Below are 57,671 nucleotides of genomic sequence, written 5' to 3'. Positions count from 1 at the left end.
AACGGCACCTTTGTTTTCAAATATCTGTACGTGGTTAATAAAGTCGTTGCTGCCCAGGTCTATATACTGCGCTTTCCAAACATCTACCACTTTTTTAATGTCTCCAACCTCCATTTCAGGCAGGGTAAGGTCATGCCTTGGCGAAAAGCAAATCACACGGTTTATGCCCCTTTCCGGCTTTAGCTGAAACAGCGGGCTGGTGTTTTCAGGAGCTACAACGTCATCTTTAAGCAATGACGGGAAGTCGTTATCAAAAACAAAAACGTCTTTATAATCATCGTTACGGGTACCGTCGCTGCGCAGGTTACCGGCGCACAGGTAGCACGTTGGGTCATAATGCGGGCGCTCCTCATTGTTAGCGCTTTCTTTTTGTCCCTGCCACGGCCTTTTAGCCCTGTGTGGAGATACCAGTATCCATTCGCCAATTAACGGGTTGTAGCGCCTGTGTGGGTGCTCATTATTATCAAATTGCATGCTCTTCGGTATAACGGGTTGTGCCTTTGGCTATCTTAACTTTGTAAGCCTCCAGCTTAATATTGAATTTTTCTTTGTAGGCTTTGCCTACACGCTCTATAAGGTCGTTTACAGCGGTTTTCTTAACCAGGTTAATAGAACATCCGCCAAAGCCGCCACCCATCATACGGGCGCCAATTACATTCTCATCGTTTCGAACGAAGTCAACCAGGAAGTCAATCTCTTCGCAGCTTACCTCATAGTTTTTGCTAAGGCCATCGTGGGTTTTAAACATCAGGTCGCCCAATTTTGCAAAGTCTTTACCCTCAAGGGCTGCAACGGCATCGAGCACACGCTGAATTTCGTGCACTACAAACAGGCAACGGCGGTAAATAACATCGCCAAGATGAGCCTTAACGGCTTCTACCTGCTCCTCATTAAGGTCGCGGAAGGTCTTTACTTCAGGGTAGTGTTTTTTAAGTATTTCAAGGCCCTGCTCTACCTCATTACGGCGGTCGTTATAGCCCGATGTAAGGTGGGTGTGCTTTACTTTACTGTCAAGCAACAGCAGTGCATATTCTTTAAAATCAGCATTGTGGTATTCATATTCAAGGGTATTACAGTCCAGTTTTATAACCTTGTTTTTCTTACCGAAAACGCTGGCAAACTGATCCATAATACCGCAGTTAACACCTACAAAAGTGTGTTCTGCCTTTTGGCCGATAAGGGCAATTTCTTCTTTAGAAAGGCCCAGGCCAAATATTTTGTTTACAGCATAAGCATAGCCGCACTCTACCGCCGCCGAAGACGAAAGGCCAGCGCCCATAGGTACTGTGCTGCTGAATGATATGTTTAGGCCTGTCATTTCAAAGCCACGCTCCTTAAGCTGGTGCAATACGCCCAGGAAGAAGTTAACCCACATTTGCGGTACGGGCTGTAGCTCATCATTAAGGTTAAAGCTGTATTTTTCGTTAAGGTCTTTTGCATAGAAGTTTGTTTCGCCGCCTTCGTTTTTAGAAACGGCAAAGCAAACATACTTGTTAATAGCTGCCGGAAGCACAAAACCGTCGTTATAGTCTACGTGCTCACCTATAATATTGATGCGCCCCGGAGAAAGGAAAATATATTCCGGGTCGGCATTAAACTGTTCTTTAAAGCTGGCCGTAACCTGCTGTACTAATTTTTTCTTCATTACTTTGATCTCTAAAAAAGTATAACTATTTACTTTAATCCCCTTTTTTGCTGAATAATAAAGCGGTTTACCCGACAGCATAGTGCTGCCCCATGCCAGTGTTTTAACCCAAACTTAACCCAAATGGCCCTTAAAATGGCAGTTTCTTTTGCCGGGCACCTGCTTTATACCCAAATTTTACTCTTTTGCCGTTGCCAAAGCGCGGGCAGTATCTTGTAGCCTTATGGCTTGTAATTTTCTTTATTATAGAAGTCGAATGCGGGCAGTGCCTCATTCTTGTTCTTACTGTCAAAAAACGTGGCGTTATCCCAGTGGCTGCCATCGCCCCAAAGCGTTTTGCATGAAGATGTTACCCATGCCGGCTCCCAGTAAATAACCCCGCTGCCGCCACCCTGCAGGGTAAGCCTAACCAGCTCTATCATGTATTCTTTTTGCCCCTGCGGCGTTGCCGGATACCCCTCTAACAGCGCTTTTTCGGTTAGTATGTTGTTTGCCTTATCAACATTATACATACTGTAAGGATAGGCCGTTTCTACAATCATGAGCTTTTTGTTGTAGGTTTTCACCAGGCTGTCTATAGCCTTTGGCAGGCCGTCAAACTTAACCTCACTCCAAATTGGGTAATAGGAAAGGCCAATCCAGTCATAATCTTTAACCCCTGCTGCTTTGGCTTCCTTAAACCACCACAGTGCGTTTTCGGGCTGGGCTATGTGCAGCATTACCTGTATGTTTTTGCCCAGCTCATCGCTCACTTCGCGCACCGCCCTTATGCCCCTGTTGAGCAGGTAGGCATTGCGTTTCCAGTCTATCTTTTCCTTAACGGTGCCTTCAGGCTGCATTACTTCGCTGTTGGTTTCATTGCCCACCTGTACCATTTCGGGCAGCAGGCCATCCCTTTCAAGGGCCATAAGCGTGTTGCGGGTGTAAGCATATACACTATCGCCCAGCACTTTTACATCGGTAATATGCGCCCATGCCTGCGGAATATTCTGCCTGCCTGGGTCTGCCCAGGTATCAGAGTAATGAAAGTCTAACAACACTTCCATTTTTTGCTCCTTAGCCCTTTTGATGCTTTTCTTCACATCCTGAAAGTTGCTGTAGGGCGTGGCCTTAGGATTGTTCCAAAGCCTTACGCGCACCAGATTGCAGCCTTTATCTTTAAAAAGAACGTACGGGTCTGTCTTTTTACCCTTATCAGTATAATAAGCACCGCAGTCTTCAATCTCATTAACATAAGAAAGGTCGGCACCCAGGTATATTTTTTCCTGTTTGCACGAGGCAAAAGAAAACACAAGTACCAGTATGCTTACAATCTGTTTCATTTTTCAATTAATTGAAGGTGTTATTCTGCCTCCTTATTTTCAAACACATACGCTGTGTTGTGGCGGTATACCTCTCCCCTTTTCAGTACAGACGAGGGGAAGTTTCTTTTATTAGGCGCATCAGGATAATTCTGTGCTTCAAACGCCATACCGCTGGTGGTATGGTAAGCCGCACCGTCTTTACCCTTCAGCTGGCCAAAACAGTTGCCACCCACATATATATGCACCGATGGCTGATCTGTAAACACCGTCATTTCTATACCCGTTTCCGGGCTGTATAGTTTTGCCGCAGGGGCGCCGTCATTGTTTACCACAAACGAATTGTCTATGCTAAGCGGTGCCGCTTTTGGCTGCCTGTAATCTATTTCGCTATCGTTAAGGCTTGTAAATTCGCCTGTAGGCACACCATCCTGCCTTAGTTCAAGCACGCTTTCTGCATTTACATACAGCTGCTGACCGGCAATCGATTGCGTGTGGCCTGCTAAATTAAAGTAGGTATGCTGGGTAAGGTTAAGTACGGTATCTGCCGTGGTATAAGCCTTGTAGCTTATTTCAAGCCTGTTGTCTTCAGTTACCCTATAAGTTACCTCAACGGTAAGCTCACCGGGAAAATTCTCCTCGCCGTCAGGGCTTGTGTAAGCAAAGGTTATACTTGGGTTTTCGCCACCCTGAAGCTGGTTCATTTTCCAATATGCACGGCCAAAGCCCATTTTACCACCGTGGAGCGTATTGCCGTTATTGTTAGCCGCAAGCTTGTACTCAACACCGTTAAGCATAAACTCGGCACCATCAATCCTGCCTGCATAGCGGCCTATAACCGACCCAAAATAAGGGCCCGAAGGCAACCCGAACGAGTGTATGTAATCTTCAAGTGTATCAAAGCCAAGCGCAACATCTACCGGTCCGTTAACCGACGGTACTTTTATAGACGTAATGGTTGCACCATAGTTTATAAACGAAACCTCCATGCCGTTACCGTTAGTAAGGGTATAGCTGTTTACTGCGCGGCCACCGGGCAGCGTGCCAAATAATTTCGTAACACAATTGGCCGTAAAATAAAGATTATCGTTTTTTTGCATGGCTTTTCTAATAAATCAGCACCAAATGTAAAAATAAGTATCAAACAACCATACCAGTACCCACCAGTTTTTGTATATTAGCCACCAGTTTACAAAAACGTTTTCATGAAAGTAATAACCATAGACCAGCACCGCAGCCTGCCCAAGTATAAGCAGATAGTACTTTCTGTTGAAACAGCCATTGCCGAAAAGCGCCTGAACCGGGGCGATAAGCTGCCATCTGTAAACAAAGTGGCGCTGGAGTTTTCGCTGTCGCGCGATACGGTTTTGCTGGCTTATGAAGAACTGAAGAAACGGGGCATTATCTATGCCCGCCTGGGAAAGGGTTACTATATTAAAAGTACTGAATTTACATTTGAGCAACGTATTTTCCTGTTGTTTGATGAACTTAACTCGTTTAAGGAAGACCTGTATAACTCGTTTAAGGAAGCCATGGGCAACAACGCCCAGATTGATATTTTCTTCCATTACTTTAGCCCCGAGGTGTTCAGGAAACTGGTAAACGAAAACAACGGCGACTACTCTAAGTATGTAATAAACCCTACATCGTTAAAAGGTGCTGCCGATATTATTAAGACCCTGCCTAAAAACGATGTGTACATTCTTGACCAGACTAATGACGAGCTAAAGGACTACCCTACCATACACCAGAATTTTGTGGGCGATATGTATAATGCATTACAGTCGGGCAAGAAGAAGCTGGCCAAATACAGTAAACTGATACTGATTTTCCCGGCGTTTAAGCAACCCCCCGGCATGCAGGAGGGGTTTATACGGTTTTGCACCGATAACCACCTGAAATACGAAATTATACCTGATTTTGACAACCATGCGCTTGCCACAGGCGAAGCCTATGTAATACCAAACGACCGCGACCTGGTGCACGTAATTGAACAGGCACGGCTGCAAAAGTTAAAAATAGGCCGAGATGTGGGCATAGTATCTTACAATGACACCCCCCTTAAAAAAGTGGTGGAAAACGGTATAACCACCATATCTACTGATTTTGAGGCTATGGGAAAAACCCTGGCCGAAATGATTTTACAGCAAAGCCGTGCACAGGTAGAAAACCCCAGCAGGCTGATTGAACGGGGGTCGTTATAGTTGTGGGTTGCGAGTTGGGAGTTGCCACTCAAAAGCTAAAACTCAAAGTTAAAACCCTTTTCCGTAAGCTGCTCGTAGATTTTAGGGTCAAATTCATACAGCTGGGCAGCACGGTGCGATACTTTAACCTGCTTTTCATCAAGCGGCTTTAGCAGGCCCATGCGCAATATCTTGCGGCGAAAGTTAGACTTATCCATTTCCATACCCAAAATTTCTTCATACAGCTGCATCAGTTCAAAAAGGGTAAACTTTTCAGGCAGCAGGTTAAACCCTACCGGTGCCTGGCGCACTCGCCTGCGCAGGCGTGCAAGGCTGGTATCTAAAATTTTGTTGTGGTCGTATATAAGCTGTGGCACATCGGCAATTTTATACCATTGGGCATCGCTGGCGGTAAAACCTGCCTTAACATCATAATCTTCACGCTTAATAAGGGCATAATAGCCTATGGTTATTACACGCCCCAGCGGAAAACGGTCGGGCTCGCCAAACGCCTTTAACTGCTCCAGGTAAATATTGTCAAGCCCGGTAATATCGGCCAGTAGCCTGCGGGCAGCCTCATCTATACTTTCAGATTCTTTAATCCACCCACCCGGAAGGCCCCATTCGCCTTTACGGATACCCTCGGCGTGCTGCACAAGCAGTACTTCGAGTATGCCTTTATCAAAACCAAAAACCACGCAGTCTATAGTAATGGCATTCATTACTGTGCGTTCTTCTATCCTGCCCGATTCGCGGTCGATAAATTTTTTAAGCATAAGCGGAAATAAAATATGGCCGAAGATACAAAATTTATAAATGCGTCACTATAAAGCATAAAAGCACAGCTGTGTTTAAAAAACTTTTCATTATATTTGGTTACCAACTAATTACATTATGAAAACCCTCCTCTACACCGCAGCCTTGTTTTTTGCATTAGCAACACATGCCCAGCAGGGCCCCGCCTATACCGGCGATTATGTTGATTACAGGATTGAAACACCCACCGAAAAGATATCAATACCCTTTCCTAAAGGAGCTGAGATATTAGAAAACGGAAAAGTAAGGGTTGACGGCAAAACATTTCGCATAGAAACTACCGAAAAGGCATATTATGTTGAACTGGCCAAAAAACATTTAAATGACACGTTAAGCACAGAAGCTAAAGACCTGATGACCCTTACTTACTTTTGGTCGTACAACTCATTTGGCAAACCCGCAGCAGGACAAGACTTCTACACACAACCAAACCACAGTTTAAAATGGATGCGTGCGCCGGATGGCACTTACACAATATTTTGGAATGACGAACCTAAAGAATACCAGGAGCAGATAAGCAATTCTATTAAAACCAGTAAGGTTTCGGGCAGCACTATTGTAACATTAGCTTTAGATGATGCCGTGGAGCATAATTCTGATGAGTTTAAAGATACTGAAGTTTTTATGCGGAACACACTAAACAGTATGCACAAAACACCTGTAAAATAAAGGGTTTCCAAAGATTTTAATATAGCAAAAAAGGCTGTTTACCTTTAAAAACACGCAGTTTGTCATGCCAAATGTGTTTTTCGTCGATTAAACAAATGTTAATATTTGACGTATTTAAATTTTAACTAATTTGCTACAAACAAAACACCACCCTTATTATGCCCAACAATCCTGATCTAACGGTCCTTTACGGGCTGCTGGCCTGTATTGCGATTTATTTACTTATTAAGTATATTAATAAGAGCCGCGTAAGGCAAAAAAAACAAGCTTTATTAGAACGGTTTAAAGCACTAAGGCTTGAATCAATTGAATTGCAAAAAGAGATTAGCAACTATATGCTGGGCCATAATGCCGAGCATAACCCTACTCCTGCCGGTGTAACCGTGGGCCAGTTTTTGAGGCAGCTAAAACACAACCACGCAGCACACCTGTCGAGCAAGCTGATTGAAAAGCTGCAAAACAGTGACAACCCTCTGCTGATTAAAAAAACAACTGATGAGCTTGATGACCAGGAAACCAAACTAAAAGAATCTAAAGAGTTATTCTTGTCTATTGAAAAGAATTAAAAAAGCGCCTCTGTACAGAGGCGCTTTTTTATATAAGCTGTATGCCCATGCTGCGGTAAGCGTCAAGCTCTTCGCTGTTGGGGTCGGCCTCAGTAATTATAGCATGTATATTGGTAACCGGGCATATATAAAATGCCTGCGAGGTGTTAATTTTAGCCAGGGTAGAAAGTGCTACAATTTGGGTAGACATTTCGGCCATGGTTTTCTTTACCTGTACATCTTCATAACTTTTGCCGGTAAGCCCCTGCGTGTGCAGGCTGCTAACCCCCATAAAGTAAAGGTTTGCCCTAACGTTGCGAATGGTTTGTATGGTTTCGTGCCCTATGGTGGTAAAAGCCGTTTTATAAAGCCTGCCTCCTGCAAAAATAACATCGGCATTGGGGTGGTCTTCCAGCACATCGGCCACCGGGAAACTGTTTGTAACCACAGTAACCTTTAAATCCTTGGGCATCATTTGCGCCACAGCGAGTACTGATGTACCCCCATCCATAAAAATGGTTTGCCCATTTTTAATAAAGGGTATGGCTTTTTCGGCAATCAGGTTCTTTTGGCCCACATCATACTTTTCCCTATCGCGGTAGTGGTGTGGTACAGATGAGTTAGAAATAGCCCCGCCCCTCACGGCACGCAGCAACCCCTGTTCATTCAATTCTTTTATATCACGGCGCACAGTGTCTTCGCTAACGTTGAGCAGGTGGCTCAATTCGGCAAACTGTACCTTGCTGTCTTTTGCAAGCTGGGATAAAATAAGCTCCAGCCGTTCTTCCTTAACCATTTACATTTTATTTACTGCAAAGATACACAAATTTAAATTGCAAAACTTTGCAATTATTTGCAACATATTGCAAATATGTATTACATTTGCTGCGTTATAATGCAAAACTCAAAGACAATGACCTCAAAAAGAAAAACAATTGGCATAGACATGGACGGTGTTCTTGCCGATACCGAAGCCCAGTGGTTAAGCTGGTATGAAAAGGAAACCGGCATAGCGCTGACTAAAAAAGACATTGAAGGCAAGCAGGAGCACGACGATGCACCTGAGTTTGCAAACTTCAGGAAGTACCTGTATGAACCCGGATTTTTCCGCACGCTGCCGGTAATGGAAGGCGCTGTAGAAGCCGTAAAAGAACTGTCTAAAGATTTCAACATTTATATAGTATCGGCTGCAATGGAGTTTCCGCTGTCGCTGTATGAAAAGCACCAGTGGCTGGCAGAGCACTTTCCGTTTATTAGCTGGAAGAACATTATTTTTTGTGGAGACAAGAGCATAATAGATGTAGACTACCTGATAGACGACCACTGCAAAAACCTGGACTATTGCAAAGGCAAGCCGCTTATGTTTACGGCATTCCATAACGTTAACCTTACCCACCACCAGCGTGTAAACAACTGGAAAGAAATACCGGGCATTGTGCGCGACCTTGCCGAAATTCGCAAAAAGATAGACACCGTTACACCCATAGAAGTACCCCAAAGGCCAAGATGGTAAACCTGCAAGACCTGCAGGTTTTTTTTATGCCCTTGTGTTACTGAACTTTTAAACACAAAAAGGTTGGACTTTTAAACACAACCTGCAAATAACCCAATACCGAACTTTGTAGTGTTAATTAAAACTACAAATAATGGAAACTGATAAAACCGTACTGGTAACCGGCGGCACAGGCTTTATTGCCGTGCACATAATACTTAACTTACTAAAGCAAGGCTATAAAGTACACACCACCGTGCGCAACCTTAACCGCGCCGGCGAACTGACCGAAGCACTTAAATCGGCAGGGATAACCGCTTTAGATAACCTGGCGTTTTTTGAAGCTGACCTTACAAAAGATACCGGCTGGGCAGAGGCTGTTAAGGGGGCAGATTATGTACTGCACGTGGCATCGCCGTTTATTGTTAGCGAACCAGAAGACGAAAACGAACTGATTGTACCGGCCCGCGAAGGGTCGCTACGTGTATTAAAAGCTTCACGCGATGCAGGGGTTAAGCGCGTGGTGCTTACCTCATCATTTGCAGCCATTGGCTACAGCAACAACACACCCGGCCATGTGTTTACCGAGGCAGACTGGACCCACCCTACAGCCCCCATTGGCGCTTACATAAAATCTAAAACCATTGCCGAAATGGCCGCGTGGGATTTTATTGCAACCGAAGGCAACGGGCTCGAGCTGAGTGTTATTAACCCGGTTGGTGTGTTTGGCCCGGCGGTAGGCGGCATAACATCGGCATCGGTAGACTGGGTAATTAAGGATATTCTTGAAGGCAAAGTAGCGCAGACTTTTGATTTTGCCTTTGGCGCGGTAGACGTGCGCGACGTGGCCGATATCCATATTACCGCCATGACACACCCCGGGGCCGCCGGGCAACGCTTTCTGGCTACAGCCGAGGGTGCCATTGCCTTTTATGATGTGGCAAAGCTAATACAAAAAGAGCGCCCGCAGTATGCCGATAAGGTGCAGACTTTTGACAAGCCGGATGACAGCAAATACCCCATACTATCTAACCAAAAAGCAGTAACCGTTTTGGGCTGGCAACCGCGCAGTAAAGAAGAAGCCGTGCTGGCGAGTGTGGATAGTTTGAGGGGTTAGCTCAGTAACAGTTCCGGAGGAGCGGCATATTTATAGCAAATGCATCTCAGGCGGCATTTGAGTTCCATAGGGACGGCGTATAATCATCGTTTATATGCCGCTCCCCCTGGAGCTCCGGCAAAAAACATTAGCTGTAATTTTCTATAAATATGCCACCCCTCCGGGGTTTTTCAACCGTTTCAAAACCTTATCTTTATATCTCAAAACAAGGCTATGCAAAGCAAAATCCTATCATGCCATTTGGGGCCTGAAATATCGCCGGAGCATTTTATATCAGAACACTTTTTTATGTACCTGATAGAGGGCAGCATAACCGCTTATGACGGGAAGGATACTTACACGGTGCACCCGGGTGAGATAACCATTGCACGCAAAAACCATTTTGTGCGCTACACCAAGCACAGTGTTAACAATGTTTTCCGAAAGGTGATTATAGCGTTTGACAAACCTTTTTTGGAGTATTTTCTGGAACGGCACCCTGTTGAATCCATAGCTTCAGAAAATACCGGTGCGTTTATCACCCTGCCCGATACGCCGCGCATTAGCAACTATATACAGTCGCTGGAGCCGTACTATACAGGTGATTTAGAAATTGAGGCCGGTTTTGAAGACATTAAGCGCGAAGAACTAATGCTTATACTGCTAAAGGCAGAGCCCTGGCTGGCTAACGTATTTTTTAATTTTGCTATGCCGCAAAAAATAGACCTTGAAGCGTTTATGCACCGCAACTTCCGCTTTAATGTTAGCCTGGACCGCTTTGCGTTTATGACAGGCCGCAGCCTTTCATCGTTTAAGCGTGATTTTTTAAAAGTATTTGGCACCACACCCGGCAAATGGCTTACCGCCAAACGCCTTGAAGAAGCCCATTTCCTTATAAAAAACACAGGTGCAAGGCCGGGAGAGGTATATAACGACCTGGGCTTTGAAGATTTCTCGCACTTTTCTTTCGCATTCCGCAAGCATTTTGGCGTAACGCCTACCGAGGTTATTTAACCGGACAGGCATCATAAGCGCCTCCCCTTTCAGATATGGCCCATGTTGCCATAGCATCTATAACCGGCAGCAGCCCCTTGCCCGCGGTGCTCAGGCTATAGGTTACATAAGGCGGCACTACAGGCAGCGCGGTACGCACCACAAGTGCATCGTTTTCCAGCTGTTTAAGGTGCTGTATGAGCATCTTCTCGGTTATGGCAGGTATGGCGCGTTTTAGCTCGCTATAGCGTTTTTCTCCCTGCGAAAGGTGGTAAATAATTATGGGTTTCCAGTACCCGCCTATTTTTTCCATTACATAGGTAACGGGACAGAGTTCAAGTGCTATTTGCTTGTTTTCCTGTATGGTTGAGCTTTCTTTAATGGCTGTCATATATACATACTTTAGGGTAAGTACTTGTATAAAAGTAAGTACAAATGTAGCTTTGTTTCATCAAATAATAAAACATTTTAAAGATGAAAATCACAGTTTCAGGTTCTTTAGGAAATATAGGACACCATTTAGTAAACACACTTGTACAATCAGGCAACCAGGTAACAGTTATAAGCAGCAGCGAAGGCCGCAGGGCAGCCATTGAAGCACTGGGCGCAACAGCCGCCATAGGTTCGGTTAGCGATGCAGGCTTTTTAAAAGATGCCTTTACCGGCGCCGATGCCGTTTTTGCCATGACCCCGCCTAACATGGGTGGCACCAGTATTATTAAAAATACGGCAGCAGCCGGCCACGCTTATGCAGAAGCTATTAAACAAACCGGTGTAAAACGTGTGGTAATGCTAAGCAGCATAGGCGCCGATGTGGCACAAGGCACAGGCCCAATTGCCGGGCTTTACCCCATTGAGCAAGAATACAGCACGCTTGAGGGTGTAAACGTAACGTTTTTGCGTGCGGGCTTTTTCTACAACAATTTTTATAATGACATACCGCTTATTAAAAACGCGGGCATAACAGGTGCCAACTACCCGGGTGATGCGCTTATACCGCTGGTTAGCCCGGCAGATATTGCTGCCGCTGCCGCAGAAGAACTGGTACAACAAGGCAGTGGCAAGAATGTGCGCTACATTATTAGCGATGTGCGTACCCCTAACGAAGTAGCACAGGTATTTGGTGCGGCCATTGGCAAGCCGGAACTGCCGTGGGTAGAGTTTACCGATGAGCAATACCTGGGCGGCATGACGGGTGCGGGTGTACCCGAAGAAATTGCCGGCCTGTATACCGAAATGGGCACCGCTTTTAGGAGTGGGGTAATACCCGCTGATTTCAGGGCGCAGGGTTCACCAGTTACAGGAAAGGTAAAGCTTGAGGATTTTGCTAAAGATTTTGCCGCGAAGTTTTAAGGGATGTTCTCATTAAATATCTTTTAGCACAAAGCACACAATACAGACCGCCTACTGCAAAAGCACACAACTTTTTACAGTAAAATTCTTCTATTAAATTATTTTAAGTATTTCTACCAGAAAACCTGTAGGCAATCACTACAGGTTTTTGTTATTTTATTAAACTAATACAACAATACCCATATCTGCATAACACTTCTCTTTATGAGCAAATCCTGACTATAATTAAACAAAAATTTCAGTGTTTATGGTGCGCATTATTACGCTCTAAGGTTTGAGATACTCCATAGGCAGATTGCAGGTTAAATCTCGAAAAAAAACCAGATAGTTTACCAATGGTCTATTTGGAGAAAAAATTAGTTGTTAAAAAATAACTCCTTAACAGTTAATTTGAGATATTTGTAAACCAACCTTCTTAAAATGAAACAAATAGCCTTCTTGCTTTTAGTACTATTTATATCATCCTGTGCACGCGATGACGATTTCAGGAGTGAGCGCCCCGGTATAGCCACCTCTATAAACGGAAATGTAAAAGACTACCACAGGGATATTGATATAGAACACTTTGAGGTACAGCTTATAAAACAATGGCGGTGCTCTGACGGCGGGGTGTTTGCCACTCACACCTGCGAAAAAGTAATTGGGAAGGCTTACACTGATGCAAACGGTAATTACACACTTGACTTTGAGTATAATTTGCGTAGTGACGAATCATATAAGCTGCGTTTTAATGAAGTGCAGGATAATGCTTACAGTGTAGAGATTGTTGACCAAAACGGCGCTTTTACAAACGACTATTCTATTTTTGAAATAATAGAAGGCGAACAAAACAGCATAAACCTAAATGCATGGGTGCCGGTTAAAGTTAAGATTAACCTTACAACGTTAAACAACCATACGCCGCCACTGATTACAGGTATAGAATATAACGGAGGGGTTGATTTCGCCACCAATTTTACATACCCGGGTGAAGAATATGAGGAATTTGAATTGCGCGCAAGGCCAAATTGTGATGTTGAAATAAAATCGTGGTATATTGAAAATCGTACTACCAGTAATCCTATTTTTCATTTTGCACCGGCAATTCCGTACAGTATAGGCGATACGGATTCTGAAATAACTTTTGAGGTAGACTGCAATACGTTTTAATTTATTTCAATCTACCCTTAGTTGGCACAGCTTACAGCACTACTCCTTAGCGATTATATAAGCCTTTTTAATCACGTCTACCTTGGGGAATTCCTTATCAAACAATTCCCTGTCGGCTAAAAGCTCTTCCTTTTCCATAGTGGTATCGCCATAGCCTGAGTATAGCTTTTCTACCACATCCATACCGCTTACCACATCGCCAAAGGCCGGGAAGCCTTTTACGCCGTTGTAGTCTACCGTATCAAGGCGGTTGTTGTCTTTAAGGTTAATAAACAGGTCGCACGCACGGGTGTTTACACCGCTTCGCGCAAAGCTTATGGCTCCTTTTTTGTTGCCGTATTTAACCGGCTCATCGGGCACGATAACTTTGCTCCACGCTTCGTTTTGCATGGTATCAATCTGGCCAAACTGCACTACAAAATTGGGCACCACCCTGTAGAACGGTACGTTTTTATAATAACCGCCTTTTACCAGCGCATAAAAACGGTCGGCCGCTTTGGGCGAATACTCCCTTTTAATGGCAACGTCAAAATTACCCTGCGTGGTTTCAAAACGCGCGGTAAAGGTTTCGGGTGCGGTTTTGTTGATGTAGTTTGTTTTGCAACCCACAAGCACCAAAACCGAAAACAATACTATAAAATACTTTTGCATAATGTTATATTTTAGCTGCCTTTAACAGCGCCCACTACTTTTTTACCCACTGTAAATACTGCCACAGCAGCCAATCCGGCTACTATGCCCAGGCAAAACTGCTTAAGCATTTCCGGCCAGCCCGGCACCAGGTGGTGCACAAACTCCAGGTTGTGGTCAAATATTCCGCCGGAAACAAGCAATAGTGCCAGTGTGCCTACTACTGCCAGAAACTTAATAACAATGGGAAGCGCTTTTACCAGCACGTTACCCAGCCCAGCCCAAAAGCCTTTGTTGTTGGCTCGTTTTATAAGGTTATAACCGGCATCGTCCATGCGCACAATAAGGGCTACTATGCCATAAACACCCACGGTTGCCAGTAGTGCCACTACCGATACCGTAAGTATTTGTGTAGCCATATCTTCATGCAATACAGAGCTCATTGCAATGATTACAATTTCTACCGAAAGGATAAAATCAGTTATAATGGCCGACCTGATTTTGGTTTTCTCCGCATCAGCGCCCTCTTCCTTTTTTTCTTCTATAACCTCATGGCCTTTTTTCTCACGGTGAAAAAAGAACTCTATTATTTTTTCCATACCCTCAAACGCCAGGTAAAAACCACCCAATATAAGTATAACGGTTATGGCCTGTGGCAGGTAAGCGTTAAGCGCCAGCGCTATAGGGATAATAATAACCTTGTTAAGCAGCGAGCCTTTTGTTATAGACCACAGCACGGGCAGCTCGCGCGAGGCAAGGAAACCGGTTGCCTTTTCGGCATTTACGGCAAGGTCATCGCCCAGTATGCCTGCTGTTTTCTGGGTTGCTATTTTACTGGCCGAAGCCACGTCATCCATTAGTGCGCCTATATCGTCTAAAATCGCAAAAAAACCTGATGCCATGAGTGTATTTAAAATTAAGGCGTAAAAGTAGCGTTTTTTTTGGGGAGTGCTTTACAGAGTTGCCCGTTAAATTTATGTAACCGCGCGCAATGCAGCAGGTAAGTACAGGACAGTGCACGCCGCTTAAACCTTAAATTTGGCACAGCAAACAAACTGTTATGATATCTTACCTACAAACCTATACCCGCAGGCTTAGCTTACTGCTGTGCCTGTTGCCTGCCCTTTGCATGGCACAACCCAAAACCACCGCAAAAAACGAAGTTACCGCACCACGTATGCGCGTTATTATTGACAATGATTTTGGCGGCGACCCTGATGGGCTTTTCCACCTGGTACAGCAGCTGTTATCACCCGCTGCCGAGGTAAAGGCCATTATAGGCTCTCGCCTGTACAGCGGTGGGTTTTATGAATCGCCGGGCACGGCTGCATACGCCTGTGATCAGGTAAAGGTGCTTTTAAAAACCATGGCACTACCCAGCCCGCCGCCGGTTTATATGGGTGCAGAATCAGGATTGCCCGATGTAAACACGCCAAGCCCCTCTGAAGGGGCTGATGCCATAATTAAAGAAGCCCTGAGCGATGATAAAAGGCCGCTGTATATATTGTGCGGTGCCAGCCTTACCACCATTGCCAGCGCCTACCTGAAAGAGCCTAAGATTGCCGAGAAAATAAAGCTGGTATGGATAGGCGGTCCTGAATATGCCGGACTGGCCACACCCCCACCCAACTACCAGCCCATTGAATACAACCTGGGCATAGACATTAAGGCCGGGCAGGTAATCTTTAACACGTCTGACATACCGCTGTGGCAAATTCCGCGTGATGCCTACAGGCAGGCGCTGGTATCGTATGCCGAACTGCAATATAAAGTGGCGGGCAAGGGCAAAACCGGGGCACTGCTGGTAGAACGCATAGAAAACATACTTAAAAAATCGAACAGAACGCTGGGCGAGGCCTATGTTTTGGGCGACAGCCCGCTGGTGCTGCTCACGGCGCTGCAATCGGGCTGGGAGGCCGACCCCGCATCAAGCAAGTATGTTGTAATGCAGGCCCCCAAGATAAACGATGCCGGGCAGTACCTTACCAACCACAACGGACGGAATATAAGGGTATACACCGATTTAGACATCCGCCTGATGATGGAGGATTTTTATGCCAAGATTGCCTTGTTTAGCAACGGTAAATAAAATAAAAATGCTCCTTTTTACAGTAAGATTGTTTGTCCTGAATAACCCCGTAGGGGTGGCATATTTATAGCAAAGCAGGGTAAGCAAGAGCTCCGGAGGAGCGGCATATGAATTATTCGTCTATATGCCGTCCGTACGGGACTTCCATTCCGCGCTGTTCAATACTACTATAAATATACCGCTCCTACGGAGCTCAATCGTACTGTTACATCTTTGTGAAGCCATGAGAAAACCTGTATTCCTAAAACATAAGTAGCCGGAATTTCTTCCGACCACTTATATTTTTTACAGGAGCATTTCTATTTTGAAGCTGGGCAGCCTAATCAAACTTAAGCTGTGCCAGTATGTTTTTCTTTTTGGCAATTATGGTTTCGTCTGCCTTGTCTTTAAGGCGCTGCTTATCGGTAAAATAGTATTTAAATTTGGCTTTACTGAGGCTTATGTCATAATCATCGAGGTTGCCTTTTATGTCTACCCCCGTTTTAAACGGAATGGGCGACTTGAGCACCGAAACGTGGTAATCATAGGTCATGTCCAGGTTTTGTATGCCCCCCACGGCAAGCTGGTAGCGGTCTATCTCTACAAAGGCCGGCAGGATTTCCATGTGGCTTTTTTCTATGATCATTTCCATATTAAGGGTATGTATGGTTTGCGCCTCCTTTTTTTCTTTAAACATAAGCGTTTTGGCCATTTCCCTAAAGGTTTCGCCGTCCAGCACCATAACATCTGTAGCCTGCAGTGCGGCTATACTTTTTACCGACGGTATAATTACATCCATATTATGGCTTAGCATGGCGCTGCCCTGCATGCGCAGGTGTGCCTTGCCCACAAACGATTTTGTCATGGGGAAAAGGCTGTCCATAGCCGGCATAACCTTGGCAATATTAGCCATTTCTATATCGTGCAGGTTAAGGTCGAAATCTACCTTTGCCCTGCCCTTTTTTGTAGCGGCATAGTTAAGGCTGGCGGTTAAACGGGCGGCAAGCGTGGTAAGCTCAAAGTGGTTGAGCTTAAGGTGGCCGTCTTCAATTTTCATTACCCCGTGCAGGTTTTGAAGGTCGAGCCCGCCGTAATGCAGCTTTTTAATATTGCTGTTGAAGGTAAAGTTTATGTTTTCCGGAATTTTAAAGGCGGTTTTGTGGTCGTGCACGTTTTTCTTTCCGCGCACGTGGGCTTCGTCTACCTGCTTAAAGTCGGGTTGCTTTTCAGCAGAAGCAGTAGTTTGGGAGTCCATAACCTTCATGATTTCGTTGGCGTCAATAAAATTAGAGGTAAGGATAAGGGTGGCATCTACCCTTTTATCGGGCGACTTCTTGGCCAGCATATTGTTTATTTGCCCTGAGAGCGTAACATCTGAATTCCCAAAGAAAATATGTGCATTTTGTAGTGTAATGGCCTTGTTGTTTATACCTATCTGCGAATGCTCCATGCGCAGCGGCAGGGCAAACTCCGGCATAAAGGCATAGAGGTTGTTAAACTCTATTGTGCCGCGCGGCATCCAGATATCTTCGCGGTTTTTGCGCACCGTGAGCTTGTAGTTGCCGTTGCGTATGCCCACAAAATTTTTATCCTGCCATACGGCGGCGCTATCGGCTGTAAACGTGGTGGCTATAGACGGGCGTTTTTTAGTGTGCCTTGCCCCCAGCCCGGCAGTAATGTTTGCCTTTCGCACCACGGCTTTCATGTTATTGGCCGTTTGGTTATACCTAAGATTGGTAAGGTTAATGTGGGCATCTAACCCCGTAATAGAGTCTTTCTTTTTAAGCTTTACATTGGCCGTAAGCCCATCTACCGTGGCACTGCCTATTTTGTTATCGGCGGCTTTATAATCAAGTTTAGAGAGTTTAATATCGGCATCTAAGGCAGCGCTGTTGTTTTTAAGCTTTTGTGCACCCATAGTAACCGCCAGCCCGCTCAGTGTGAGGTCGTGCTGCTTTTTATAGTGCACCTCAAGGTTGGTAACGTTAAGCTTGCCAAAGGCTTTGCGCTCTTCGGTTTCGGCCTTGCGGCCAAAGACCAGCTCCGTTTTAGCCGTCTTTAGGTATACGGTATCTTTAGGGTCGTGCAGGAACAGACCGGTAAGCACCGTGTTGCCCTTTACCTTCATGTTATTAAAGTTGCTCTCCATAATATCATTGCTCTTAAACAGGGCGTTAATATCTATGTGTGCCTGACCCATGGCCACTATATCCTGCGCAATGGGGAATTTCTTTTTGAGGGTGGTAAGGTCGAGGTCGCCTTTCAGGTCGGCATCAATTTCAGGGTCTTTCAGCAGGTTTGTTACTTTGGCGTGGCCCTTAAGGTCTACCCCCGTGCCTTCAAGATACACTTCCTTAACGGTAAGTTCAGAAAGCTCCGGCTTATCATAATTGAGCACGCTGTGCACATCGGCCTCAAGGTGGCGAATCTCGCCCGGGAAATTGTTGTACTTCAGCACGCCGTTATCAATCTTAAAAGTAATATCGGTTAGCGGCAGCCTGGTTTTATTGTAAATACCCTTAGAGGTAACCTTGAGCAGCACATTGCCCTGCACATCTATATCATCTTTCTGGATAAGGTGTGGCGGTATGGTTTCCCACAGGGTTTTGAGCGATGGCACTTTCATTTCGAGCACTACATCGGCATGGATATCATTATTAACCGTATCGCGTCTAAAGTGGCCTTCGGTAACAAAATCAATGTCGTTAATGGTAATGGTGCTTTTATCAAAATCCAGCTTATGCTGTTTTTTAAGGTACACAATATCGGTTTCAAAATCTACCTTAAGCTTATTGGCAAAACGGTAGCCGTCTTTAGAAAAACTTATGTGCCTGCCGTGGGTTTCGGTAGCCAGCTCCATTTTATCTTCGGTATCAGATGCCTTGAGGCTTATGTTGAGGCTATCGGCCTTTGCGTGCGATTTTGTAACGTAATCATGATAGGCAATACTGGCATTTTCTACCTTAACTTTTTTAATAAGGATGTGGTTTATCTTGAAAGAAGCCGTGTCGGTATCGGTAGTATCGGGCTCGGTAGGTTTAACGATGTTCCAGTTCTGGTGGCCGTTTTTTTGTATTATGGCTTTTACCCTGGGGTTTGTAAGTGTGAGGTTTGTAACCACCAAATCGTGCTTGCGCCACAGCTTTTGTGCGTTGAATGATGCCCTGCATACATCAAACTGTGCCAGGGTATCGCTTTTTATACCTGTTAATGCCGGGGTAATCACACTGCCTTTTTTAAGCTTTACCCCAAAGTGCGGAAACGATGAAAAGAACGTTAGCTCAATACTTTCGCACTCTACCTTTGCATCAAGGTTTTCGTTGAGCATTTCGGTTACCATGGGGGTAATACGCTCGGGCGTAAAAATAAAGTTGAGGGCTATGGCAATGGCTATACCCAGTATAACCAGCAGCGATGTGAGGGTTATGAGTAAGCGTTTGAGTATCTTTTTGGTTTTCATCTGTATGGCAGTAATATGGGTGCGTAATTTAATACAAAACTGTGATTTACAGTATTTATTGGGTGAGAATTGACCGAAAATTATAACTGCCTTAAACAGCGTTATGTAGGGATTTCCACACATAAATCAGGGCACTAAAAATAATTATTTCATTTTCAGTGTTTTATAAAAACAATATAGTATCTTCGCCGAAATTTAATATTGCAATGCAAGAAGGTACAGTAAAATTCTTCAATGAAGAAAAAGGCTTCGGATTTATAGTTCCAAGCAACGGTGGAAGTGAAATTTTTGTTCACGTTTCAGGTTTAACAGACAAAGTTCGTGAGAACGATGCCGTTAGTTATGAAGTGCAGGAAGGCCGCAAAGGCCCTAATGCCGTAAACGTGACATTATTATAATATACATCACGGTTAAAATTAAAGCGCCCCGGAAACAGGGCGCTTTTTTTATGGCTATTGTTTACTTTACTTTTTTAACAACAAACTCATTGCCGTTTTGCTTAAGGATGGCATTAATTACCGTGCCGGTGCTGTCTTTTTCAAACACAAGTTGCGCCTTAACCACTTTAAGGAAAAAGGTATTTTCTGACTCTGCAAACACCGGAAATTTCTCCTGACCCGGTATTTGTGTGTACAGTTGGCCGTTATCTAACGTCATTTCCATATTAAAGCCCGGTTCAAGCTCATACTCGCCTACAAACGGGGTAAGCTGGGCTTCGGTCAGGGTTATCTCGGTTTGTGTGTCTTTTACTACTTCGGGCGCTTTGCCATACAGCAGGCGGCGCACGTTTTTAAGGAAAGACATTCCGTTTTCGTTGTTTTGCAGCACGATAATGGTTTTGTCGTTATCTATATGCCTTTCGATATAGTTAACATAGCCCGGCCATCCGCCGCTGTGTGCCGTTACCTTTCCATACTCTGCCGATGCATCTATAATCCAGCCAAAGGCGTATTTTGTTTTCTCATCGTTAGGCAATACCGGCGGGGTAAACACCAACTCCAGCGATTTTTTAGAAGCCAGCTTATCGGTATACAAAGCCCTGTCCCACTTAAGCAGGTCTACCGTGGTAGAGTTTACAGTACCATCGCCCACAATACCATCAAGGCATATTACATAGCTCCTATCCGGGTCGTTATCGGGCAGTAGTTTCTTTCCGTTGGCATCATACACATAGCCGTAGGCATAGTTTTCTACCTTTTTAGGGGCCAGCCTGCGGTTGTATACAAAGGTGTTTTCCATTTTTAAAGGCTTAAAAATGTTATCAGCCAAAAACATCGCATAGGTTTTACCCGAAGCTTTTTCTATAATACTGGCCAGTAGTGCATAGCCGGTATTGCTGTATTCAAACTTGCTGCCGGGGGTAAAGTCGGCTTCCGGTTTTTCTTTGGCAAACAGCGTAATAATGTCTTTGTTGGTGTTGATTTTAGTGGTGTCGCCCTTAGTGCCTATAAGCTGCATATAGTCAGGCAGGCCGCCGGTGTGGTTAAGCAGCTGCCTTATGGTAACGCCTTTGTAAAACCCAAGCTCGGGGATGTATTTTACAATAGGGTCGTCATACTTAAGCTTGCCTTTTTGCTCTAAAAGCACAATGCCCATGGCGGTAAACTGTTTTGATACCGATGCCAGCTCGAATATAGAAGTATCATTAAGCGGCAGTTTTGCGGCTTCATCGCGCAGGCCGAAGCTTTTTTTGTAGAGTACATTACCTTTTTCGGCGATGAGTACGTTGCCGTTAAACTGGCCCTTAGCGGCAAGTGATGTAAATAGGCTGTCGATTTTTTGTGCACGGGTGTCCTGGGCGTTGGCTTTGCCCATAGCCACTAACAGTGCAAGCAGTAGTATTTTTTTCATGATGTGATGATTTACCAACAAGACGAAAATTTGTACTGCGCGTTACACTTTTTTGAAAGGTTTTTATAAGAAGAATCTTAACATAAAGAACACCAAGGGTTTCACAGAGGGCATAAAGTTTTGTCTCTTTTGAAGTTTACCAAGAAAAGGGTTAACGTTAAGAGGGCGTATATTTTTGCCATGAGGATGTTTTTGGGAATAAATTTATAGAAAAATGTGGGAGGTGGGAGGGGTTAGTTGTCTATGTTTTATCCATACCTAATAATGGGTATTTTTCAGGTACCCAAATTATTGTGAGGTAATATTTGTTAAGTTTGTTAAAAGACATTTAATTTATGAATAACAATACTTTAACAGGATATTGCTTTTTAGCATCATTAACAGAAAATCAAAATGACCTGTATAACCATGTATATATCCCTATTTGTAAAAGAGCATTAAGTAAATTTAGTATTCACGGTGATTACGGATCTGCTGAAGATATTCAAGAAATAATTAATGAAGACTATGGAATTCAAGTTCCAATAATTATAATTAGAAAATTAATACGAGCTGTTGAGTCTGTATTATCGAGAAAATTGAAAGAAAAAATCAATTTCCAAGTTCTGGCTAATGGAAACAATTTTCGTATAAGCATATATGCTTTCACAGAACTAGAAGAAAACTATAAAAAAGGGAAACGCAATGCTTCCGCATTACAAAAAGCATTTGAGGAATATATTAAACAAGAAGTAATAGAACATACTGACATCGCTCCTTTTTCAGACTTCTTAGACAAAAACAAGAATAGATTGTCTGCTTTTTTTGCTACTGGACAGCACATAAATGGAGATTTTTCAGATTCAATCTTTATATATCATGTCCAATTTCTGGAATATATAGAAATGCACAATCATCTATTATATAAAATAGCTGAAAACATTTATTTAGGTTCAATTGTTGCAGGATTTTTAGAGGCAGGATTTGAAATGGATTCTAAATTTATCTCTAATGAAATCTATTATATAGATACTCCTATAATTTTAAGAGCATTAGATATTCAAAAAGAAGAAGATACAAAACCTGTATTAGAATTATTAGATCTTATAAAAAACACTGGTGGCAGTGTAAAAATATTATCCATAACCTTAGACGAAGTTTATAGTATAATAGAAAAAGCTATTGGTAGCTATGACAATACAAATCCCACATCAACTATAAACGAAGCTTGCTTAAGATTAGGAAAAAATAAAACGTGGTTAATAAATCTAAACGCTAAATTAGAAGAAAAACTGAAAAATTTGGATATTGAGTTAGTTCCATTTTCAATTGTCTACAAAGAAAAATTTTCAAAATCACAGGACATTAAAGACTTGAAAGAGTCAAGATTACGTAAAGGTACAGCAGAGCATGATGTCTTTGCATATCTATATGTCAGAGAACGCAGAGAGGGAGTAATATCAACTTTTCAAAAAGCAAAAGAATGGTTTCTAACAAGTAACAAAGAATTAGTCAACTTTAACATTGACAAAGCTGGAAGCAAGAAAGTGTCAGAAGTAATACTTCCTGATGGACTTACTAGTTTACTATGGCTTAAAAATCCTCATCACTTAGCAAATAAAGTTAAATCAGTTGGTCTTAGCGAACTTATGGCAATAACATTAGATGAAGAAATTGCCAGCAAAGAACTTATAATAGAATTCAATAACAATTTAAAACAATTAGATGGTTTATCAACGGATGAATATAGAATACTATTAGAATCCGTAGCTCATCAATCCGCAAAAAATATTGAGAGACTCAATAATTCGATATTAGAAGATAAAACTGAAGCAAAGAAAGAAGCTTTAATCATCATTGAAAAAGAAAGAAAAAGAAAAAGACAAGTTCAGGAGAAAATTAAAGAAGTACAAGCTCTTGAAAATAACTTAGTCCAAGAAAAGGAAAAACTAGATCAGAAATTGAAAGATATTGAGGTTGAGCTTAATGAAGCAAAAAAAATACAGGAATCGACTAAAACAGAACTTGAAAATCTAGCAGATACAGTTTTAGAAATCAGAAAACATGGAAAAAAATATAAAAAAATAGGACTAATAGGACTAATTTCTTTTGTCTTTTTTATTTTAATAATAATTTATAGACACAGGCTAGATAAATTCTTTACAGTTATTTCCGGAATTCTTACGACATCAGGTTGGGTATGGGGACTGGGCTCTTTTGCTATCAATGCATACAAACTTTCAAAAGGAAAATAGCTCGTCTATAAAACCAAGGACTAACACATCCATCTTTCAGGGCATCGTGTTGCTTTAGCAGAGAGGAAGGGATTCGAACCCTCGATGCCCTTTTGGAGCATACACACTTTCCAGGCGTGCGCCTTCGACCACTCGGCCACCTCTCTAAATATTTTATTTACACTACGGGCGAGAGCTCGCCGTGCAACGGGGCTTCAAACAGTTCTTTAAAATTGTGGTGCGGCACCTGTTGCCCCAGCAGGTACATCATTTTGGTTATGGCGGCTTCGGTGGTAATGTCGGCGCCGCTTATAACGCCTATTTCTTTTAGCAGCGTACTGGTTTCATAATGCCCCATGTTAACACGGCCGCCGCTGCACTGGGTTACATTAGCCACGTGCAGGCCGCCCTCTATGGCTTTTTGCAGTATGCCTATAAACCAGTCCTCGGTTGGGGCGTTGCCGCTGCCGTAGGTTTCTAAGACAATACCCTTAAGCCTGGGTATGCTCACCATGGCCTTTAACACCTCGGCCGTAAGACCGGGGAACATTTTTACAATGGCCACATTGCCGTCAAAAGCGGTTTTGGCGGTAAAGTCGCCCGTAACCATAACCGGCAGCAGGTATTCGGTATTTATTTTAAGGTGCACGCCGCTTTCGGCAAGGGCCGGGAAGTTGGGCGAGGTGAATGCATTAAAATGCTCGGCGCTTATTTTTGTAGTGCGGTTGCCGCGGTATAGCTTGTATTCAAAATACAGGCATACTTCGCTTATAACAGGCTTACCGTCTTTTTGCATTGAGGCCACCTGAATGGCAGTTATAAGGTTTTCCTTGGCATCGGTACGCAAATCGCCAATAGGCAATTGGGAGCCCGTAAACACCACCGGCTTGCTGAGGTTGTGCAGCATAAAGCTTAACGCCGATGCCGAGTATGACATGGTGTCTGACCCGTGCAGGATTACAAAACCATCAAAAGCATTGTAGTTTTTGGTAACAATATTGGCCATTTTAACCCACATGGCGGGGTTCATGTTGCTGGAGTCGATGGGTTTTTCAAACGAAACGGTTTCGATATCGCAGTCCAGCTGCTTAAGCTCCGGTATGCGCTGCAACAGCTTGCTAAAGTTGAACACACGCAGGGCGCCGGTATCAAAATTTTTAACCATGCCTATGGTACCCCCGGTATATATGAGCAATATACGCGGCTTAGGCATCCTGGTATTTCATTTTGTTAACCACGGGGTTGGCATACATGGCCAGGAACCCTTCGCGCATAACCTTGTTATCTATATCTATGCGCAGCTCAAGGCGGCGCTCAAACAGCTGCTTTTCCTTTTCGGTATACTTATCTGCAAACTGGGTGCAATCGTGCAGCAGGTCATACGCAATATAGTTGGTAGGCCATAGCTTGTAGCCCTGTATAATGGCATCGTCCAGCAATTGCGCCAGTGCCTGTATCTGCTTGTTGGCGTTGTCGTTTTCAACAGCAATGGTATCAAGGTCGGCCGGGTTAAGCGGTTTGCCTATGTGCAGGTGTATGCGCTTTTTCTGGCCCATAATGCCGCTAAGCAGCGTGTTGAAGTCTTCGTTCTTTTCCTTTACGTATACCTCATCGTTAGCCTTAGCCATAAGCTGCGGCATCTTAAGGGCATCTGTAGGGTCATATTCATACGATATAGACACCGGCACCACACGCAGTTTTTTAAAGTAATCCATAAGATTAGCCTCATCGCTTGCCATGGCAATCATTTTGAGTACGCCCTGCTGGGTGGCATCGTTACCGTCTTTAGTGCGGCCTTCGCGCTGGGCAATCCATACGCTGCGGTTTTCGCGGGTTAAAAGCTGGCACATATACTCGCTCATAAGCTTAGAGCTTTGCAGGAGTTCCCTTGGCGAAAGCCCGCGCTGCACCACAAAGTTGCGGTTAAGGCGGCTAAGGGCGTGCAGGAAACTTTTTTGCACCAGGTTATCGCCTATGGCGCTGGCGGTCATAATCATTTTATGTTCCAGCAAAGACACGTTAAGCAGCGAGGTATCAAGAATGATATCGCGGTGGTTTGATATGTACAGGTATGATGTATGCGGGTCTAAATTCTCAAAGCCTGAAGTAGTTAAGCCTTCAGAGCTTTTTTGCAGCACCATTTGTATGGCGTGGTAAATAAAATTAGCCTGGAAATCGCGTTTTGAGTGCGTTCTTTTAAGCTGCTCTGCCCATACCTCTTCGGGGGTATCGGGAAAAGTAAAGCTCATGAGGGCTTTCATCATAGGATGTTGCACAACACTGTGCAGGGCCTCGTTTACTTCGGTATCATAAAACGGGCGGATATGATCAAATTTCGACATGCGCTTAATAAAGGGTTAAAACTTTACAAAAGAACAAAAAATTACTGTATTTAAACCGAAAATTTTTGTTAACGCTACTTATGAGACCTAGGTTTATAGTTTATTTTTATGGGTTGGGTGTTGCGGATACCTTAATTTGGTATTTGAGAGCCCCGGAGGAATGTGTTATTTTTAAACACAAGGAACACAATTTTTTTCACAAAGGCCACAACAGGAAGCCGCCTTCGGCGGAAGGACACACCCGAGGGCGAAGACCGAACTGACGAAGTAAAGCCTTGTACCCTTTAATTCACCTTTATCCTGAGTTTCGTGTACTCCGCCTTTACAGATGATTAACTATACCGGCCCTTCGACAAGCTCAGGCTGACAAGCCGTAGCCTGTAGCTTAAATTCTGAATTCTAAGTTCTGCCTTCTAAGTTTACACCCCATACACCTCTTTTGAGTTTTGAGTGGTAACGCGGGCTATTTCCTCAACACTTACGCCATAAAGCTCGGCCAGCTTTTGGGCTACAAGGGCTACATAGGCGCTTTCGTTGCGTTTGCCGCGGTGTGGCACGGGCGAAAGGTAGGGCGCATCGGTCTCCAACACTATGTTTTGTAGTGGGATATCGGCCAGGAACTGGTCTATCTTTCCGTTTTTAAAGGTGGCTACACCGCCTATGCCCAGCTTCATGCCGTAACCTATGGCGCGCTGTGCCTGCTCAAAATCGCCCGTAAAGCAATGGAAAATACCGTACAGCCCCTCGCCTTTCTCACTTTCCAAAACATCAAAGGTTTCATCAAAAGCATCGCGGCAGTGTATGTTTATGGGCAGTTTGTACTGTTTGGCAAGCTGTATCTGCCTGCTGAAAGCCTCCTGCTGCTGTTTTAGGAATGTTTTATCCCAATACAGGTCTACCCCTATTTCGCCTACGGCATAGAATTTATGTTGCGCCAGGTGGGCTTCTACATGCGCCAGCTCGTCAAGGTAGTTTTCCTTAACATAAGTGGGGTGCAGGCCCATCATAAGGAACACATTTTCCGGGTACTGCGCCTCTAAATCATACATTTGCTGTGTATAGGTGGAGTCTATAGACGGCACAAAAAGGCGGGTAACCCCGGCAGCAAAGGCACGCTGTATCATGGCATCGCGATCCTGTGCAAATTCTTCGCTGTAAAGGTGGGTGTGGGTATCGGTAAAGGTCATTGCAAGCATTTATGGTGCAAAATTACAAACTTGATACGCCATTTGTAACGATAAACGTGATTTTTACATTATTTTTGGCTCTGCTATTACCAACTACTAAAATTACTACGACTTGGAAAACCTGTATGATACCCTTAAACCAAAGGGTTATAAACGGGTGCGTTTTAAAATAAGCAAGACCCAGCACCTGCTTGTTAAAGCCACCCTTAATGGCGTTGAAGGTAACTTTATACTCGATACCGGCGCCAGCAACAGCTGTGTAGGCTTTGAGGCCATAACCACCTTTAACCTTGTTGCTACCGACAGCGACACCCGGGCGGCGGGCGCGGGCGGCACCGACATGATAACCCAGACTTCTTTGCGCAACACCCTTAAACTGGGCCGCTGGAGTACCAAAACCTTTGGCCTTGTAATATTTGACATGAGCCATGTTAACGAAGCCCTGCGCCAGTATAAGGCCAAGCCCGTGCACGGCATTATAGGGGCCGATGTGCTGCTTAAAGGTAAGGCTATTATAGACTACTATAACTTTTGTTTTTACCTGAAATAGACCCGCAAAGGTAAAAAGCAGCGCATAACTTTTGCGAATCATGCAATATCCTTTTTCATACATTAGCTGTACCAAATCAAGCTGTTATGAAAAAAAACTACCTTACCGTATTACTGGGCTTCATTGTATTTTATGGCTTTTCGCAGCCCGGAAATGATGATTGCAGCAGTGCCGTAGCGCTAACTGTTAGCCAGGATATAAACTGTACCGCAACTACTAACGGCACTGTGCTTAATGCCACGGCAAGCGGCGGTGCCACAACCTGCGGCGGCAGTGCCGATGACGACGTGTGGTATACCTTTACCGCTATTTATGACAGGGCATCTATTACTGTAAACAACCTGAGCAGCCTTACCTCTACCATGCAATATGAACTGTATGAGGGTTCATGCAGCGGGCCGGTGGTATTTTGTGCTACAACATACAACAACACATTTACAGCAACAGTAACCCCCGAAACCAACTATTATATAAGGCTCTACACCGTTACTACTGCGGCAAACCCACCCGTAGATACTGATTTTAGTATTTGCATAGTTACCCCGCCACCGGGCATAAGCGTTAGCACCACACAATATACTGCACAACAACTTGTACAGGACATTTTTGCAGCACAGCCGGGCCTTGGCATTACTAACATTACAGCCTCTACCGGCAGCAGCAATAATGCTGCCGGGCCTAATGGCATAGGCTATTTTTCGCAAACCAATACCATGTTTCCGTTTGAAGACGGCATAGTATTAAGCACCGGTAGCGCAAAGGCAGCCGAAGGCCCCAACGGCAACATACAAAGCGCCGGTACTGCCACCTGGGGCGGCGATGCAGACCTTGCTGCCATATTGCTTACCTACCCTGATGTAGGCAGTGGCTTTAATGCGCAAAATGCCACATCGCTCGAGTTTGACTTTGTAGGCGGAACCGCCCCCCTTACATTCAGCTTCCTGTATGCTTCTGAAGAATATGGTGCTTTTCAGTGCGATTATGGCGATGCTTTTGCCATACTGCTTACCAATACCGAAACCGATGAAGTTACTAACCTGGCTATTGTGCCGGGCACAAATTTGCCCATATCGTCTTATACGGTGCGCAATGGCGCATATAACAGTGCCTGCGCAGGGGCTAACGTATCTTATTTCGGCACGTTTCACCAGCCGGGTGTGGTAGACGGCCCCATGAACTTTAACGGCCGTACCACCCCGTTTTTTGTAGACCACCCCGTAATGGAAGGCGTTACCTACCACCTTAAGTTTGTAATAGCCGACCGTACCGACCCCCAGTTTGATTCGGCTATATTTCTTAACGGGGGTAGTTTTAATATAGGAGACAGTGTACCGCCCGATGACACTATTATCATAAGCCCACTGCCGCCTTATGTGCTGTGCGATGCTGATAACGATGGTTTTGCCCTGTTTGACCTCGCCGGGGTATATAGCCCTCTGGTAACAGCCGCCACGCAGGGGCCGGGCAACTACAGCATAACGTATTATGAAAGTTTTGAAGATGCACAAAACGGAGATAACGTACTAAGCATCAACACCGGATATACTAACAACTTAGCACTGGAGCAAACACTGTATGTAAGGGTAAACTCTATGATAAATTTAGATATGTATGATATAGAAGAATTTGTTATTAAGGCAGTGCCCTCTCCTATTTATGAAGACAACCTGCCCGCAATAGCCACGTGTGCAAACAGTGCAATAAACCTTACGGTTAATGCAAACAGCCTGTGGAATATAAATCTTTATGATGTTACCTATCATCTTACCGAAGAACATGCCGAAGCAGGCTTAAACGGTATTGAACAGCCCGAAACCTTTGTACCACAGGCAGGGGCAACGTTTGTATGGGTGCGCATAACCGACCCTGAAACAGGTTGCTATGAGGTGCTTTTGCAGCCTTTGCAGGATTGGGCCCAGCTTATACAAATACAGGTGGAAGGCACAACGGCCGGGGTAATTGTAAACGACGCCTTTAGCTATACGTACGCACTTAACGGAGTGGCTACCCAGCAAACCACCTTTACCCTGCCCGACCTGAATTACTGCAGCAACACCCTTACCGTTACCAATACCACCTGCAATACCACCACTGATTTGTTTTTTGACATTTACCCCCCGGCGCCTACCGGCGAAAGTCCGCAAACCTTTACGCAGGGGCAAACAGTTGCCAGCCTTGAGGTGGAAGGCACAGGCATAAGCTGGTTTACCGCCGCAATGGGCGGCACATTTCTTGGTATGGACACCCCGCTTACAGATGGCACCACGTATTATGCTGCACAGTATATAGACAACTGTGCCGGCATAGAACGCCTGCCGGTAACCGTACACCTTGTTTCCGGCCTTGAGGGCAACAGCATGGCCACCCTGCGCTGCTACCCTAACCCGGTTAAAGATGAACTGAAGCTGGAACACACCACTACCCTGCTTAGCGCCACGCTATACAACACCCTGGGGCAGCAGGTGCAGCACACCGCCATTAACAACACGCAGGCCACAATTAACCTTACAGGCGTTGCAAACGGCATTTACCTGCTAAAGGTTCAGGCCGAAACCGGTGAAAAAGTTATTAAGGTGGTAAAGGAATAATATCAACTTCAATATAAGGGCCCTGCACGTTGTGCGGGGCTTTTTGCTTTCTTAAACCAGTTTAACCGTATTGGCTTTAATAACCCGCACCTTTGACCTGATACTAAACGTATTACCAATTTAAACCAATTTAAAAATGGAAAACATACTAATAACAGGCGGTACAGGCAATTTAGGTAAAGGCCTTACACAAATTTTAAACCAAAAAGGGTTGCAGTATGCAGTGGCAAGCCGCAGCAACAACGAAAATGCCCCCAATAAGGTAGTGGCTGATTTAATGGCAAACAAAGGTGTTGCCCAGGCAGTAAAAGGCAGGAGCATTATTTTTCACCTTGCAACCGACCTTAAAAAGGATACGCTCCTTACCCAAAACCTGCTACAAACCATAGGGAGCAACAAGAACGTACACCTTATTTACATCTCCATTGTAGGCATAGACAAAACACCGTTTAACTACTACCAGCAAAAGCTGGCTTCTGAAGAACTGATAAAGGCATCGGGTGTGCCGTATACAATTTTGCGGGCTACACAGTTTCATGACTTTATAGACTACATTTTTACGTCGCTGCTAAAATACCGCATTGGGCTGCTGCCCAAAAAGGTGATGGCCCAACCCATAGCCGTAGACGCTGTTGCCAATGCGTTGTATGAAATTTCGCTACAGCCGGCAGAAAGCAAAACCTATGAGATTGGAGGGCTAAAAGCCTACACGTTTAACGAAATGGCTAAGGAATGGATGCGCAAAACAGGTAAAAAGAAGTTCATTATTAACCTACCGCTCTTTGGCAAGCTGGCAAAAGCGTTTAATGGTGGTGCACTACTTACCCATACCATTGATGCAACAAGCAAAAGCTGGCAGGATTACCTTAATCAAAAGTATAAATAACACAGAAAAATATTTTCAGGGCAAAAAACGCACTGCAAATATTTTAAGGCCGCTTTTCTAAAATCAGAAAAGCGGTTTTTTTATGCCCGAAATGTATAAAAACGAGACTTGTAAATTTACGATAGGGCACTTGTAAAAATCCAACATTTTAGCATTTTGAATCTTAAAGTCCGAAAGTGAAATATTAAGCACTTTTGAAGGTGTTTTTGAAAGAATTTTCGGAGGCTGAAACAAAGTGGTCATATTGACCAAAACTATAAAAGAAAATGTATATTTTTATCAAAAAATAACCAACCCATGACACAACCCAAAAACATACGCTGGGGCATTATAGGCTGCGGCGATGTTACCGAACGCAAAAGCGGCCCCGCCTACCAAAAAACAGAAGGCTTTGAACTTAAAGCAGTTATGCGCCGAGATGCTGATAAAGCCGCTGATTATGCCCTGCGCCACGGCGTGGAAAAGCACTACAGCGATGCCGATGCCCTTATAAACGACCCCGAAATTGATGCGGTTTATATTGCCACACCCCCTGATACTCACCACTTTTACGCCCTAAAGGTGGCCGCAGCCGGCAAACCATGCTGTATAGAAAAGCCCATGGCACCCACCTGGCAGGAGTGTGTTGAGATTACACAAGCCTTTGAGGATAAGAAACTTCCGTTATTTGTTGCCTATTATAGGAGGTCGCTACCGCGCTTTTTACAGGTAAAAGAATGGATAGATAATGGCGAAATTGGCGCTATACGCCACATACACTGGCACTTAACTAAAGTCCCCAGCCCAGTAGACCTTAGCGGTGAGTACAACTGGCGTACTGACAGAACCATTGCCACAGGCGGCTATTTTGATGACCTGGCCAGCCATGGGCTCGACCTTTTCATACACTACTTTGGTGATATTAAAGAAGTTAACGGTATTAGCCTGAACCAACAGGGGCTGTATACGGCTAATGATGCTGTGGCTGCAAGCTGGGTACACGCAAATGGCACTACCGGTACCGGCACCTGGAACTTTGGGGTACCCCAGCGCGAAGACAAGGTTACCATTTATGGTAGCAAGGGCACCATAACCTTTTCCGTTTTTGAAGACGAACCCCTTGTAATAACCAATGAATCAGGTACTAAGAAGGCTGTAGTAGCACATCCTGAGAATATACAGCTGTACCACGTGCACAACATGAGGGATGCTTTACTGCATGGTAAAGCCCACCCATCAACCGGACAAACGGGCACACATACCAACTGGGTTATGGATAAAATTAGTGGAAACCTCTGAAAATGAAAAAGCTACGCTTTTCAGCGTAGCCCTTTCTGCTATAACCAAACCTCGTTTTTAACGCGCTGCAATGGTTTCTACAAACGTTTTGTCGTTGTAGCTCATTACCAGCGTGATATTTCTTGCTGTGGTATTTTTAATGTCGAATTTCTTAGCAACAGACTGGCCGTCAAAGGTTTCAGCATACAGTTCGTTGTTGTTTTCATCAAACATTTTAATACCTACAGGTGTTTCTGTACCTTTAATGTTAACGCTTAGCACACCATTTTCGTTAGCAACCACAGGCTTAAGCACCTCGGCTACAGTTTCGCTTATGGTAGCGGTTTTATCTGCAATAGTAATCTGGTGGCGGGATACTTTTACACCTGTCTCAGTTTCAAGGAAGTAAACTCCTGAAGGGAACGCAGTCAGGTCATACGTCCTGCTGATTTTGCCCTCTTTACCTTTCAGGTTTTCGTCAAAAAGCACTGCGCCGTCTTTGGCATATATTGCAACGTGAACATTTTTAGCATCTACTACGGCAAAGCTAACTACCTTACCTGCACCTTCTTTTACCCTAACTGATAGTTTAGCGTCGTTTGCACGGCCTGCAAATGATATAAAGAACACTGCTATGGCCACTCCTAATTTCATTACACTTTTCATAACTTCTACTGTTTATTGGGTTGAGTAATTTTAACACTGCTAAATTACACACACACTAAAGAAAGTGTTACATCAATATTTACAACATTATATGCAATATTAACCTTACGAAAACGTTTTATTGTTAATTTAGGCAAAAATGACACCTTTTTAGCTACCTTTACACTATGAAACCGCAACTCAAAACAAAATTTTTAAAGCCTGCCCTTGAGGTAGTTGAGCCTTCTTTTGGCAGTAGTTTTGCCTATATAAACTTCAGCCGCAATGCTAACCTTAAGGCACACGTGTGGCACTACCACCCGGAGGTTGAGCTGGTTTTTGTTAACGGGGGTTCGGGTAAACGACAGATAGGCAGCCACATAAGCTATTATACTGATGGCGACTTGATACTCATAGGCAGCAACCTGCCCCACTGCGGCTTTACTGATGATACTACAGGCAACATGAACGAGATTGTTATACAAATGAAGCCTGACTTTTTGGGCGATAGCTTTATGCAACTTCCTGAAACAAAAAGCATTGCCCAACTGTTTACCAGGGCTCGCGGGGGTATTGCCTTTGGCCCACAGGTGCGCAATGCACTGGGCAGCAAGATGGACAAAATGGCGAAACAGCAGCCTTTTGAGCGCCTGCTTACCTTGATTGCGGTACTGCACGAACTGGAAAAGACCGATGATTACAAGGTGCTTAACGCCGAAGGTTTCTCTCTGGAAACGCAGGTGCAGGATAACGACCGTATTAACATGATATTCAACTATGTGAAGGATAATTTCAGGGAGCCTATTGCTTTAGAAGATGTATCGGAAAGGGCAAGCATGACGGTACCATCGTTTTGCAGGTACTTTAAGAAGATGACCAATAAAACCTTTGTACAATTTGTAAATGAATACCGGGTAGTACATGCCTGCAAACTATTGGCAGAGAAGCCCATACCTATATCTGAAGTAAGTTATGAAAGTGGGTTTAACAACTTTAGCCACTTTAATAAGTCATTTAAAGAGGTAACCGGTAAGAGTGCCTCGCAATACCGTAAAGAGCTGCATGCACATTTAGAGTAATCAAGTAATCAGCAACTTAAGTCTAAAAAAACAAACCCCGCCAGTTTCCTGAGCGGGGTTTTATATTTAAAAGCTTAGCTTACTATAGCTCAAGCGCTTTCTTAGGATTGTTGTCCATAAGGAGTTCCATTGGGTTTTCAAGAGCTTCTTTAACCGCCACAAGGAAACCAACCGACTCACGTCCGTCAATAATCCTGTGGTCATAAGAAAGAGCCACATACATCATTGGGTGTATCTCTACCTTACCGTTTACAGCAATTGGGCGCTCTATAATGTTGTGCATACCCAAGATGCCTGATTGCGGAGGGTTGATGATAGGTGTAGAAAGCATACTGCCAAATACACCACCGTTAGTGATGGTAAATGTACCACCGGTCATATCATCTACAGTTATTTGTCCGTCGCGGGCGCGAAGGGCAAGGCGCTTAATTTCAGCCTCAATACCGCGGAAGGTAAGCGTTTCGGCATTCCTTACAACCGGCACCATAAGGCCTTTAGGGCCTGATACCGCAATAGAGATATCGGCAAAATCGTAGGTTTCTTTAAAGTCGCCGTCAATCATTGAGTTAACATCAGGGAACAGTTTTAGCGCCCTTGTAACGGCTTTTGTAAAGAACGACATATAACCAAGGCTTACACCACCGTGTTTGGCCTTAAATGCGTCTTTATACTCGTTACGGATGTTGTTTATAGGTGTCATGTTTACCTCGTTAAACGTGGTAAGCATAGCGGTTTCGTTCTTGGCAGCAACAAGGCGCTCAGCCACTTTGCGGCGCAGCATAGACAGCTTAGAACGCTCAGAACTGCGGCTACCGCCTGTAGGCGTACCCATAGAAGCTTTTGCGTTAACGGCATCGTCTTTAGTAACGCGGCCGCCTTTGCCTGTACCGCTTACGGTTGCAGGGTCTATGTTCTTTTCGTCAAGTATTTTTTTAGCAGCAGGAGACGGTGCACCTGTAGCATACGTTTTTTCAGCAGCAGGGGCAGCCTTAGGCTCTTCTTTCTTAGGCTCCTCTTTTTTCTCTTCAGCCTTAGGGGCTTCTTCTTTAGCAGGGGCAGCGCCATCTGGCTTGGCTGCATCTGTGTCTATAAGGCATACTACCTGGCCCACTTTTACAGCGTCGCCTTCTTCAGCCTTAAGGGTAATAACACCGCTGGCCTCGGCAGGAAGCTCAAGCGTGGCTTTGTCTGAATCTACCTCGGCAATGGCCTGGTCTTTTTCAACGTAGTCGCCATCTTTTACAAGCCACGTGGCTATTTCCACTTCGGTAATCGATTCCCCCGGCGAGGGAACTTTCATTTCTAAAATCATATCAGTATAATTTTATTGGTGTTGTATATTATTGAGTCAAATTTACAATTAATTGAACAAGTTCTTGTCAAAAACCATGGCAATGGCAGCAGCATGGCGTTTTTTAGCACGGCTTGAGCTACCTGCGGCAGGCGCACTGTATGCTTTAAGCGATGCCACACGAAGCTTAACCTCAGTAAAGTTCATAAGCATGTAGCTGTAAGCACCCATGTTGCGTGGTTCTTCCTGTGCCCAAACAAAATCATCGGCATTGGTATATTTTGCAAGAACGGCTTTAATTTGTTCTATTGGCAGCGGGAACAGCTGCTCAAGGCGTACAAACGCTACGTCGTCACGCTTAAGGTTTTCACGCTCGGCTACAAGGTCATAGTAGAACTTACCGGTACAGAACACAAGGGTTTTTACCTTTTTAGGATCTGCAATTGGGTCATCCAGCACTTCCTGGAAGCTGCCGTTAGCAAGCTCATCTACAGTAGATACTACAGATGGGTGGCGCAGCAGGCTCTTAGGTGTAAACACAATAAGCGGCTTGCGGAAATCAGTCTTCATTTGCCTCCTTAACAGGTGGAAGAAGTTAGCCGGTGTGGTACAGTCTGCCACATACATATTGTGGTTGGCACACAGTTGCAGGTAACGCTCCATACGGGCGCTGCTGTGCTCTGCACCCTGGCCTTCATAGCCGTGGGGAAGCAGGAATACAAGGCCGTTCTGGTTGTTCCATTTATCTTCGGCAGCACTAATGTACTGGTCTATCATAATTTGCGCACCGTTAGAGAAGTCGCCAAACTGGGCTTCCCAAATGGTTAGCGTTTTAGGGCTGGCAAGGGCATAACCATAGTCAAAGCCCACAACACCATATTCTGAAAGCAGTGAGTTGTAAATATGGAATTTACCGTTCTGGTCTTTCAGGGTATTAAGTAGCGTTACTTCTTCTTCGCTTTCTTCAACCTTAATAACAGCATGGCGGTGCGAGAAAGTACCCCTCTCAACGTCCTGGCCGCTTATGCGTACGTCAAAACCTTCGGTAAGCAGTGTGCCATAGGCAAGCAGTTCGCCCATTGCCCAGTCCAGCTTATCGGTTTCATACATGTTTTTACGGTCGCCTATAAGCTTGGTAATCTTATTCAGGAATTTCTTGTCTGACGGAAGCTCAGTAATGGTTTTACCTATTTCGTCAAGCATTTCCCTGCTGAAAGCGGTATTAACCTTCTGAAGCATTTTATCGGCATCAGCCTGTGCATAGCCTTCCCACTCATTTTGCATGAACGGGGTTATTACCGTAAGGTCGCGCTTGCGCGAAGCCTCAAGGTTTTGCTCCAGCTTATCTTTATATTCTTTTTCAAGGCCCGAAACATAATCTTTCTCAATAACGCCGTTTGCCAAAAGGGTTTCGGCATACAGGTCGCGTGGGTTTTTATGCTTGGCAATGATTTTGTACAGTTTAGGCTGTGTAAAACGTGGCTCATCGCCCTCGTTGTGGCCGTATTTACGGTAACCCAACAGGTCAATAAACACATCTGTACCAAACTCCATACGGTAATCAAGCGCAAAAAGCGTGGCATGCACTACAGCCTCGGCATCATCGGCATTTACGTGAAGTACCGGCGAAAGCGTAACCTTTGCAATATCTGTACAGTATGTAGATGAACGGGCATCAAGGTAGTTTGTAGTAAAGCCCACCTGGTTGTTTATCACCACGTGAATAGTACCACCGGTTTTGTAGCCATCAAGCTTGGCCATCTGTACAATTTCATACACAATACCCTGTCCTGCCACAGCTGCATCACCATGAAGGGCAATAGGCAGTACCTTTTTGTTATCTTCAGGAAAATGCCTGTCTTGCTTGGCACGGGCAATACCCTCTATAACAGCACCTACCGTTTCAAGGTGAGACGGGTTTGGTGCAAGGTTAATGTTTATTTTCTTGCCGGTTTTGGTTACCTTATCAGCCGTAAGGCCAAGGTGGTATTTTACGTCGCCATCAAAAAGGGCGTCATCATCATAATCTTTACCGTCAAACTCGCTGAAGATGTCTGATGTGTTTTTGCCAAACACGTTAGCCAGCACGTTAAGGCGGCCGCGGTGTGCCATACCCATAACAAACTGCTCAACACCCTGTTCGGCAGCAGCCTCAATAAGGGCATCCATAGCCGGGATTAAAGATTCTCCACCCTCAAGCGAGAAACGTTTTTGGCCTACATATTTTGTATGAAGGAAGTTTTCGAAAGAAACCGCCTCGTTAAGCTTGCCAAGTATGGCTTTCTTTTGCTCAGCGTTAAAATCAGGCTGGTTGTGGTTTTTGCTTAGCCTGTTTTGTATCCATTGTCTTGTTTTAGGGTCGCGGATGTACATATACTCAACCCCTATGTGGCCACAGTACACTTTTTGCAGGTGGTCTACAATTTGCGCAAGGGTAGCATTTTCAAGGCCCACCTCTTTACCGGCGTCAAACGTGGTGTTAAGGTCGGCACTGGTAAGGCCAAAGTTTTCAAGCTCTAAAGTTGGGGTAAATGTGCGGCGCTCCCTTACAGGGTTGGTTTTGGTAAAAAGGTGTCCACGGGTGCGGTACCCTTCAATAAGGCTAAGTACCTTAAATTCTTTTTGCAGCTTTTCAGGGATGCCTGAATAGTCTGAAACGGGGTTTTGGGGTGCCGGAGCGGCCTGTGGCGCAGCAGCCGGTGCGTTTTGGTATTCTGAAGCTCCTGAACCATAATCAGAAGCAGCAAAATCAAACCCCTGGAAAAAGGCCCTCCAGCTTGGTTCTACGCTGTCGGGATTTTCAATATATTGATCGTATAAATCAGCGAAAAAAGCAGTATTAGCTGCATTTAAAAAGGAAAACCTGTCCATACCTATGTGTTTGTGACGGTGGTGTTATAAAATTTTATGCAAAAGTACATTATTTGTAATAATCTTTCAACGATTTTTATATATTTATGCTTACCAAATATACATGGAGCCCGCTATGAAAAGAAGCTTTATAATTTATTTAACAAAATTTTGCTTACCGGCACTATTTGTACTGACTTTTACAACAGTACAGGCACAGGATGACGGCTCTGACTTTTGGAGCCACGTGCGCTTTGGTGGTGGCTTAGGCGCTTCTTTCGGCAATGGGTATACCGATGTTATGGTAGCCCCCGGAGCCATATACCAGTTTAACGAATATGTGGCCGCAGGCGCAGGTTTACAGGGCAGCTATGTACGCCAGAAGTATTTTTATGATTCTTGGATTTATGGCGGCAGCCTGATAGGGCTTTTTAACCCAATACCGGAAATACAGCTATCTGCCGAGGTAGAGCAACTGCGCGTTAACCTGACTTATGATGACAACTACAATGTACCTGAACCTGCATATCCCGGATATACAGCATCACGTGAAAGGAATTTCTGGAATACCGCATTATTTGTGGGCGCAGGTTATAACACCGGCAATGTGGTGGTTGGCGTGCGATACAACGTACTGTTTAACGAACGCGACTACGTGTACAGCGATGCCTTTATGCCGTTTATAAGGGTGTATTTTTAAGGAAGATGGAACGCGGATAAAACGGATGGAGCGGATTTACACGGATTCTTAAATCTAAATCACCCGTATTCCATCTAAACTAATACCGGTTCCTAAACCATACTTTTTGCCACTCCCTTTTTAAGAGCAAAAAAGCAACCTGCTCGCTCAGGTCGGCAATATCGGCACCGTTAAGGGCTTTTATATCTTTTTCGGGCACGTCTATAATATAGAGCAGGTTAAGGTATTCGGCAAACTTATGGTTTATAAGCTTAAAAATCTTTTCCTGTAAGCCCAGCTTTAACGCAATTGGCGTAGTATCAGACGCGAAATCAACCGGCTCGTTTGCCAGGTTAAAATCTTTATTAAGCTGCTCAATAAGTTTTATGTAAAGCTGTTCCTTTTGGGCTTCACTTAACAGCAGGTCGGTATTTTGCGGAGGTGTAAACGTCATACGCTGCGTTTCATCAGGTTTTCGCCAAAGGCACGCAGCATTTGCTTCTTGTCTTCGGCAATATCCATTTCTTCCAGCAGGGCGAATGCACTCAATGTATACTCTTCAATAGCTTTTTTAGTAGCGGCATCGGCACCACTTGCAACAAAAACCGCCTTTATATCGGCTATTTTCTGGGCCGGGTCATCTGGCTGCGCCTCAAACCATTCTTTAAGAATTTCTTTGTCATCGGCACTACCTAATTCTAAAGCTTTAAGATACAGGAACGTCTTTTTGTTTTCAATAATATCGCCCCCCACCTGCTTACCAAAGGTTTCCGGGTCGCCAAAAGCATCCAGGTAATCATCCTGAAGCTGGAAGGCAATACCCAGGCTACGGCCAAAGTCGTATATCAGGCTACAGTTTTCTTCAGATGTTTGCGCCACAATACCGCCCATTTTCATGGCGGCACCTACTAAAACCGCAGTTTTATACTCAATCATTTTAAGGTACTCGGCCTCGGTAACATCAGTACGGGTTTCAAAATCCACATCCCATTGCTGGCCTTCGCACACCTCAAGGGCCGTTTTACTAAACAGCTTTGCCAAATCACGGAATGTTTGCGGCTCATACTGCTCAAAATACTGGTAGGCCAGTATAAGCATGGCATCCCCACTAAGTATAGCGGTGTTTATATCCCATTTTTCATGCACGGTCTGGTTACCACGGCGCAGTGGGGCATCATCCATAATATCGTCATGCACCAGCGAAAAGTTATGAAACACCTCTACCGCTACCGCTGCCGGTAAAGCCTCGCGGCAATCGGCACCAAAAACCTCTGCTGCCATAAGTGTTAATACGGGGCGAATGCGCTTTCCGCCTAACGATAATATATACTGTATGGGGTCATAAAGGTTTTGGGGTTGCTTTTCGAGCGCTAAGGCTTCAAAATACTGGGTTACCACCTGATGGTAATGAGCTATGGACTGCATGCATTAATTTTTTGCTAAGATAAAGGTTTGCGCATTCTTATCAAAAAACTAAGCCTACAGATAAAAAAAGCCCTCTGGCAGAGGGCTTTTTGGCAAATATTATTACTGTTTGATTATTTTTTGTGTTGTTACATCACCATTGGCGGCCGTTAGCTTTACCAGGTAGTTACCGGAAGGAACTGTGCTTAACTTAATTGCATTTTCAGTTCCTGAAAACGCACCGTCAAGCACCTGCTGCCCCAGCATATTATAAACCCTGTAGCTTTTTAGCCCGCCATTACTATTGTTTATATAAACAACATCTTTTGCCGGGTTAGGATACAACACAATTGCATTTTGATTTTTATCATCAATCCCATTTATTTGTGGGGTACTTAGTTTTGCAATAAAAAAATCAGTACCCTCTGCCTGGCCCTGTACTTTTGTAAGAGTGTCCACCGGCTCATTATTTACAAACAACGAATGCAGGAATGTGCCTCCAAAAATATAGTTACCATCGTTATCAGCTGCAACAGCCGTGCCTATGTCCATAAAATCCTCAGGCCCGGAAATATCATGTATTTGTATTGCTGCACCGGTTTCTTTATTAAGCCTGACTAAACAGGGCTCCTCACCATAATCGCCCGGCCTGGTAATGGTGGCTTCACCCCACGTGTCGTTCCACATGGCGGTAGCAAGAGCCACTTCATCTCCGTTAACAGCAAGGTCATATCCGGCAGCTGCCGTAATAGCCATAGCCCCGGGAGTGGTATCCGGAGTAGGGTGCGAGGCCCACAGCAGGTTGCCATCAGGGTCAAGTTTTATTACAAACACACTGTTGCCCTGTATAGCGGTTGGAAATGTATATCCTGCAAAAGACATTACAATATTTCCCTGAGTAAACTCACCTGTATACACACTACCGGTAAGGTAAATGTTAGAATCGTCATCAATCCTTATATTATTCAGCTTAAGATAGGTTATTAGAGCTCCCGGAACATCAGCCACCGTTTCCCTGCGAAATACCTCGTTACCCTCTGCATCAAAAGCTAACAGAAATGACTCTGCCGTAAAATCCTGTCCGTTAAATGCCAAGGCATTAGGCTGTATGTCTATCGAAAACCTCTTACCTGCCACATAGTAGCGGTCTAAATTTTTGTCATGCCTTAATTTATAATTCTCATCTAAAAGCTCGCCGGTAAAACTAAGCGGTGTAGCACCTACCAAAGTGCCATCAGGACTATATTTAACCAGGTAATAATGAAAATTAAATGCCTCATCGGTTATGGTAATGGCGCCATCTAAATGGGTGCCATGTAAAAAACCGGCCATAAACACAGCGTTGCCATCATCATCAATTTCAACATTGCTAAGCCTGCATGTTGTATACATATAATTTAATTGGCCCTGTAGCATTTTATGCCAGGCAAGGCTTCCGTCTTCTGTATTGTATTTCATGAATACCCCTGTCCTGAAACCATCCTGAAATTCTTCAAGATTGCCATTGTGCGATGGCAGCTCTACATCAGGTGCTAAATGCGTAACACTTCTATAAGGCAAATCAGCAGGCGCTACCAGGTTTATAGTGTACAGTGTTAAGTATAACCCGCCATTACCATCAAGCGTAATGCCATAAGAAGTATCAAGGCCGTAACCGCCAATGGTTTGTGTCCACCTCAATTCACCTGAACTTGTGGTAGATATCAGCAGGACATCTGTTGGCGCAACAGGATTAGCAGCAGAACCGCCGTTATATACGGTTATAGGCAAATCCTGATACACCGTGCCATCACGTGTTACAAATGCCAGAAAATAGTAGTTATTATCTTCGTCAACCACTATATTCTTTATCTGTTCTGCATTAAAGCTATACAAAAACTCATTCTGCGCTTTTTTTAAAGACCCGCCCCGTGTGGCCCATTCCCATTGATATTCCTGTGCAGTAAGGGCGCCGGTAAACAGCAACCCCAATAATAATAACTTTCTTTTCATGTATTGGTTGGTGGTTAGTGATTTTAATGAATTGCCATAATACAGCGCAATTCAGGCACATAACAATCCAAAACATGAATACCCTACCAAAAAAATAATTTGACAAAATTGTAAAAACTTTGGAAACTTTTTTGGTTTTTAAAGTTTCCTGATTACATTTGCACCATGGAAAAGGAAATGAACATGAGCGGGCTTATTCTCGAAAAGGCAAAAGAGATGTACCTAAACCTTGGTTTTAAAGGCGTTACACTCGACGATATAGCACAGGAGATGAGCATTAGCAAAAAAACCATTTACCAGCACTATGCCAATAAAAACGAACTGGTTGAAGCTGTGGGCACATACCTGATGCAGATAATTTTTGACGAAATACAAAAAATAGCAGCTTCAGGGTGTAATGCAGTAGAAGAACTGTTTGAAATAAGAAAATACCTGAGAAGAACATTAGAAGACAAGTACCGCCTTGCTGCTTACCAGCTTACACGTTTTTTTCCGGAGATATCACAAAAAATGCACATGAGGCAATTTGACAGGATGAAAGAGAGCGTATCGCGCAACCTGCAAAGAGGTATTTCCGAAGGCCTGTACAGGACTGATATAAATGTAGACTTTGTATCGCGCATATACTTTACAGGTATCTCGGGCACTAAAGACAGCAGTGTTTTCCCTGAAGAACTGTTTAACACTAACGACCTCCACAATCTTTATCTTGAATATCATTTACGCGCCATTTGCACGCCAAAAGGCATACTACTCGCCGAAAAATACCTAACCGAAAATAAAGAATAAGGTTAACGCAATTTTAACATTTGAGTTTCGTTAAACATTATAATTTTGCGTTTGACAAAAATGTCAAACAAAATAGTTAAACAAAAATGTCAGCTAAAATTACAGAATTAGATACAGAGCAATTAATTAAAGATACCGCCCGCAGGATATTCTTCGGCGAAGGCCGCTTTAATGCTACTACACAGGAAATTGCCGATGCCGCAGGAGTAAACCGCACACTGATAAATTATTACTTCCGCTCGCGCGATAACCTGTTTAACACCGTATTTGAAGATGCCCAAAAGCAGGAACACGAACGTACTGAAAGCATTGTGTTTAGTACAAAACCGCTTAAGGAAAAAATAATGGATTACCTGGACCTGTATTTTGAGCAGAGTAAGGAGTTTCCTTACCTGGAAATATACATGGTTACCCAAATGAACCAGGGCTGCGCATATAAAGACCACGAAAGCATGAGCCGCCTGTTAGACAAGTTTTATCTTGAAATAGCCGTAGAGATGGATAAAGGCAATATAACCAAAATGAGGCCGGAGCAGTTTATGCTCAACTTTATCTCACTTACGTGTTTCCCGGTAAGTATGCGCCCATTGCTACAGGAAACCATGGGCTTTACCCCCGATGGCTTTGACAGGCTTATTGAAGAGCGCAAGCAAATAATAATGGACCTATTGTTTAAACCAGAATAATCATTACAATCAATTAATAACAGTTAACATCAAAATGAAGACCCAAAGTAAAATAAGGAGCATTACCCAAAGCGGTTTTGCCCTGTTTATGGCCCTGCTGGCGTTTGTGCAGGTGCAGGCACAAACAGTGCCCGCCCAAAACATTACGCTTAAAGATGCCGTAAACTATGCGCTGCAAAACAAAGCCGATGCCGCCAAGGCTAAGCTTGACGTGCAAAACAGCGAATACCAGATAGAGGAAGTACGCTCTCAGGCGCTGCCTACTATAAGCATAGATGGTAGTGTTACTTACAACCCTATCCTACAGCTTAATGCACTACCAGGTGACTTTTTTGGCGCCCCTGGCACCACCATACTGGCCCCGTTAGGGCAAAAATGGAACAGTGTTGCCGGTGTAACCCTTACGCAAAAGCTGTTTGACCAGTCGGTTTTTACAGGACTTAAAGCTGCAAGGACCACACGTGAGTTTTACCAGGTTAACGCCCAGCTTACCGAAGAGCAGGTTATAGAGCGTGTAGCCACGGCTTACTACCAGGTGTACATACAAAAACAAAATCTTGGTGTATTAGACAGTACTTATGCAAACACCCTTGAGGTGCGCAACATTATTAAAGGCCAGTTTGATAACGGGCTTGCCCGCAAGATAGACCTTGACCGTATGAATGTAAACCTGAACAATATTAGCTCTCAACGCCAAAAGGTGTTAAACGCCGTTCAGCAGCAGGAAAACGCGCTTAAGTTTTACATGGGCATGCCTATTGAAACACCTATAGTACTGCCTGATACCGAGTTTGAAATTGCCACCCTGGCGTCAAGCAACGTGCCGGATGCTACAACGCGTACAGAATATCTTGTACTTAAAAAACAGGAAGAGTTATACCTGTTTGACAAGAAAGCCAAACAGGCGGCATACTACCCTACCCTATCGCTTACGGCAGGATACAACTATATAGGCCAGGGCCCGGAACTGCCATGGTTTGCAAAACCGTCTGACGGGGTATACTGGTCAGATTATTCTACCATAGGCCTTAACCTGCACATACCGGTGTTTACAGGGTTTGGCACACGTGCAAAGGTGCGCCAGGCAGATATTCAGCTTAAAAAAACCGAGCAGGACATAAAAGACACCAAGCTTGCCCTTGACCTTGAATATAAAAATGCGGTAACTCAAATAGACAACAGCCTTACCACTATTGAAAACCAAAAGGAAAACGTAAAGCTGGCCCAGGAAGTTATGGACAACACCCAAAACAACTACCAGCAGGGGCTTGCACCACTTACTGACCTGCTTGATGCTGAGAACTCACTGATTGAAGCTCAAAACAATTACAATGCTGCAATGCTTGACTATAAACTGGCCGAAGTGCAGCTTATAAAAGCCAAAGGCGAACTACAAACACTTAAAAACTAAAAATAATCATGAAAAAGGTAATTTATATAGTAGTTATAATAGCTGTACTGGGTCTTGGCTATTTTATACTGAACAAAAACAAAGAAAAGAACGAAGCCGAAACAGCAGTTGTGGCGCAAACCAACAACTCTGTAGCTGTACGTATAGATACTGTTAAGACTGAAGTACCTAACCTTGAATATATTGCCAACGGTACTTTTGAGGCTGCACAACAGCTTGAATTCCCTGCAGAAAACAACGGCCGTGTGGTTAAAGTATTAGTAGACGAAGGCGACGCAGTGCGTGTGGGCCAGGTACTTGCCATTATAAAAGGCGACCAGCTTAACATACAGCTTCAAAATGCAAAGGCATCTTATGAAAATGCACAAAGCGATGCGCAGCGTTATGAAAATGCCTTTAAAACAGGCGGTGTAACCAAGCAGCAGCTTGACCAGGCTAAACTTGCCCTTACCAACGCCAAGGCACAATATGATGCTGCCAAAATAAACATAGGCGATGCCAGCATTAAATCAAGTATAAACGGTATTGTAAACAAACGTAATATAGAGCCGGGAAGCGTAGTTTCTCCGGGTACTGTACTATTTGAACTGGTAAACGTAAGCACCCTTAAGCTTAAAGTAACCGTTACAGAGCAGCAGGTGGCTACCCTTAAAAAAGGCGACAAGGTAAAAGTAACTGCCAGCGTATATCCTGACAAGGAATTTGAAGGCGTTGTAACGTTTATTGCCCCAAAGGCAGATACATCGCTTAACTTCCCAATTGAGGTTGAAGTATCTAAAAACCCTGACAATGCACTTAAGGCTGGTATGTATGGCAGTGCGGTATTTGGTTCAGGCAAAACTCAGAAGGCCGAAGTTATGATCATACCTCGTGTAGCCTTTGTGGGCGGTGTGGGCAACAACCAGGTTTTTGTGGTTAAAGACAGTGTGGCCAAGCTTACCAAAATTGTATCGGGCCGTATTTTTGGCGAAGAGGTAGAAGTGCTTAAAGGCCTTAACAATGGCGATGTTGTAGTTACAAGCGGCCAGATAAACCTTGCCGATGGTTCTAAAGTAAATGCTGTAAAATAAGCCCCCTTCCCCCCAATGGGGGAACTTAAACTAATCAAAATGAAAATAGCAGAAATATCAATAAAACGGCCAACACTTATTATAGTGTTGTTTACCATACTTACTTTGGGCGGGCTTTACAGCTACAGCAGCCTTAGCTATGAGCTTATCCCTAAGTTTGAAACAAATGTTATTACCATAAGTACGGTATATCCGGGTGCTTCGCCCGGTGAAATAGAAAACACCGTTACCAAAAAGATTGAAGACGCGGTATCTTCACTGGAAATGGTAAAGAAAGTAGAATCTAAATCATACGAAAGCCTTTCTGTTGTAATGGTTACCCTTATGGCCGAAGCTGATGCAGACTATTCACTAAATGATGCCCAGCGTAAAATTAATGCCATAGAAAAAGACTTACCTGAAGATGCCGACCCTCCATCGCTTGTAAAATTCTCTTTAAGCGACCTTCCTGTAGTAACCCTGGGGGCAACCAGCAAAATGGATGAAGTAACGTTCTACGACCTTCTTGACAAGAAAATTGAGCCCATACTTAGCCGTGTAAACGGTGTTGCGCAGGTAACCCTTGTAGGTGGTGAGGAGCGTGAAATACAGGTAAACCTTGACCAGGATAAGCTAAAAGGCTATGGTCTTAGCATACCACAGGTACAACAGGTAGTATTAGGCAGTAACCTTGACTTTCCTACCGGTAGTGTAAAAACGCGTGAAAACAGTATGCTGGTGCGCCTTGCAGGTAAGTACCGCAGTGTAGAAGAAATGCGTAACCTTGTTATATCAAGCAAAGACGGTGTACAAATTCGTTTAGGCCAGGTGGCCGACGTGCAGGACAGCCAGAAAGAGGCCGAAAAAATAGCACGTGTAGATGGCAAAAGTGCTATAGCAGTACAAATTACCAAACAAACCGATGCCAATGCGGTACAGGTAAGTGAGGATGTGCGCAATGTAATTTCAAAAATTGAAAACGATTATAAAAAAGAAGGGCTTAAACTGGTAGTGGCAAATGATACTTCTGAGTTTACCCTTGTAGCAGCCGAAGGCGTTATACACGATTTATTTATAGCGGTATTCCTTGTGGCATTTGTAATGTTGTTCTTCCTGCACTCGCTGCGTAATGCACTTATTGTAATGGTGTCTATCCCTGCATCGCTTATTGCCACGTTTATAGGCATATTTGTTATGGGGTATACCTTAAACTTAATGAGCCTTCTTGGCCTATCGCTTGTGGTAGGTATTCTTGTAGACGACGCGATTGTGGTACTTGAAAACATTTACCGCCACATGGAAATGGGCAAAAACCGTGTGCGTGCCGCTTTTGACGGTACTGCTGAAATTGGCTTTACAGTATCGGCCATTACCCTGGTAATTGTGGTGGTGTTCTTGCCTATAGCTATGAGTACAGGCCTTGTAAGCGACATTATAAAACAGTTTTGCGTGGTGGTGGTTATTGCTACATTATTGTCGTTACTATCATCATTTACGCTTATTCCATGGCTTTCATCGCGCTTTGGTAAGCTGGAGCATATAACCGGCAAAAACCTTTTTGGTAAAATAATCCTTGGTTTTGAAAAAGGCCTTGACAAGTTTACCCACTGGGTAACCGGCATACTTACATGGTCACTTAAAAACTGGAAAACAAAGCTTGCCAGCCTGGGTGTTGCCATTGCCATGTTTATTGGCTCTTTAATGATTGCAGGCACTTACATTGGTGGCGAATTTTTTGCAAAGCTCGACAGGGGCCAGTTCATGGTGCAAATAGAGCTTCCTAAAGATGCATCGTTAGAGCAAACTAACCTTGTGCTGATAAATGCCGAGCGTTTCCTTCAGGGCAAAAAAGAAGTAAAGAGCCTTATTACCACTGTAGGGCAAACCAGCGAAGGCTTTGGGGGTTCTCAGGCCACGGTATATAAAGGTGAAATTACGGTAACCCTGGTTGACGAAGAACACCGCGATGATAACTCGTTTGTATATGCCGCCAAAACTAAGCTGGAACTGCAAAAAGTTCTTGTTGGCGCCAAGATAAAAACCGTGCCGGTAAGTATAATGGGTGGTGCAGATGACGCACCTATAGCCCTAACCGTTACAGGCAGCGATTTTGAAAGCACCTATAAATGGGCTGAAGCTGCTGCTAATGAGCTTAGGAAAATACCGGGTGCATCTGAAGTAAAACTCACATCGGAATCAGGTTCTCCGGAAATTGATGTAAAGGTAGACCGCGACAAGATGGCTGCCCTGGGCTTAGACCTACAAACCGTAGGTTTAACCATGCAAACGGCCTTTAACGGTAATACCGATGGTAAATTCCGTGCCGGGCAGTATGAGTATGATATTAACATACGTTTTGGCGAATACAACCGCATGAATATTGATGATGTGCGCAACATGACCTTTACAAACACTAACGGGCAGGAAGTAAAACTAAGCCAGTTTGCCGATATTACCGAAGGCTCAGGCCCAAGCTTGCTTGAGAGGCGCGATAAGAGTACATCGGTAACCGTACAAGGGCAAACCGTAGGGCGTCCTGTAGGTAGTGTTGTGGCCGACTGGACCGAAAAGTTTGAAAAACTGGAACGCCCGTCTGGAGTAAATTATGTATGGGGTGGCGATATGGAAAACCAAAGCGAAGGTTTCGGCACATTACTTATAGCACTACTTGCTGCTATTATATTAGTTTACCTTGTAATGGTAGCACTTTATGACAGTTTTGTGTATCCGTTTGTGGTATTGTTTTCTATACCGCTTTCGTTTATCGGTGCGCTGCTTGCATTGGCACTTACAAACAATACACTGAATATCTTTACTATATTAGGTATCATTATGCTTATTGGCCTTGTGTGTAAAAACGCAATCCTACTGGTAGACTTTACCAACCACCGTAAGGCTGAAGGCGAAAGTACGTTTAATGCACTTGTTCAGGCTAACCACGCCCGTCTGCGCCCAATCCTTATGACTACTATTGCAATGGTGTTTGGTATGATTCCTATTGCAATTGCAAAAGGTGGTGCTGCACAAATGAACAACGGCCTTGCATGGGTAATTATAGGTGGCCTTATCAGTTCGCTGTTCCTTACCCTGATTATTGTGCCGGTTGTATATTCAATATTCGACGGCTTAATCCGCAGGTTCAGTAAAAAAGAAAAAACCGACTTTGCTGCCGAAATGGTTGCTGATTATGAGCACCGCGAACTAAGTGAAGACGGCTTTACTGCAAAACATTAATTTCAGGATTTCTAAATTGAAGGTTAGCCCCGCGCAGCAATGTGCGGGGCTTTTTCATTTAAGTAATTTTAATTTTATAACATGATTAAACATTCTTGTTATAAAATTAAACAAATTATTGCTAAAACCATTAACTGTAGTAATATAACTTACGGTTTTACCTACAAATTTTCTGAAAATAGTTCAATTATAAAACGATAAAGTATAAAATTGAAAATGGTTTTTCTTTAAAATTATAAAGATTTTGTAAAAAGCACTTTTCGCTCTGTGTTAATTTAGAATAATTAAAAATAGCATTGTGTAGTAATCTTTTGGGCAATACATTTGCAGCACCTAACAAAAGAAAAAATGAACACAAACACATTAAAAAAGTTCTTTTCTGCTTTTATGCTTTTAAGTACCGTAGTACTATGGGCACAAAACAAGGCGGGAATTAGCGGCACTATTGTACTTAGTGACAATTCGGCTGCTGAAAGCATAAACGTTGCCCTTAAAGGCACATCATTTAGCACCGTGAGCGACGCAAGCGGCGCTTATGAATTTAAAAACGTAAAACCGGGCACATACACAATACGCATTACGGCGGTGGGTATTACCACCCAGGAAGATGTTGTAACGGTAGCAGCCGGCGAAAAAGTTGTTAAAGACTTTACCCTTGCTGAAAGTGCCGAGCAAATGAAAGAAGTGGTTATTGAAGGCCAGGTTAATAAATTTGCACGAAAAGAAAGCCAGGTGGTAAGCAAAATGCCACTTAAAGACATAGAAAACCCACAGGTTTACAATACCATTACTGCCGAAGTTTTAAAAGAACAGGTAGTTACAAATTTTGACGATGCACTTAAAAATGCACCGGGCATAGACAAGCTTTGGGAATCTACCGGAAGGGGCAGTGATGGCGCAGGCTACTTTTCATTAAGGGGTTTTGCAGTACAGCCTACCATGATAAACGGTGTACCCGGCCTTACTAACGGCAGCCCGGACCCTGCTAATATAGAGCGCATTGAAGTTTTAAAAGGCCCATCGAGCACGCTTTTTGGCAGCAGCCTTGTATCTTATGGCGGCCTTATAAACATTACTACTAAAAGGCCTTTTGAAACTTTTGGAGGTAACATATCTTATACAGCAGGCACTTATGGCCTAAACCGCACAACTCTTGACATCAATACCCCTCTGGGCGACAGCCAAAAAGCATTTGTAAGGCTAAATGCAGCTTATCATACAGAGAACAGTTTTCAGGATGCAGGCTTCAGGAAATCGCTTTTTGTAGCGCCATCATTACTTTATAAAGTAAACGACAGGCTTACTTTTAACATCAATACAGAGTTTTACAACGGCCGCAGCACTAACCAAACTATGCTGTTTGTAGACCGTTTCTCTCCGCTAAGGGCTACTAACATTGCTGAGCTGGGTTACAACCCATACCGCTCTTACACCGGTAATGACCTTTATATAGACACCCCTACCTTTAACCTTCAGGGCCAGATGAACTACAAGCTGTCTGACCAATGGACATCTCAAACCATTGTGTCGCGCAACTCATCTAAATCAGATGGTTACTATTCATATCTTTATGAAGGTACTTCTACCATAGAAGCACAAACAGGTGCCGTTTTTCAGGACGGTATGATATTTGCCCGCTACACCAGCAAGCAAAATTCTCAAACTATTGGTACAGATATACAACAAAACTTTATAGGTGAGTTTAATACAGGTGCTGTTAAACATAAATTTATAGGCGGCCTTGACTACTACAATACTAATGTAATTGGCAACAACACCGGTTATGGTGCGCAGGGTTTTGTAAACATTGGTGTAGACCCAACCATATTTGCAGCCATAGCTCCGGCACTTCACGCAGCGTTTAACATCCCTATGAGTTCTATAGCCGATGATACAGGCGTACTTACACAGGCCGGTGCCGATGCAGGTATTGCGGCACTTGGCGACCCGGGTGTTAATTACTCTAAATCAAAACAGGAAATTTTCAGCGCTTATGCAAGCGAAGTGGCTTACCTGCTGCCTAATCTTAGTGTAATGGCCAGCCTTCGTGTAGACCGTTTTAGCAACAAAGGCGACATAAGCACAACAGCCGATGACTACAACCAAACAGCGCTTTCGCCTAAATTTGGTGTGGTGTACCAGCCAATACAGGACAAAGTTGCTGTATTTGCCAACTACATGAATGGTTTTAAAAACGTTGCTCCGGTACTTACACCAAGCGGCAATATTATTACTTTTGACCCTGAACAAGCTAACCAGCTTGAGTTTGGTACAAAACTTAACCTGTTAGACAACAAATTAAATGCTACAGTTAGCTACTACAACATTAAGGTAAGCAACACTGTAATATCGGTTAGCCCTGAAGAATATATCCAGGATGGTGAGCAGGTAAACAAAGGTATTGAAGCCAGCTTAAGCGCAAGCCCTATAGAAGGCCTTAATATTCTTGCCGGCTACAGCTATAACGACAGCCGCCTTGAAAAAGCAGAAGCAGGTAATGACTTCCTGGGCCGCAGGCCGGAAAGCGCAGGCCCCCAAAACCTGGCTAACCTTTGGGCAAGCTACAGGTTTAACACCGGCGTACTAAACGGTTTCGGGCTTGGTTTTGGCGGCAACTATGCCAGCGAAAACAAAATATTTAACCGTAACCTTGCCGGTACCTTTACCCTGCCTGAGTACACGGTGCTAAATGCATCTGTATTTTACAACGCACAGGATTTTGTTATTACCCTTAAGCTTGACAACATTACAAACGAGGAGTATTACAAAGGCTGGTCTACAATAAGCCCGCAAAGGCCTCGTGTATTTGCAGCAAACTTTACTTACAATTTCTAAACCAATTATAAAATTATCCTCCCTTTTAACTTAAGGGAGGATAATTCTTTTTAATATTGCGCCCATGGCAAAAAAAAGAAAGCCAAAATACTGGACAGGAAAAATTCACTTATGGCTCGGGCTTACCTCCGGGCTTATTGTGTTATTGCTATCGGTTACCGGGTGCATTTATGTATTTAGCCAGGAAATAACCGAGTGGCAGCGCCATGACGCTATTTATGTACCCGAGGTTAAAGGCGAAAGGCTTGCGCCAAGTGTGGTGTGGAACAAAACCCTTGCGGCTGTAGGAGATTCTATTGCCTTTGAGGATATGCACATTTACAAAGACCCTGAAAAAGCATACGAATTTCATTGTTATAAGGCGGTTGAAGAAACAAGCTCTATCTGGTATTTTGATACTATTGAATATTATTACCAAATATATGTAGACCCTTATACAGGTGAGATTTTAGGCATTTACGACCAGGAAAAAGACTTTTTCAATATTGTAAAAATGCTGCATTGGAGCCTGCTGCTTAAAACCGAAATAGGCCAGCCCATAGTAGGCTGGAGTACTTTCATTTTTGTGATAATGCTTATAACGGGCCTTATATTGTGGTGGCCAAAAAACAAAGCGGCACGCAAGCAGCGCTTTTGGTTTCAGTGGAAAGACACTACCAAGTGGCGCCGTAAAAACTATGACCTGCATAACATTTTTGGCTTTTACATATCATCTATTGCTATTATTGTAGCCTTTACAGGCATGGTGTGGGCGTTTACATGGTTTCAGGCTATTGTGTATGTAGCCGGTTCACAAAGTATTACACCTCCTGAGGTAGTAAAGAAAGAATCGGTAATTAGCAATGGCGATAAAAACCAGGCGTTTGATACCGCTGCTGCCACAACCTGGAAAAAATATCCCTCTGCCGATGCTATAAGCGTGGGTATGCCTGAAGATAAAAAGGGCGCTATACAGGCTTATGTACAGCAATACAGGGGCAAGTATTTTGTATATCACCAGCTTCAGTTTGATAAATACACCGGTAAATTATTACACGTACGCGACCACAGCGAGAAGAACTTTGGCGAAAAGCTAATTACAGCCAATTATGATATTCACGTGGGTGCCATACTGGGCATTCCGGGTAAAATAATAGCCTTTATAGTAAGCTTTACCTGTGCCATGCTTCCCATAACGGGTTTCCTGATATGGCGCGGGCGTACTAAAAAAGACAAGAAAGCAGCAACGCCTTTAAAAACAAAAATCGGGTAATACCCGATTTTTTTATGCTTTAATATTTCCTGAGCCAAAATTTATACCACTGTTTGTTTTTAGGATAGCTTCTGTGTGATGTAGCGTTGTTACAAACCAACGCCACCAAAAACAGTATGAGTACCCCTGAAAGCACCGGACTGAGTACATAAAAATAGCCCAGGGCGTGTATTTTGGGTGAACCCACAGTAGCAATTAACGCTGTAGCCCCGCCGGGTGGATGCAGGGTTTTAGTCATCTGCATAGCTATAATAGCCAGTGCTACAGAAAGCGCCGAGGTAAGCCACAGTTCTGCGGGAATAAATTTATACACCGTTACCCCTACCAGCGCTGATATTACGTGCCCGCCAATAAGGTTACGCGGCTGGGCAAGCGGGCTGTTTATGGCCCCATATATCAGTACCGATGATGCCCCAAATGAGCCTATAACAAAAATATAATCAGAAACAGGCAGGTAGTAGCTGCTTATAAACCCAATTAAACCAATACCCAAGAAAGCGCCAATAAAGGTCCACAGGTGTTCTTTAGCATCAATAAGGGTTTCTTTATAAATAATATATCCGGCCTTTTTAAGATGGCGCTGTACTTTTTTCCTCATGCAGCAAAGGTAAGCTATACTACCTTTTTAATTACATAAGTTACAATACCCCATACCATAAACTGGTTGTTTTCGGTAACCTGTAGTAGTGGATAGTCAGGGTTTTCAGGCACCAGGTACAAGCAGTCAGGCTGTACTTTAAGGCGTTTTACGGTAAATTCTGTATCAATAAGGCACACGGCTATACTGCCGTCATGGGGTGGCAGGCTACGGTCTACCACCAGTATGTCGCTCTCGTCTATTCCTGCTCCCGTCATGGAGTTTCCGGCTACCTTTACATAAAACGTAGCGGCATCATTGCGCGATAGTTCCCTGTTAAGGTCTATCTTATACTCCATAAAATCGAGCGCCGGAGAGGGAAAACCGGCCTGCACCGTACCTGCAGCCATAGGCAATGCCGTGCCTGCATTATAATGCGGGACATAAACAGAAAGCGGCTGTATGTAGCGTTTTACCGGCATTGTACTGTAAGTATATCTTTAAATGCTGTTGTATATCGTGGCGAGCGCATATTTTGCTTCATATCCCAGGTTTTTTCAGCCTGCGCCCCCAGGCGGATTATGCGCGTACCCATCTTTTGGTTTACTTTATCCATAGCCGTCATAAGCTTAAGGTGGCGCGGGTCTTCGTCTACAAACAGGTCAAACTGCTTTGCATTATCAGGAATAAGTTCCGTAACAATTACACCCGCCTTTTTAAACTTAACGGTATCGGTAGCCGCCATAAGCTGTTTAAGCAATTGTATGGCAGTGGCGCTTATGGTAAGCGCACTGTTTGTAGCATAAGGCAGGGTAAGCGCCCTGCTGTAGTGGTACTTGGGTATGTCTATACTGTGCTTATCGGCCACCAGCATTACAATAATCGTATGGCAGCAGGAATTTTGCCTGCGCAGTTTTTCGGCAGTAACGGTAGCAAAGGTAGACACCCGTTCGCGTATCAGGTCATAATCCGTTAACTGCTTAGGGAAGCTGCGGGTAGTGGCAATGCTTTTCTTTTCTTCGGGAACCTCGCCGCTGCCTATTGCGGGTGTGCCTTGCAGTTCGAGCTTAATGCGCATACCAATAACCCCCATATTCTTTTTAATCCACTGCTCCATACCCGGCTGTATAAAGTCTATTGCTTTTTGCACACCTATAGCCTTAAGTTTTTTTACCGTGCGATAGCCTATGCCCCACACATCGCCTATTTTAAGCCACTTTAAGGCCTTTAGGCGCTTTTCATCAGTATCTATAACATACACGCCTTTTGTTTGCTCCTGATACTTCTTGGCTATTCTGTTGGCTGCTTTTGCCAGGGTTTTGCTGGGCGCCACCCCCACGCAAATGGGCAGGCTTAACCATTTAAGCACCGTTTCCTTCATTTCCATACCATAGGCATCAAAATCAGCTACCGCAACGCCTGTAAAATCAAGAAAGGCTTCGTCTATGCTGTACTTTTCCACATTTGGCGTAAAGGTGTTCATTACGGCAAAAACCCGTTCGCTCAAATCGCCATACAGCGAATAGTTAGACGAAAACACTTTTACATTAAACTGCCGTAACTCTTTACGTATCTTAAACTCCGGCTGGGCCATGTCTATACCCAGTGCCTTAGCCTCTTCACTGCGCGATATTATACAGCCGTCGTTGTTAGACAATACCACTACGGGCCTGCCGTTAAACTGCGGCTGAAATACCCTTTCGCAGGATACATAAAAGTTATTACAGTCAATTAATGCATACATACAGCAAAGCTATAAAATTATTTGATTATTTTCTTATAAAAGAAAGAATAAAATAATTTACTTAACTAAAATTTAAACTCGCTTCTTTATTAAGCAATGAAATATATTGTGTAACTTTATAAGACAAACAAATAAAACATAAGTTTATGTCAATTTTAAAAGATAAAGTGGCATTTGTATCGGGTGGTGGCTCAGGAATAGGCCGTGCCATTGCCGAAACCTATGCCCGCGAAGGTGCCAAAGTAGTAATAGCCGATGTTAACGAAGCCCACGGCGAAGAAACCGTTAAGGCCATTACAGCCGCCGGTGGCGAGGCCTTTTTTATAAAGGGAGACTCTTCTAAACCGGAAGACAACAAGAAATTTGTAGATGAAACCGTGGCTAAATACGGCCGCCTTGACATTGCCTGCAACAATGCCGGTATTGGCGGGCCTGCTGCCCCAACAGGCGAATATGACATTGCCGGGTGGGATAAGGTAATTGCCCTTAACCTTAGTGGTGTGTTTTATGCCTGCCGCTACCAGCTGGAGCAAATGGACAAACAGGGTGGCGGTAATATTGTAAATATTGCCTCTATACACGGCACGGTTGCAGCACCAAACAGCGTGGCTTACACTGCTGCCAAACACGGTGTTGTGGGCCTTACTAAAAACATTGCCGCCGAGTATGGCCAGAAAAACATTCGCTGTAATTCAGTTGGGCCGGGTTATATAGCCACTCCCCTGCTGGATGCCAACCTTGATGATGCCTCGCGCAGTGCAATTGCCGCAAAAGCAAGCATGAACCGCCTGGGCAAACCGGAAGAAATTGCCGAGCTTGTGGCATTCCTTAGCAGCGATAAATCGTCGTTTACAACGGGGGCATACTTTATTGCCGATGGTGGTTATACAGTAGTATAACGCCCTTAAACATAAGAGCATAAAAAAAGCCGTTGCGAGTATGTCAACGGCTTTTCTAAACAATAAATCAACCAACTTAGCTTTTTTGGGAAATGCTAAATTTAATGCTTCAAATATAAGCAATAAATTTTGAAATGCAAATAGTTTCATAAAAACTTAAGTGTGAGCCAAAAAGGTTTACTTTTGCGGATTGGGAAGAGAAAATAAGGTTATGAATTTAAAAGAGCTTTTAACCGCACGTTCTAAAGAAGCATGGGGCTTATACCTGCCGCATATTTCGCTGGACTGCGTGTTGTTTGGTTTTCATGATGCTACTTTAAAAGTTTTACTGCTAAAGCTAAAAGAGCAGGACACGTGGTCTTTACCGGGTGGCTACATGGAAAAAGAAGAAGAAATACATGCTGCCGCAGGCCGCATATTATCTGAACGCACAGGGGCAAACAACATATACCTGGAACAATTCAGGGTATTTGCCGAACTTAACAGGAGCGAATCGTTTTTTAACGATTATCCTGATACATTATGGCACAAACAGCGCTTTATAAGCGTGGGCTTTTATGCGCTGGTTGATTATACCAATGTTGAGCCTGTGATTGATGATTTAGGCGAAGCGTGCGAATGGAAGGATGTAAACGAGCTTCCGGAAATGATGATGGACCACCGCAGGATTTTAGATGAGGCACTAATAACACTAAGGAGGCAGCTTAACTACAAGCCTATAGGCATGAACCTGCTGCCGGAAGAGTTTACAATGCCTGAGCTACAAAAGCTGTATGAAATTATATTGGGCAAAAAGCTGAACCGCGGCAATTTTTACCGTAAAATGATGGCTTATGACATTTTAGACAAACAGGAAGAAACCCGACGCGGGGGTGCACACAAGGCACCCAACCTGTATAAGTTTAACCTGGAAAAATACATGGCTGCCCTTGCCGAAGGATTTAAGGAAAGCTGGTAATAAAAAATGGCTCGTATAACTTC

General features: G+C 44.0%; 49 protein-coding genes and 1 tRNA gene (1 of these 50 only partly in view). 26 read left to right on the top strand and 24 right to left on the bottom strand.

Annotated elements, in window-relative coordinates:
* From AM279_RS16280 to AM279_RS16265, 4 genes are all read right to left on the bottom strand, one after another.
* On the bottom strand, window positions 1–474 hold the start of the coding sequence (locus AM279_RS16280; protein WP_054409081.1) for a UDP-glucose--hexose-1-phosphate uridylyltransferase. The gene continues 570 nt to the left of window position 1, outside the view; only the first 474 of its 1,044 coding nucleotides appear in the window; it begins with the start codon at window positions 472–474; its stop codon lies beyond the left edge, outside the window.
* Complete coding sequence (gene galK, locus AM279_RS16275; RefSeq protein WP_054410376.1) at window positions 464–1,645, bottom strand: galactokinase; 1,182 nt, start codon at window positions 1,643–1,645, stop codon at window positions 464–466. The genes AM279_RS16280 and galK overlap by 11 nt, the downstream gene beginning before the upstream one ends.
* A 221-nt stretch (window positions 1,646–1,866) precedes the next feature.
* A complete protein-coding gene (locus AM279_RS16270) occupies window positions 1,867–2,967 on the bottom strand; it encodes a glycoside hydrolase family 53 protein (protein ID WP_054409080.1) in 1,101 nt (366 codons plus the stop codon).
* A gap of 20 nt (window positions 2,968–2,987) precedes the next feature.
* A complete protein-coding gene (locus AM279_RS16265; RefSeq protein WP_054409079.1) occupies window positions 2,988–4,046 on the bottom strand; it encodes an aldose epimerase family protein in 1,059 nt (352 codons plus the stop codon).
* 105 nt (window positions 4,047–4,151) lie between these two features.
* Between AM279_RS16265 and AM279_RS16260 the strand changes: the two genes are divergently transcribed.
* Complete coding sequence (locus tag AM279_RS16260) at window positions 4,152–5,150, top strand: substrate-binding domain-containing protein (RefSeq protein ID WP_054409078.1); 999 nt, start codon at window positions 4,152–4,154, stop codon at window positions 5,148–5,150.
* 35 nt (window positions 5,151–5,185) lie between these two features.
* Here AM279_RS16260 and AM279_RS16255 read toward each other — a convergent pair whose 3' ends face one another.
* On the bottom strand, window positions 5,186–5,905 hold the full coding sequence (locus AM279_RS16255; protein WP_054409077.1) for an NUDIX hydrolase: 720 nt from the start codon (window positions 5,903–5,905) through the stop codon (window positions 5,186–5,188).
* A gap of 118 nt (window positions 5,906–6,023) precedes the next feature.
* Here AM279_RS16255 and AM279_RS16250 point away from each other — a divergent pair, with 118 nt between their 5' ends.
* Together AM279_RS16250 and AM279_RS20905 are read left to right on the top strand one after the other, a co-directional pair.
* The gene (locus tag AM279_RS16250) at window positions 6,024–6,614 is read left to right on the top strand and encodes a hypothetical protein (RefSeq protein ID WP_054409076.1); all 591 of its coding nucleotides are present in this window, start codon (window positions 6,024–6,026) and stop codon (window positions 6,612–6,614) included.
* 158 nt (window positions 6,615–6,772) lie between these two features.
* Window positions 6,773–7,180: a hypothetical protein gene (locus tag AM279_RS20905; protein WP_054409075.1), complete on the top strand. Its 408-nt coding sequence runs from the start codon at window positions 6,773–6,775 to the stop codon at window positions 7,178–7,180.
* A gap of 28 nt (window positions 7,181–7,208) precedes the next feature.
* Here AM279_RS20905 and AM279_RS16240 read toward each other — a convergent pair whose 3' ends face one another.
* Entirely contained in the window at window positions 7,209–7,955 is a 747-nt protein-coding gene (locus AM279_RS16240; protein ID WP_054409074.1) for a DeoR/GlpR family DNA-binding transcription regulator, read from the bottom strand.
* 117 nt (window positions 7,956–8,072) lie between these two features.
* On the opposite strand from AM279_RS16240, the gene AM279_RS16235 reads away from it, so the two are divergent.
* From AM279_RS16235 to AM279_RS16225, 3 genes are all read left to right on the top strand, one after another.
* Complete coding sequence (locus AM279_RS16235; protein ID WP_054409073.1) at window positions 8,073–8,672, top strand: 5' nucleotidase, NT5C type; 600 nt, start codon at window positions 8,073–8,075, stop codon at window positions 8,670–8,672.
* Window positions 8,673–8,805: 133 nt separating this feature from the next.
* A complete protein-coding gene (locus AM279_RS16230; protein ID WP_054409072.1) occupies window positions 8,806–9,768 on the top strand; it encodes an SDR family oxidoreductase in 963 nt (320 codons plus the stop codon).
* 213 nt (window positions 9,769–9,981) lie between these two features.
* Entirely contained in the window at window positions 9,982–10,761 is a 780-nt protein-coding gene (locus AM279_RS16225; RefSeq protein WP_054409071.1) for a helix-turn-helix domain-containing protein, read from the top strand.
* On the opposite strand, the gene AM279_RS16220 is transcribed toward AM279_RS16225, so the two are convergent.
* The gene (locus tag AM279_RS16220; RefSeq protein ID WP_054409070.1) at window positions 10,754–11,131 is read right to left on the bottom strand and encodes a winged helix-turn-helix transcriptional regulator; all 378 of its coding nucleotides are present in this window, start codon (window positions 11,129–11,131) and stop codon (window positions 10,754–10,756) included. The two genes, AM279_RS16225 and AM279_RS16220, sit on opposite strands and share 8 nt — an antisense overlap.
* 83 nt (window positions 11,132–11,214) lie before the next feature.
* Here AM279_RS16220 and AM279_RS16215 point away from each other — a divergent pair, with 83 nt between their 5' ends.
* On the top strand, window positions 11,215–12,093 hold the full coding sequence (locus AM279_RS16215) for an NmrA family NAD(P)-binding protein (protein WP_054409069.1): 879 nt from the start codon (window positions 11,215–11,217) through the stop codon (window positions 12,091–12,093).
* A gap of 420 nt (window positions 12,094–12,513) precedes the next feature.
* On the top strand, window positions 12,514–13,242 hold the full coding sequence (locus tag AM279_RS16210; RefSeq protein ID WP_054409068.1) for a hypothetical protein: 729 nt from the start codon (window positions 12,514–12,516) through the stop codon (window positions 13,240–13,242).
* A gap of 39 nt (window positions 13,243–13,281) precedes the next feature.
* On the opposite strand, the gene AM279_RS16205 is transcribed toward AM279_RS16210, so the two are convergent.
* Entirely contained in the window at window positions 13,282–13,893 is a 612-nt protein-coding gene (locus AM279_RS16205) for a peptidylprolyl isomerase (RefSeq protein ID WP_054409067.1), read from the bottom strand.
* Window positions 13,894–13,904: 11 nt separating this feature from the next.
* On the bottom strand, window positions 13,905–14,774 hold the full coding sequence (locus AM279_RS16200; protein ID WP_054409066.1) for a DUF808 domain-containing protein: 870 nt from the start codon (window positions 14,772–14,774) through the stop codon (window positions 13,905–13,907).
* Between the two features lie 158 nt (window positions 14,775–14,932).
* On the opposite strand from AM279_RS16200, the gene AM279_RS16195 reads away from it, so the two are divergent.
* Window positions 14,933–15,961: a nucleoside hydrolase gene (locus AM279_RS16195; RefSeq protein ID WP_054409065.1), complete on the top strand. Its 1,029-nt coding sequence runs from the start codon at window positions 14,933–14,935 to the stop codon at window positions 15,959–15,961.
* A gap of 319 nt (window positions 15,962–16,280) precedes the next feature.
* Here the strand turns inward: AM279_RS16195 and AM279_RS16190 are convergent, their stop codons facing one another.
* Window positions 16,281–19,400 carry an AsmA family protein gene (locus tag AM279_RS16190; RefSeq protein WP_054409064.1) on the bottom strand — a complete coding sequence of 1,040 codons (3,120 nt, stop codon included), beginning with the start codon at window positions 19,398–19,400 and terminating at the stop codon, window positions 16,281–16,283.
* Window positions 19,401–19,606: 206 nt separating this feature from the next.
* Here AM279_RS16190 and AM279_RS16185 point away from each other — a divergent pair, with 206 nt between their 5' ends.
* On the top strand, window positions 19,607–19,798 hold the full coding sequence (locus tag AM279_RS16185; protein WP_054410374.1) for a cold-shock protein: 192 nt from the start codon (window positions 19,607–19,609) through the stop codon (window positions 19,796–19,798).
* Between the two features lie 61 nt (window positions 19,799–19,859).
* On the opposite strand, the gene AM279_RS16180 is transcribed toward AM279_RS16185, so the two are convergent.
* Window positions 19,860–21,251, bottom strand: coding sequence for a serine hydrolase (locus AM279_RS16180; RefSeq protein WP_054409063.1), 1,392 nt, complete (start codon window positions 21,249–21,251; stop codon window positions 19,860–19,862).
* Between the two features lie 335 nt (window positions 21,252–21,586).
* On the opposite strand from AM279_RS16180, the gene AM279_RS16175 reads away from it, so the two are divergent.
* A complete protein-coding gene (locus AM279_RS16175) occupies window positions 21,587–23,485 on the top strand; it encodes a hypothetical protein (protein ID WP_054409062.1) in 1,899 nt (632 codons plus the stop codon).
* A gap of 58 nt (window positions 23,486–23,543) precedes the next feature.
* Here the strand turns inward: AM279_RS16175 and AM279_RS16170 are convergent.
* The 4 genes from AM279_RS16170 to AM279_RS16155 form a co-directional block, all read right to left on the bottom strand.
* Window positions 23,544–23,631: transfer RNA gene (locus AM279_RS16170), tRNA-Ser, on the bottom strand.
* A gap of 11 nt (window positions 23,632–23,642) precedes the next feature.
* Complete coding sequence (locus AM279_RS16165) at window positions 23,643–24,677, bottom strand: asparaginase (protein ID WP_054409061.1); 1,035 nt, start codon at window positions 24,675–24,677, stop codon at window positions 23,643–23,645.
* Window positions 24,670–25,806, bottom strand: a complete 1,137-nt coding sequence (locus AM279_RS16160; protein WP_054409060.1) for a 1-acyl-sn-glycerol-3-phosphate acyltransferase — start codon at window positions 25,804–25,806, stop codon at window positions 24,670–24,672. Before AM279_RS16160 ends, AM279_RS16165 begins: the two co-directional genes overlap by 8 nt.
* Before the next feature lie 419 nt (window positions 25,807–26,225).
* The gene (locus AM279_RS16155; protein ID WP_054409059.1) at window positions 26,226–26,993 is read right to left on the bottom strand and encodes a TatD family hydrolase; all 768 of its coding nucleotides are present in this window, start codon (window positions 26,991–26,993) and stop codon (window positions 26,226–26,228) included.
* Window positions 26,994–27,105: 112 nt separating this feature from the next.
* Here AM279_RS16155 and AM279_RS16150 point away from each other — a divergent pair, with 112 nt between their 5' ends.
* The 4 genes from AM279_RS16150 to AM279_RS16135 all read left to right on the top strand — a co-directional run bounded on the left by AM279_RS16150 (window position 27,106) and on the right by AM279_RS16135 (window position 32,295).
* Complete coding sequence (locus AM279_RS16150) at window positions 27,106–27,543, top strand: retropepsin-like aspartic protease (protein ID WP_054409058.1); 438 nt, start codon at window positions 27,106–27,108, stop codon at window positions 27,541–27,543.
* A gap of 86 nt (window positions 27,544–27,629) precedes the next feature.
* A complete protein-coding gene (locus AM279_RS16145; RefSeq protein WP_054409057.1) occupies window positions 27,630–30,131 on the top strand; it encodes a choice-of-anchor L domain-containing protein in 2,502 nt (833 codons plus the stop codon).
* 136 nt (window positions 30,132–30,267) lie between these two features.
* Entirely contained in the window at window positions 30,268–31,017 is a 750-nt protein-coding gene (locus tag AM279_RS16140; protein ID WP_054409056.1) for an SDR family oxidoreductase, read from the top strand.
* A gap of 297 nt (window positions 31,018–31,314) precedes the next feature.
* Window positions 31,315–32,295: a Gfo/Idh/MocA family protein gene (locus tag AM279_RS16135; RefSeq protein WP_054409055.1), complete on the top strand. Its 981-nt coding sequence runs from the start codon at window positions 31,315–31,317 to the stop codon at window positions 32,293–32,295.
* Between the two features lie 57 nt (window positions 32,296–32,352).
* Here AM279_RS16135 and AM279_RS16130 read toward each other — a convergent pair whose 3' ends face one another.
* The gene (locus AM279_RS16130; protein ID WP_054409054.1) at window positions 32,353–32,940 is read right to left on the bottom strand and encodes a hypothetical protein; all 588 of its coding nucleotides are present in this window, start codon (window positions 32,938–32,940) and stop codon (window positions 32,353–32,355) included.
* A gap of 167 nt (window positions 32,941–33,107) precedes the next feature.
* Between AM279_RS16130 and AM279_RS16125 the strand changes: the two genes are divergently transcribed.
* Window positions 33,108–33,998: an AraC family transcriptional regulator gene (locus AM279_RS16125; RefSeq protein WP_054409053.1), complete on the top strand. Its 891-nt coding sequence runs from the start codon at window positions 33,108–33,110 to the stop codon at window positions 33,996–33,998.
* 82 nt (window positions 33,999–34,080) lie between these two features.
* Here AM279_RS16125 and odhB read toward each other — a convergent pair whose 3' ends face one another.
* Both odhB and AM279_RS16115 read right to left on the bottom strand, forming a co-directional pair.
* Window positions 34,081–35,310, bottom strand: a complete 1,230-nt coding sequence (gene odhB / locus AM279_RS16120; protein WP_054409052.1) for a 2-oxoglutarate dehydrogenase complex dihydrolipoyllysine-residue succinyltransferase — start codon at window positions 35,308–35,310, stop codon at window positions 34,081–34,083.
* Between the two features lie 48 nt (window positions 35,311–35,358).
* Window positions 35,359–38,160: a 2-oxoglutarate dehydrogenase E1 component gene (locus AM279_RS16115; protein ID WP_054409051.1), complete on the bottom strand. Its 2,802-nt coding sequence runs from the start codon at window positions 38,158–38,160 to the stop codon at window positions 35,359–35,361.
* A gap of 115 nt (window positions 38,161–38,275) precedes the next feature.
* Between AM279_RS16115 and AM279_RS16110 the strand changes: the two genes are divergently transcribed.
* The gene (locus tag AM279_RS16110) at window positions 38,276–38,839 is read left to right on the top strand and encodes a hypothetical protein (RefSeq protein WP_054410372.1); all 564 of its coding nucleotides are present in this window, start codon (window positions 38,276–38,278) and stop codon (window positions 38,837–38,839) included.
* Window positions 38,840–38,918: 79 nt separating this feature from the next.
* Here the strand turns inward: AM279_RS16110 and AM279_RS16105 are convergent, their stop codons facing one another.
* The 3 genes from AM279_RS16105 to AM279_RS16095 all read right to left on the bottom strand — a co-directional run bounded on the left by AM279_RS16105 (window position 38,919) and on the right by AM279_RS16095 (window position 42,214).
* Window positions 38,919–39,272 carry a hypothetical protein gene (locus AM279_RS16105; protein WP_054409050.1) on the bottom strand — a complete coding sequence of 118 codons (354 nt, stop codon included), beginning with the start codon at window positions 39,270–39,272 and terminating at the stop codon, window positions 38,919–38,921.
* Window positions 39,269–40,243: a polyprenyl synthetase family protein gene (locus AM279_RS16100; protein ID WP_054409049.1), complete on the bottom strand. Its 975-nt coding sequence runs from the start codon at window positions 40,241–40,243 to the stop codon at window positions 39,269–39,271. The genes AM279_RS16105 and AM279_RS16100 overlap by 4 nt, the downstream gene beginning before the upstream one ends.
* Window positions 40,244–40,345: 102 nt before the next feature.
* Window positions 40,346–42,214 carry a T9SS type A sorting domain-containing protein gene (locus AM279_RS16095; RefSeq protein ID WP_082344246.1) on the bottom strand — a complete coding sequence of 623 codons (1,869 nt, stop codon included), beginning with the start codon at window positions 42,212–42,214 and terminating at the stop codon, window positions 40,346–40,348.
* Window positions 42,215–42,379: 165 nt separating this feature from the next.
* On the opposite strand from AM279_RS16095, the gene AM279_RS16090 reads away from it, so the two are divergent.
* From AM279_RS16090 to AM279_RS16060, 7 genes are all read left to right on the top strand, one after another.
* On the top strand, window positions 42,380–43,003 hold the full coding sequence (locus tag AM279_RS16090; protein ID WP_054409047.1) for a TetR/AcrR family transcriptional regulator: 624 nt from the start codon (window positions 42,380–42,382) through the stop codon (window positions 43,001–43,003).
* A gap of 86 nt (window positions 43,004–43,089) precedes the next feature.
* The gene (locus AM279_RS16085; RefSeq protein ID WP_054409046.1) at window positions 43,090–43,689 is read left to right on the top strand and encodes a TetR/AcrR family transcriptional regulator; all 600 of its coding nucleotides are present in this window, start codon (window positions 43,090–43,092) and stop codon (window positions 43,687–43,689) included.
* Between the two features lie 34 nt (window positions 43,690–43,723).
* Window positions 43,724–45,100, top strand: coding sequence for a TolC family protein (locus AM279_RS16080; protein ID WP_054409045.1), 1,377 nt, complete (start codon window positions 43,724–43,726; stop codon window positions 45,098–45,100).
* 8 nt (window positions 45,101–45,108) lie between these two features.
* Complete coding sequence (locus AM279_RS16075; protein ID WP_054409044.1) at window positions 45,109–46,170, top strand: efflux RND transporter periplasmic adaptor subunit; 1,062 nt, start codon at window positions 45,109–45,111, stop codon at window positions 46,168–46,170.
* A 39-nt stretch (window positions 46,171–46,209) separates the two neighbouring features.
* Window positions 46,210–49,383 (top strand): efflux RND transporter permease subunit, encoded by a 3,174-nt coding sequence (locus AM279_RS16070; RefSeq protein WP_054409043.1) that lies wholly within the window; start codon window positions 46,210–46,212, stop codon window positions 49,381–49,383.
* Window positions 49,384–49,731: 348 nt separating this feature from the next.
* Window positions 49,732–52,218 carry a TonB-dependent receptor gene (locus AM279_RS16065; RefSeq protein WP_054409042.1) on the top strand — a complete coding sequence of 829 codons (2,487 nt, stop codon included), beginning with the start codon at window positions 49,732–49,734 and terminating at the stop codon, window positions 52,216–52,218.
* 64 nt (window positions 52,219–52,282) lie between these two features.
* The gene (locus AM279_RS16060) at window positions 52,283–53,470 is read left to right on the top strand and encodes a PepSY-associated TM helix domain-containing protein (RefSeq protein WP_054409041.1); all 1,188 of its coding nucleotides are present in this window, start codon (window positions 52,283–52,285) and stop codon (window positions 53,468–53,470) included.
* 19 nt (window positions 53,471–53,489) lie between these two features.
* On the opposite strand, the gene AM279_RS16055 is transcribed toward AM279_RS16060, so the two are convergent.
* The 3 genes from AM279_RS16055 to AM279_RS16045 are packed head-to-tail and all read right to left on the bottom strand — an operon-like array spanning window position 53,490 to window position 55,791.
* A complete protein-coding gene (locus tag AM279_RS16055; RefSeq protein ID WP_054409040.1) occupies window positions 53,490–54,068 on the bottom strand; it encodes an HPP family protein in 579 nt (192 codons plus the stop codon).
* 14 nt (window positions 54,069–54,082) lie between these two features.
* A complete protein-coding gene (locus AM279_RS16050; protein ID WP_054409039.1) occupies window positions 54,083–54,529 on the bottom strand; it encodes a LexA family protein in 447 nt (148 codons plus the stop codon).
* On the bottom strand, window positions 54,520–55,791 hold the full coding sequence (locus AM279_RS16045; protein ID WP_054409038.1) for a Y-family DNA polymerase: 1,272 nt from the start codon (window positions 55,789–55,791) through the stop codon (window positions 54,520–54,522). The genes AM279_RS16050 and AM279_RS16045 overlap by 10 nt, the downstream gene beginning before the upstream one ends.
* Window positions 55,792–55,937: 146 nt before the next feature.
* Here AM279_RS16045 and AM279_RS16040 point away from each other — a divergent pair, with 146 nt between their 5' ends.
* Window positions 55,938–56,690 (top strand): SDR family NAD(P)-dependent oxidoreductase, encoded by a 753-nt coding sequence (locus AM279_RS16040; protein WP_054409037.1) that lies wholly within the window; start codon window positions 55,938–55,940, stop codon window positions 56,688–56,690.
* 211 nt (window positions 56,691–56,901) lie between these two features.
* Window positions 56,902–57,648, top strand: a complete 747-nt coding sequence (locus AM279_RS16035; protein ID WP_054409036.1) for an NUDIX hydrolase — start codon at window positions 56,902–56,904, stop codon at window positions 57,646–57,648.
* Window positions 57,649–57,671: the final 23 nt, after the last annotated feature.

Origin of the sequence: Flavobacterium akiainvivens (assembly GCF_001278115.1) — a bacterium.
Lineage (GTDB): Bacteria > Bacteroidota > Bacteroidia > Flavobacteriales > Flavobacteriaceae > Flavobacterium > Flavobacterium akiainvivens.
Note: the sequence above shows the minus strand (reverse complement) of the source record. Positions and strands in the feature narration are given on the sequence as shown.

Coding starts and splice junctions, on each gene's coding strand:
- galK (WP_054410376.1), bottom strand. CDS start 1,645: ATGAAGAAAAAATTAGTACAGCAGGTTACGGCCAGCTTTAAAGAACAG.
- AM279_RS16270 (WP_054409080.1), bottom strand. CDS start 2,967: ATGAAACAGATTGTAAGCATACTGGTACTTGTGTTTTCTTTTGCCTCG.
- AM279_RS16265 (WP_054409079.1), bottom strand. CDS start 4,046: ATGCAAAAAAACGATAATCTTTATTTTACGGCCAATTGTGTTACGAAA.
- AM279_RS16260 (WP_054409078.1), top strand. CDS start 4,152: ATGAAAGTAATAACCATAGACCAGCACCGCAGCCTGCCCAAGTATAAG.
- AM279_RS16255 (WP_054409077.1), bottom strand. CDS start 5,905: ATGCTTAAAAAATTTATCGACCGCGAATCGGGCAGGATAGAAGAACGC.
- AM279_RS16250 (WP_054409076.1), top strand. CDS start 6,024: ATGAAAACCCTCCTCTACACCGCAGCCTTGTTTTTTGCATTAGCAACA.
- AM279_RS20905 (WP_054409075.1), top strand. CDS start 6,773: ATGCCCAACAATCCTGATCTAACGGTCCTTTACGGGCTGCTGGCCTGT.
- AM279_RS16240 (WP_054409074.1), bottom strand. CDS start 7,955: ATGGTTAAGGAAGAACGGCTGGAGCTTATTTTATCCCAGCTTGCAAAA.
- AM279_RS16235 (WP_054409073.1), top strand. CDS start 8,073: ATGACCTCAAAAAGAAAAACAATTGGCATAGACATGGACGGTGTTCTT.
- AM279_RS16230 (WP_054409072.1), top strand. CDS start 8,806: ATGGAAACTGATAAAACCGTACTGGTAACCGGCGGCACAGGCTTTATT.
- AM279_RS16225 (WP_054409071.1), top strand. CDS start 9,982: ATGCAAAGCAAAATCCTATCATGCCATTTGGGGCCTGAAATATCGCCG.
- AM279_RS16220 (WP_054409070.1), bottom strand. CDS start 11,131: ATGACAGCCATTAAAGAAAGCTCAACCATACAGGAAAACAAGCAAATA.
- AM279_RS16215 (WP_054409069.1), top strand. CDS start 11,215: ATGAAAATCACAGTTTCAGGTTCTTTAGGAAATATAGGACACCATTTA.
- AM279_RS16210 (WP_054409068.1), top strand. CDS start 12,514: ATGAAACAAATAGCCTTCTTGCTTTTAGTACTATTTATATCATCCTGT.
- AM279_RS16205 (WP_054409067.1), bottom strand. CDS start 13,893: ATGCAAAAGTATTTTATAGTATTGTTTTCGGTTTTGGTGCTTGTGGGT.
- AM279_RS16200 (WP_054409066.1), bottom strand. CDS start 14,774: ATGGCATCAGGTTTTTTTGCGATTTTAGACGATATAGGCGCACTAATG.
- AM279_RS16195 (WP_054409065.1), top strand. CDS start 14,933: ATGATATCTTACCTACAAACCTATACCCGCAGGCTTAGCTTACTGCTG.
- AM279_RS16190 (WP_054409064.1), bottom strand. CDS start 19,400: ATGAAAACCAAAAAGATACTCAAACGCTTACTCATAACCCTCACATCG.
- AM279_RS16185 (WP_054410374.1), top strand. CDS start 19,607: ATGCAAGAAGGTACAGTAAAATTCTTCAATGAAGAAAAAGGCTTCGGA.
- AM279_RS16180 (WP_054409063.1), bottom strand. CDS start 21,251: ATGAAAAAAATACTACTGCTTGCACTGTTAGTGGCTATGGGCAAAGCC.
- AM279_RS16175 (WP_054409062.1), top strand. CDS start 21,587: ATGAATAACAATACTTTAACAGGATATTGCTTTTTAGCATCATTAACA.
- AM279_RS16165 (WP_054409061.1), bottom strand. CDS start 24,677: ATGCCTAAGCCGCGTATATTGCTCATATATACCGGGGGTACCATAGGC.
- AM279_RS16160 (WP_054409060.1), bottom strand. CDS start 25,806: ATGTCGAAATTTGATCATATCCGCCCGTTTTATGATACCGAAGTAAAC.
- AM279_RS16155 (WP_054409059.1), bottom strand. CDS start 26,993: ATGACCTTTACCGATACCCACACCCACCTTTACAGCGAAGAATTTGCA.
- AM279_RS16145 (WP_054409057.1), top strand. CDS start 27,630: ATGAAAAAAAACTACCTTACCGTATTACTGGGCTTCATTGTATTTTAT.
- AM279_RS16140 (WP_054409056.1), top strand. CDS start 30,268: ATGGAAAACATACTAATAACAGGCGGTACAGGCAATTTAGGTAAAGGC.
- AM279_RS16135 (WP_054409055.1), top strand. CDS start 31,315: ATGACACAACCCAAAAACATACGCTGGGGCATTATAGGCTGCGGCGAT.
- AM279_RS16130 (WP_054409054.1), bottom strand. CDS start 32,940: ATGAAAAGTGTAATGAAATTAGGAGTGGCCATAGCAGTGTTCTTTATA.
- AM279_RS16125 (WP_054409053.1), top strand. CDS start 33,108: ATGAAACCGCAACTCAAAACAAAATTTTTAAAGCCTGCCCTTGAGGTA.
- odhB (WP_054409052.1), bottom strand. CDS start 35,310: ATGATTTTAGAAATGAAAGTTCCCTCGCCGGGGGAATCGATTACCGAA.
- AM279_RS16115 (WP_054409051.1), bottom strand. CDS start 38,160: ATGGACAGGTTTTCCTTTTTAAATGCAGCTAATACTGCTTTTTTCGCT.
- AM279_RS16110 (WP_054410372.1), top strand. CDS start 38,276: ATGAAAAGAAGCTTTATAATTTATTTAACAAAATTTTGCTTACCGGCA.
- AM279_RS16105 (WP_054409050.1), bottom strand. CDS start 39,272: ATGACGTTTACACCTCCGCAAAATACCGACCTGCTGTTAAGTGAAGCC.
- AM279_RS16100 (WP_054409049.1), bottom strand. CDS start 40,243: ATGCAGTCCATAGCTCATTACCATCAGGTGGTAACCCAGTATTTTGAA.
- AM279_RS16095 (WP_082344246.1), bottom strand. CDS start 42,214: ATGAAAAGAAAGTTATTATTATTGGGGTTGCTGTTTACCGGCGCCCTT.
- AM279_RS16090 (WP_054409047.1), top strand. CDS start 42,380: ATGGAAAAGGAAATGAACATGAGCGGGCTTATTCTCGAAAAGGCAAAA.
- AM279_RS16085 (WP_054409046.1), top strand. CDS start 43,090: ATGTCAGCTAAAATTACAGAATTAGATACAGAGCAATTAATTAAAGAT.
- AM279_RS16080 (WP_054409045.1), top strand. CDS start 43,724: ATGAAGACCCAAAGTAAAATAAGGAGCATTACCCAAAGCGGTTTTGCC.
- AM279_RS16075 (WP_054409044.1), top strand. CDS start 45,109: ATGAAAAAGGTAATTTATATAGTAGTTATAATAGCTGTACTGGGTCTT.
- AM279_RS16070 (WP_054409043.1), top strand. CDS start 46,210: ATGAAAATAGCAGAAATATCAATAAAACGGCCAACACTTATTATAGTG.
- AM279_RS16065 (WP_054409042.1), top strand. CDS start 49,732: ATGAACACAAACACATTAAAAAAGTTCTTTTCTGCTTTTATGCTTTTA.
- AM279_RS16060 (WP_054409041.1), top strand. CDS start 52,283: ATGGCAAAAAAAAGAAAGCCAAAATACTGGACAGGAAAAATTCACTTA.
- AM279_RS16055 (WP_054409040.1), bottom strand. CDS start 54,068: ATGAGGAAAAAAGTACAGCGCCATCTTAAAAAGGCCGGATATATTATT.
- AM279_RS16050 (WP_054409039.1), bottom strand. CDS start 54,529: ATGCCGGTAAAACGCTACATACAGCCGCTTTCTGTTTATGTCCCGCAT.
- AM279_RS16045 (WP_054409038.1), bottom strand. CDS start 55,791: ATGTATGCATTAATTGACTGTAATAACTTTTATGTATCCTGCGAAAGG.
- AM279_RS16040 (WP_054409037.1), top strand. CDS start 55,938: ATGTCAATTTTAAAAGATAAAGTGGCATTTGTATCGGGTGGTGGCTCA.
- AM279_RS16035 (WP_054409036.1), top strand. CDS start 56,902: ATGAATTTAAAAGAGCTTTTAACCGCACGTTCTAAAGAAGCATGGGGC.